The sequence below is a fragment of the Paraburkholderia sp. EG287B genome, from assembly GCF_040965595.1.
In the GTDB taxonomy this organism is placed as follows: Bacteria; Pseudomonadota; Gammaproteobacteria; order Burkholderiales; family Burkholderiaceae; genus Paraburkholderia.
In genome coordinates, this window is sequence record NZ_JBFRCG010000005.1 from 281,936 (window position 1) to 339,606 (window position 57,671).

47 protein-coding genes (1 of these 47 cut by a window edge) are annotated in these 57,671 nt (G+C 64.4%); 25 read left to right on the plus strand and 22 right to left on the minus strand.

Features of this window, described 5'->3' with window-relative positions; genetic code table 11:
* The 4 genes from fusA to AB4Y40_RS10880 form a co-directional block, all read right to left on the minus strand.
* On the minus strand, nucleotides 1-1,930 hold the 5' portion of the coding sequence (gene fusA / locus AB4Y40_RS10865; RefSeq protein ID WP_342921112.1) for an elongation factor G. The gene continues 179 nt to the left of window position 1, outside the view; the window shows 1,930 of its 2,109 coding nt (coding positions 1-1,930); its start codon is at nucleotides 1,928-1,930; the stop codon falls past the left edge of the window.
* 304 nt (nucleotides 1,931-2,234) lie between these two features.
* Nucleotides 2,235-2,753 carry a DUF192 domain-containing protein gene (locus AB4Y40_RS10870; RefSeq protein WP_321930909.1) on the minus strand — a complete coding sequence of 173 codons (519 nt, stop codon included), beginning with the start codon at nucleotides 2,751-2,753 and terminating at the stop codon, nucleotides 2,235-2,237.
* A gap of 232 nt (nucleotides 2,754-2,985) precedes the next feature.
* Nucleotides 2,986-3,186 carry a hypothetical protein gene (locus tag AB4Y40_RS10875; RefSeq protein ID WP_028213393.1) on the minus strand — a complete coding sequence of 67 codons (201 nt, stop codon included), beginning with the start codon at nucleotides 3,184-3,186 and terminating at the stop codon, nucleotides 2,986-2,988.
* 344 nt (nucleotides 3,187-3,530) lie between these two features.
* Complete coding sequence (locus AB4Y40_RS10880) at nucleotides 3,531-4,112, minus strand: pseudouridine synthase (protein WP_368687663.1); 582 nt, start codon at nucleotides 4,110-4,112, stop codon at nucleotides 3,531-3,533.
* 406 nt (nucleotides 4,113-4,518) lie between these two features.
* Between AB4Y40_RS10880 and icd the strand changes: the two genes are divergently transcribed.
* Nucleotides 4,519-5,775: an NADP-dependent isocitrate dehydrogenase gene (gene icd, locus AB4Y40_RS10885; RefSeq protein WP_368687664.1), complete on the plus strand. Its 1,257-nt coding sequence runs from the start codon at nucleotides 4,519-4,521 to the stop codon at nucleotides 5,773-5,775.
* A 157-nt stretch (nucleotides 5,776-5,932) separates the two neighbouring features.
* Here icd and AB4Y40_RS10890 read toward each other — a convergent pair whose 3' ends face one another.
* Nucleotides 5,933-6,103: a hypothetical protein gene (locus AB4Y40_RS10890; protein ID WP_368687665.1), complete on the minus strand. Its 171-nt coding sequence runs from the start codon at nucleotides 6,101-6,103 to the stop codon at nucleotides 5,933-5,935.
* 296 nt (nucleotides 6,104-6,399) lie between these two features.
* On the opposite strand from AB4Y40_RS10890, the gene AB4Y40_RS10895 reads away from it, so the two are divergent.
* Nucleotides 6,400-8,004: a multicopper oxidase family protein gene (locus AB4Y40_RS10895; RefSeq protein ID WP_368687666.1), complete on the plus strand. Its 1,605-nt coding sequence runs from the start codon at nucleotides 6,400-6,402 to the stop codon at nucleotides 8,002-8,004.
* Nucleotides 8,005-8,083: 79 nt separating this feature from the next.
* Here AB4Y40_RS10895 and cspD read toward each other — a convergent pair whose 3' ends face one another.
* Nucleotides 8,084-8,290: a cold shock domain-containing protein CspD gene (cspD, locus tag AB4Y40_RS10900; RefSeq protein WP_017776809.1), complete on the minus strand. Its 207-nt coding sequence runs from the start codon at nucleotides 8,288-8,290 to the stop codon at nucleotides 8,084-8,086.
* Between the two features lie 585 nt (nucleotides 8,291-8,875).
* On the opposite strand from cspD, the gene clpS reads away from it, so the two are divergent.
* From clpS to AB4Y40_RS10915, 3 genes are all read left to right on the plus strand, one after another.
* On the plus strand, nucleotides 8,876-9,190 hold the full coding sequence (gene clpS, locus AB4Y40_RS10905) for an ATP-dependent Clp protease adapter ClpS (RefSeq protein WP_028213389.1): 315 nt from the start codon (nucleotides 8,876-8,878) through the stop codon (nucleotides 9,188-9,190).
* Nucleotides 9,187-11,478: an ATP-dependent Clp protease ATP-binding subunit ClpA gene (clpA, locus tag AB4Y40_RS10910; RefSeq protein ID WP_069262762.1), complete on the plus strand. Its 2,292-nt coding sequence runs from the start codon at nucleotides 9,187-9,189 to the stop codon at nucleotides 11,476-11,478. The genes clpS and clpA overlap by 4 nt, the downstream gene beginning before the upstream one ends.
* Nucleotides 11,479-11,693: 215 nt before the next feature.
* Nucleotides 11,694-13,109, plus strand: a complete 1,416-nt coding sequence (locus AB4Y40_RS10915) for an amino acid permease (RefSeq protein ID WP_368687667.1) — start codon at nucleotides 11,694-11,696, stop codon at nucleotides 13,107-13,109.
* Nucleotides 13,110-13,164: 55 nt separating this feature from the next.
* Here AB4Y40_RS10915 and dut read toward each other — a convergent pair whose 3' ends face one another.
* From dut to AB4Y40_RS10945, 6 genes are all read right to left on the minus strand, one after another.
* Complete coding sequence (gene dut, locus AB4Y40_RS10920; RefSeq protein WP_368687668.1) at nucleotides 13,165-13,611, minus strand: dUTP diphosphatase; 447 nt, start codon at nucleotides 13,609-13,611, stop codon at nucleotides 13,165-13,167.
* Between the two features lie 32 nt (nucleotides 13,612-13,643).
* Nucleotides 13,644-14,648, minus strand: a complete 1,005-nt coding sequence (locus AB4Y40_RS10925; RefSeq protein WP_368687669.1) for an LLM class flavin-dependent oxidoreductase — start codon at nucleotides 14,646-14,648, stop codon at nucleotides 13,644-13,646.
* 67 nt (nucleotides 14,649-14,715) lie between these two features.
* Nucleotides 14,716-15,945 (minus strand): bifunctional phosphopantothenoylcysteine decarboxylase/phosphopantothenate--cysteine ligase CoaBC, encoded by a 1,230-nt coding sequence (coaBC, locus tag AB4Y40_RS10930; protein ID WP_368687670.1) that lies wholly within the window; start codon nucleotides 15,943-15,945, stop codon nucleotides 14,716-14,718.
* 86 nt (nucleotides 15,946-16,031) lie between these two features.
* Complete coding sequence (lspA, locus tag AB4Y40_RS10935) at nucleotides 16,032-16,547, minus strand: signal peptidase II (RefSeq protein ID WP_368687671.1); 516 nt, start codon at nucleotides 16,545-16,547, stop codon at nucleotides 16,032-16,034.
* Nucleotides 16,547-19,396 (minus strand): isoleucine--tRNA ligase, encoded by a 2,850-nt coding sequence (gene ileS / locus AB4Y40_RS10940; protein WP_368687672.1) that lies wholly within the window; start codon nucleotides 19,394-19,396, stop codon nucleotides 16,547-16,549. The genes lspA and ileS overlap by 1 nt, the downstream gene beginning before the upstream one ends.
* Nucleotides 19,397-19,537: 141 nt before the next feature.
* Complete coding sequence (locus tag AB4Y40_RS10945; protein ID WP_368687673.1) at nucleotides 19,538-20,533, minus strand: bifunctional riboflavin kinase/FAD synthetase; 996 nt, start codon at nucleotides 20,531-20,533, stop codon at nucleotides 19,538-19,540.
* Nucleotides 20,534-20,723: 190 nt separating this feature from the next.
* On the opposite strand from AB4Y40_RS10945, the gene purN reads away from it, so the two are divergent.
* From purN to nadC, 5 genes are all read left to right on the plus strand, one after another.
* A complete protein-coding gene (gene purN / locus AB4Y40_RS10950; protein ID WP_368687674.1) occupies nucleotides 20,724-21,383 on the plus strand; it encodes a phosphoribosylglycinamide formyltransferase in 660 nt (219 codons plus the stop codon).
* Nucleotides 21,380-22,771: an RsmB/NOP family class I SAM-dependent RNA methyltransferase gene (locus tag AB4Y40_RS10955; RefSeq protein ID WP_368687675.1), complete on the plus strand. Its 1,392-nt coding sequence runs from the start codon at nucleotides 21,380-21,382 to the stop codon at nucleotides 22,769-22,771. The genes purN and AB4Y40_RS10955 overlap by 4 nt, the downstream gene beginning before the upstream one ends.
* 484 nt (nucleotides 22,772-23,255) lie before the next feature.
* A complete protein-coding gene (locus tag AB4Y40_RS10960) occupies nucleotides 23,256-24,452 on the plus strand; it encodes a fatty acid desaturase (protein WP_368687676.1) in 1,197 nt (398 codons plus the stop codon).
* A gap of 177 nt (nucleotides 24,453-24,629) precedes the next feature.
* Nucleotides 24,630-25,760 carry a quinolinate synthase NadA gene (gene nadA, locus AB4Y40_RS10965; protein ID WP_368687758.1) on the plus strand — a complete coding sequence of 377 codons (1,131 nt, stop codon included), beginning with the start codon at nucleotides 24,630-24,632 and terminating at the stop codon, nucleotides 25,758-25,760.
* On the plus strand, nucleotides 25,761-26,660 hold the full coding sequence (gene nadC, locus AB4Y40_RS10970) for a carboxylating nicotinate-nucleotide diphosphorylase (RefSeq protein WP_368687677.1): 900 nt from the start codon (nucleotides 25,761-25,763) through the stop codon (nucleotides 26,658-26,660). It abuts the gene before it with no gap.
* A gap of 89 nt (nucleotides 26,661-26,749) precedes the next feature.
* On the opposite strand, the gene nadB is transcribed toward nadC, so the two are convergent.
* From nadB to radC, 4 genes are all read right to left on the minus strand, one after another.
* Entirely contained in the window at nucleotides 26,750-28,360 is a 1,611-nt protein-coding gene (nadB, locus tag AB4Y40_RS10975) for an L-aspartate oxidase (RefSeq protein ID WP_368687678.1), read from the minus strand.
* Nucleotides 28,361-28,630: 270 nt separating this feature from the next.
* Nucleotides 28,631-28,798 (minus strand): 50S ribosomal protein L33, encoded by a 168-nt coding sequence (rpmG, locus tag AB4Y40_RS10980; RefSeq protein ID WP_027794136.1) that lies wholly within the window; start codon nucleotides 28,796-28,798, stop codon nucleotides 28,631-28,633.
* Nucleotides 28,799-28,808: 10 nt separating this feature from the next.
* On the minus strand, nucleotides 28,809-29,042 hold the full coding sequence (gene rpmB, locus AB4Y40_RS10985; protein ID WP_027794135.1) for a 50S ribosomal protein L28: 234 nt from the start codon (nucleotides 29,040-29,042) through the stop codon (nucleotides 28,809-28,811).
* A gap of 235 nt (nucleotides 29,043-29,277) precedes the next feature.
* The gene (gene radC / locus AB4Y40_RS10990) at nucleotides 29,278-30,102 is read right to left on the minus strand and encodes a DNA repair protein RadC (RefSeq protein WP_368687679.1); all 825 of its coding nucleotides are present in this window, start codon (nucleotides 30,100-30,102) and stop codon (nucleotides 29,278-29,280) included.
* 189 nt (nucleotides 30,103-30,291) lie between these two features.
* Here radC and AB4Y40_RS10995 point away from each other — a divergent pair, with 189 nt between their 5' ends.
* The 7 genes from AB4Y40_RS10995 (at nucleotide 30,292) to AB4Y40_RS11025 (ending at nucleotide 36,437) form a co-directional block, all read left to right on the plus strand.
* Nucleotides 30,292-30,747, plus strand: coding sequence for a peptidylprolyl isomerase (locus AB4Y40_RS10995; RefSeq protein WP_028205261.1), 456 nt, complete (start codon nucleotides 30,292-30,294; stop codon nucleotides 30,745-30,747).
* A 5-nt stretch (nucleotides 30,748-30,752) separates the two neighbouring features.
* Nucleotides 30,753-31,724: a 4-hydroxy-3-methylbut-2-enyl diphosphate reductase gene (ispH, locus tag AB4Y40_RS11000; RefSeq protein WP_368687680.1), complete on the plus strand. Its 972-nt coding sequence runs from the start codon at nucleotides 30,753-30,755 to the stop codon at nucleotides 31,722-31,724.
* Between the two features lie 552 nt (nucleotides 31,725-32,276).
* A complete protein-coding gene (locus AB4Y40_RS11005) occupies nucleotides 32,277-32,579 on the plus strand; it encodes a hypothetical protein (RefSeq protein ID WP_368687681.1) in 303 nt (100 codons plus the stop codon).
* A gap of 213 nt (nucleotides 32,580-32,792) precedes the next feature.
* Complete coding sequence (locus tag AB4Y40_RS11010; RefSeq protein ID WP_133185789.1) at nucleotides 32,793-33,743, plus strand: branched-chain amino acid ABC transporter permease; 951 nt, start codon at nucleotides 32,793-32,795, stop codon at nucleotides 33,741-33,743.
* Between the two features lie 16 nt (nucleotides 33,744-33,759).
* Nucleotides 33,760-34,929, plus strand: a complete 1,170-nt coding sequence (locus AB4Y40_RS11015; protein WP_368687682.1) for an ABC transporter ATP-binding protein — start codon at nucleotides 33,760-33,762, stop codon at nucleotides 34,927-34,929.
* Nucleotides 34,930-34,944: 15 nt separating this feature from the next.
* Nucleotides 34,945-35,721 (plus strand): ABC transporter ATP-binding protein, encoded by a 777-nt coding sequence (locus AB4Y40_RS11020; RefSeq protein ID WP_069262747.1) that lies wholly within the window; start codon nucleotides 34,945-34,947, stop codon nucleotides 35,719-35,721.
* Nucleotides 35,721-36,437 carry an ABC transporter ATP-binding protein gene (locus AB4Y40_RS11025; RefSeq protein WP_112173207.1) on the plus strand — a complete coding sequence of 239 codons (717 nt, stop codon included), beginning with the start codon at nucleotides 35,721-35,723 and terminating at the stop codon, nucleotides 36,435-36,437. The genes AB4Y40_RS11020 and AB4Y40_RS11025 overlap by 1 nt, the downstream gene beginning before the upstream one ends.
* A gap of 96 nt (nucleotides 36,438-36,533) precedes the next feature.
* Here AB4Y40_RS11025 and AB4Y40_RS11030 read toward each other — a convergent pair whose 3' ends face one another.
* From AB4Y40_RS11030 to AB4Y40_RS11040, 3 genes are all read right to left on the minus strand, one after another.
* Nucleotides 36,534-37,004 (minus strand): GNAT family acetyltransferase, encoded by a 471-nt coding sequence (locus AB4Y40_RS11030; protein ID WP_368687683.1) that lies wholly within the window; start codon nucleotides 37,002-37,004, stop codon nucleotides 36,534-36,536.
* An 18-nt stretch (nucleotides 37,005-37,022) separates the two neighbouring features.
* Nucleotides 37,023-38,207 carry an acetylornithine transaminase gene (locus AB4Y40_RS11035; protein ID WP_254316012.1) on the minus strand — a complete coding sequence of 395 codons (1,185 nt, stop codon included), beginning with the start codon at nucleotides 38,205-38,207 and terminating at the stop codon, nucleotides 37,023-37,025.
* A gap of 332 nt (nucleotides 38,208-38,539) precedes the next feature.
* Entirely contained in the window at nucleotides 38,540-39,571 is a 1,032-nt protein-coding gene (locus AB4Y40_RS11040) for a CDP-6-deoxy-delta-3,4-glucoseen reductase (protein ID WP_368687684.1), read from the minus strand.
* A gap of 121 nt (nucleotides 39,572-39,692) precedes the next feature.
* On the opposite strand from AB4Y40_RS11040, the gene AB4Y40_RS11045 reads away from it, so the two are divergent.
* Nucleotides 39,693-40,775 carry an NAD-dependent epimerase/dehydratase family protein gene (locus AB4Y40_RS11045; protein ID WP_368687685.1) on the plus strand — a complete coding sequence of 361 codons (1,083 nt, stop codon included), beginning with the start codon at nucleotides 39,693-39,695 and terminating at the stop codon, nucleotides 40,773-40,775.
* A 34-nt stretch (nucleotides 40,776-40,809) separates the two neighbouring features.
* Here AB4Y40_RS11045 and AB4Y40_RS11050 read toward each other — a convergent pair whose 3' ends face one another.
* Nucleotides 40,810-40,998, minus strand: a complete 189-nt coding sequence (locus AB4Y40_RS11050; protein WP_042260822.1) for a hypothetical protein — start codon at nucleotides 40,996-40,998, stop codon at nucleotides 40,810-40,812.
* A gap of 155 nt (nucleotides 40,999-41,153) precedes the next feature.
* Nucleotides 41,154-41,861, minus strand: coding sequence for a pseudouridine synthase (locus tag AB4Y40_RS11055; protein WP_368687686.1), 708 nt, complete (start codon nucleotides 41,859-41,861; stop codon nucleotides 41,154-41,156).
* A gap of 254 nt (nucleotides 41,862-42,115) precedes the next feature.
* Here AB4Y40_RS11055 and poxB point away from each other — a divergent pair, with 254 nt between their 5' ends.
* A complete protein-coding gene (poxB, locus tag AB4Y40_RS11060; protein WP_368687687.1) occupies nucleotides 42,116-43,834 on the plus strand; it encodes a ubiquinone-dependent pyruvate dehydrogenase in 1,719 nt (572 codons plus the stop codon).
* Between the two features lie 21 nt (nucleotides 43,835-43,855).
* Here the strand turns inward: poxB and AB4Y40_RS11065 are convergent, their stop codons facing one another.
* Nucleotides 43,856-44,077, minus strand: a complete 222-nt coding sequence (locus AB4Y40_RS11065) for a hypothetical protein (protein WP_368687688.1) — start codon at nucleotides 44,075-44,077, stop codon at nucleotides 43,856-43,858.
* A gap of 259 nt (nucleotides 44,078-44,336) precedes the next feature.
* Between AB4Y40_RS11065 and AB4Y40_RS11070 the strand changes: the two genes are divergently transcribed.
* From AB4Y40_RS11070 to AB4Y40_RS11095, 6 genes are all read left to right on the plus strand, one after another.
* Complete coding sequence (locus AB4Y40_RS11070) at nucleotides 44,337-45,167, plus strand: hypothetical protein (RefSeq protein WP_368687689.1); 831 nt, start codon at nucleotides 44,337-44,339, stop codon at nucleotides 45,165-45,167.
* Nucleotides 45,168-45,296: 129 nt separating this feature from the next.
* On the plus strand, nucleotides 45,297-45,620 hold the full coding sequence (locus tag AB4Y40_RS11075) for a hypothetical protein (protein WP_368687690.1): 324 nt from the start codon (nucleotides 45,297-45,299) through the stop codon (nucleotides 45,618-45,620).
* A gap of 405 nt (nucleotides 45,621-46,025) precedes the next feature.
* Entirely contained in the window at nucleotides 46,026-46,766 is a 741-nt protein-coding gene (locus AB4Y40_RS11080; protein WP_368687691.1) for a hypothetical protein, read from the plus strand.
* A 656-nt stretch (nucleotides 46,767-47,422) separates the two neighbouring features.
* A complete protein-coding gene (locus AB4Y40_RS11085; RefSeq protein WP_368687692.1) occupies nucleotides 47,423-48,073 on the plus strand; it encodes a hypothetical protein in 651 nt (216 codons plus the stop codon).
* Nucleotides 48,074-48,832: 759 nt separating this feature from the next.
* Nucleotides 48,833-56,977, plus strand: a complete 8,145-nt coding sequence (locus tag AB4Y40_RS11090; RefSeq protein ID WP_368687693.1) for a hemagglutinin repeat-containing protein — start codon at nucleotides 48,833-48,835, stop codon at nucleotides 56,975-56,977.
* Nucleotides 56,974-57,345, plus strand: a complete 372-nt coding sequence (locus AB4Y40_RS11095) for a hypothetical protein (protein ID WP_368687694.1) — start codon at nucleotides 56,974-56,976, stop codon at nucleotides 57,343-57,345. The genes AB4Y40_RS11090 and AB4Y40_RS11095 overlap by 4 nt, the downstream gene beginning before the upstream one ends.
* The last annotated feature ends 326 nt before the right edge of the window (nucleotides 57,346-57,671 follow it).

Sequence of the window (57,671 nt, forward strand, 5' to 3'; positions counted from 1 at the left end):
TGTCCTCCATGCCCTGCACGATGCCGCGACGGCTCGACAGATCGCCCATCACGTTGCCCATGAAGTCCTCGGGCGTCTCCACTTCCACGGCCATCATCGGTTCGAGCAGGATCGGTTTGGCCTTGCGCATCGCTTCCTTGAAGGCCATCGAACCGGCCATGCGGAAGGCGTTTTCGTTCGAGTCGACGTCGTGGTAGGAGCCGAACGTGAGCGTGACCTTCGTGTCGACCACCGGGTAGCCCGCGAGCACGCCTGCCTTGAGCGTTTCCTGGATGCCCTTGTCGACCGCGGGGATGAACTCGCGCGGAATCACGCCGCCCTTGATGGCGTCGACGAACTCGTAGCCCTTGCCCGGCGTCTGCGGTTCGAGCGTGATGACCGCGTGGCCGTACTGGCCGCGCCCGCCCGACTGCTTGACGAACTTGCCTTCCACATCCTCGACCTTGTTCTTCACGGTCTCGCGATACGCGACCTGCGGCTTGCCGACAGTCGCCTCCACGCCGAACTCACGTTTCATGCGGTCGACGAGAATTTCGAGGTGCAGCTCGCCCATGCCCGAGATGATGGTCTGGCCGGACTCTTCATCGGTTTGCACGCGGAACGACGGGTCTTCCTGCGCGAGGCGATTGAGCGCGATGCCCATCTTCTCCTGGTCGGCCTTGGTCTTCGGCTCGACGGCCTGCGAGATCACGGGCTCGGGGAAGATCATCCTTTCGAGCACGATGGCATGCGCCGGATCGCAGAGCGTGTCGCCCGTCGTCGCTTCCTTCAGGCCCACCGCGGCCGCGATGTCGCCCGCGCGCACTTCCTTGATTTCCTTGCGCTCGTTCGCGTGCATCTGCAGGATGCGGCCGAGGCGCTCCTTCTTGTCCTTGGTCGCGTTGAGCACCGTGTCGCCCGAATTCACCACGCCCGAATAGACGCGGAAGAAGATCAACTGGCCGACGAACGGGTCGGTCATGATCTTGAAGGCGAGTGCGGAGAACGGCTCGTCGTCGCTCGGGTGGCGCTCGATTTCCTTGTCGTGGAGGTCGTGGCCGAGAATCGCGGGCACGTCCACCGGCGAGGGCAGGTAGTCGATCACGGCGTCGAGCATGGCCTGCACGCCCTTGTTCTTGAACGCGCTGCCACACAGCATCGGCACGATCTCGTTGGCGATCGTGCGCTTGCGCAGGCCGCCCTTGATTTCCTCTTCGGTCAGGCTTTCGTGATCGTGAAGATACTTTTCGAGCAGCGTTTCGTCGGCTTCGGCGGCGGCTTCGACCATCTTCTCGCGCCACTCGTGCGCAAGTTCGACGAGATTCGCGGGGATGTCCTCGTACTCGAACTTCACGCCCTGGCTCTCGTCGTCCCAGACGATCGCCTTCATCTTCACGAGATCGACCACGCCCTGGAAGTGATCTTCCGCGCCCACCGGAATCTGGATAGGCACGGCCACGCCCTTCAGGCGCTCGCCGATCTGCCGCTGCACGCGGAAGAAGTCCGCACCCACGCGGTCCATCTTGTTGACGAACGCGATGCGCGGCACCTTGTACTTGTTCGCCTGACGCCACACGGTTTCCGACTGCGGCTGCACGCCGCCCACGGAGTCGTACACCATGCACGCGCCGTCGAGCACGCGCATGGAGCGCTCGACTTCGATCGTGAAGTCCACGTGCCCCGGGGTGTCGATGATGTTGATGCGGTGTTCGGGGTAATTGCCGGCCATGCCCTTCCAGAACGCAGTGGTCGCCGCCGAGGTGATCGTGATGCCGCGTTCCTGTTCCTGCTCCATCCAGTCCATGGTCGCCGCGCCGTCGTGAACCTCGCCGAGCTTGTGATTCACGCCGGTGTAGAAAAGGATGCGCTCGGTCGTCGTGGTTTTGCCGGCGTCGATGTGAGCGCTGATCCCGATGTTGCGATAGCGCTCGATGGGGGTCTTGCGAGGCACGGTGATCTCCTTGGAATGACGCGCCATGGAAGCTGCCGGGCGGCACGCGGCGCGGCCAGCGCGCGGCCCGATGCGCCGCATGGCGCACGCGTTGGTGGCACGCGCCATGCGGGGGATTTATAGGATAGCGCTTGCGCGGCGGTTTTGCAGGGCGTTTGCCGCGGCGCGGGAAGTGGCGACCGCGCTGCGCAGGGGCGCCAGGCGGCGCGCCGGCGGGCGCAAAAAAAGCCGGCGCCGCGTGCGTGCGGGGCCGGCTTGCGTTTTTGCGCGGCGCGCGAATGGCGCGCGCTGGGTCGCCGCGCGCTTACTGCAGCGGCGGCAGTCCCTCAATCTTCATGCCGGGCTTGATGCCCTTCGCCGTGAACCAGCCCTTCGGCATTTCGAGCGCGAAGACGCCGTTGTTACGCGGGCAGTGGTTGTTGGTCGTTTCGGCTTGCATCTCGTCGATGTCGGTGATCGTGCCGTCGGCGCGAATAAAAGCGATCGACAGCGGGATCAGCGTGTTCTTCATCCAGAAGCAGTGCACGGCGTTTTCGCCGAACACGAACAGCATGCCTTCATTGGGCCCGAGCTGCGAGCGGTACATGAGGCCTTGCTCACGGTCCGCGTCGTTGGCGGCGACCGCTGCGTCGATCACGAACATGCCTGCCGTGAGCTTCACGCGCGGAAATTCGCTCGGCTGCTTCGCGCCCGGCGGCATCTGCTGCGCCTGCGCGATGCTCGACGTGGCCGTCGCGGTGAACATGAGCGCCGCGAAAGCGGCCAATGGCAATGCGACGACAAGCGCGCAGCGCACGAAGAACGAGCGCAGGGAAAATCGCACGAGAGACTCCTTCCTGTAGGTTAATCCGCGCATGTTACGCGACCAGGTCAGAGCGGGTCAAAATGCGCGGCGCGGTTCACGTCATCGACGTGATGCGGCGAGCGCGCGTGACAAAAAAATGGCTGAAAATCGGGCAGCCAAACAAAAAGGCAGAACGCCTTGCGGCGCTCTGCCTTTCGTCGCGCTGAAGAGCAGCACCGAGTGCCGCGGCTTCATGCGTCTTACAACAAGCTTACTCCGAAGCTGCCGAAGCGGCTTCAGCCTTCGCTGCCTTCTTGTGCGACGACTTCTTGTGTGCCTTCTTGTGCGACGACTTGTGAGCAGCCGAAGCAGCAGCAGCCGGAGCAGCCGAAGCAGCTTCCGGAGCCGAAGCTTGTGCGAATGCAGCCGATGCGAAGAGACCAGCGACCAGAGCAGCGATCAGTTTGTTCATGTTGTGAATCCTCAAGCTTGAGTTGATTAACCAAGTGACCCGGTTTTTGGAGTCAGGTCGGTAAACGTGCCATCCACCTTTCGGTTGACAGCCGCTTTCGACAAATTCACGTGAATTTGATTTCTGCGTCTGCCAGCGGTCGGGACCGTACATTGCTGCGAGGACCCTGAAGGCTGAATGCCGGATAGCTTCTGGAGGCATCTGCGTCGAATAACGCATGGTCTCGCGAGACGGTTGACGCAAACTTTTGATTTGCTTCGTAACGAGACGCAACAGAAAGATGAGGGACGTGCCGCGTAATTCGAAAAAAAATGATCAGCACGCGAAAAGTGCTTGCACAACAATCACTTGTGTCTGTGAGACGTGTTTTGCCAGGGCGCATTGGTGGGCACGTCGATGCTTTCGCCGGGTGCCAGGCCAAGTGAAAAAATATCGAGCGCGCCGATCGCGACGCGTACGAGTCGCAACGTTGGATAGCCCACTGCCGCGGTCATGCGTCGCACTTGCCGGTTCTTGCCTTCGCTGATCGCAATCTCGACCCACGTGGTGGGGATCGACGCGCGATAACGAATCGGCGGATGACGCGGCCACAAATTTTCGGGCTCAACAATGATTCTTGTTCGACACGGCTGCGTCACGAAGTCACCGAGATCGAGGCCGCGTTCGAGCGCGGCAAGCGCTGCCGCATCAGGTTCGCCTTCCACTTGCGCCCAATAGCGCTTCACGAGCTTGCGTTTCGGTTCGGCGATGCGTGCTTGCAAGGCGCCGTCGTCGGTGAGGAGCAGGAGCCCTTCGCTATCGGAGTCGAGCCGGCCCGCGGGATAGACGCCCGGCACCTTCACCCAGTCCGCGAGAGACTGACGGGTTTCGTGCGGCGAAAACTGACAGATCGTGCCGAACGGTTTATTGAGGGCGATCAAGCGCATGACTGGGCGACGGGTACGAATGGATGACTGGCTGGCGCCGAGATCTTAATGCATATTACGTTTCGCTGATTTCTACGTCTTATATAAGACATAAGATACGAGCGGACCGGATCATCCCATAGTGGCGACGACAACCACGCGAGGACGCCGCGCGCGCCGTACGGACATGTTCGCCATGCCGCGCCGCAGCACCGCAAATGGCTTGCCTTGCGCCGGCGTTCGTGTGAAGGGCGCGGCACGCATGCGCGAGGCGTGGGCTAGAATAGCCGCCAGACCCTCACGCCGACGGGCTGTTCGCGCCGCCAGGCAAGCCGCCCGCTCTCGCCGGGCGAACAGGCTTCGCCGCCGCCGCGAGGCGCCGCGCGCCACACCCGCTACCACAGCCTTGCCCTTACTGGAGTCGATCATGCCGTATCAGCACATCGTGGTTCCGACCGGCGGTGAAAAGATCACCGTCAATCCGGACTTCTCGCTCAACGTCTCGGACCAGCCGATCATCCCGTACATCGAAGGCGACGGCACGGGCGTGGACATTACGCCGGTCATGCTGAAAGTGGTCGATGCGGCAGTCGAAAAGGCCTACGGCGGCAAGCGCAAGATTCACTGGATGGAAATCTACGCGGGCGAGAAGGCGACGCGGGTCTACGGTCCCGACGTGTGGCTGCCCGAAGAAACGCTCGACGTCGTGAAGGAATACGTGGTGTCGATCAAGGGGCCGCTCACGACGCCGGTGGGCGGCGGTATCCGCTCGCTCAACGTCGCGCTGCGCCAGCAGCTCGATCTGTACGTGTGCCTGCGCCCCGTGCAGTACTTCAAGGGCGTGCCCTCGCCGGTGCGCGCGCCGGAGAAGGTCAACATGGTCATCTTCCGCGAGAACTCGGAGGACATCTATGCGGGCATCGAATGGCCCGCGGAGTCCGAAGGCGCGAAGAAGCTCATCAGGTTCCTGCGCGAAGAGATGGGCGTGGCGAAGATCCGCTTCCCGGACAGTTCCGGCGTCGGCGTCAAGCCGGTGTCGCGCGAAGGCACGGAGCGTCTCGTGCGCAAGGCGATCCAGTATGCGATCGACAACGAGCGCCGCTCGGTCACGCTCGTGCACAAGGGCAACATCATGAAGTACACCGAAGGCGCGTTCCGCGACTACGGTTATGCGCTCGCGCAGAAGGAGTTCGCAGCGGAACTGATAGACGGCGGCCCGTGGATGAAGATCAAGAATCCGAAGACGGGCGGCGACATCGTGATCAAGGACGTGATCGCCGATGCCTTCCTGCAGCAGATCCTGCTGCGCCCTGCCGAATACGACGTGATCGCCACGCTGAACCTGAACGGCGATTACATTTCCGATGCGCTGGCGGCACAGGTGGGCGGCATCGGGATCGCACCGGGCGCGAATCTTTCGGACTCCGTGGCGATGTTCGAGGCGACTCACGGCACGGCCCCCAAGTATGCGGGCAAGGACTATGTGAATCCGGGCTCCGAAATTCTTTCGGCGGAAATGATGCTGCGTCATCTCGGCTGGTTCGAAGCGGCGAACCTCATCATCGCCTCGATGGAGAAGTCAATTCTGCAGAAGCGCGTGACCTATGACTTCGCGCGTTTGATGGAAGGGGCGACGCAGGTATCGTGCTCGGGCTTCGGGCAGGTGATGATCGAGAATATGTAGGCACAAGACGGCTCATCGCCGTCCTGGTGGAAAAAAACGGCAGATCGCAAGATCTGCCGGCTTTTTTTTTATCCGGCTCGCCGTCAATCCGTCACGATTGGGCGGTCGATCCGACTTCGCTCACCCCGTGCGCTATCATGGCAGCGGTCAATCGAATTCATCCGCAGCTTCGTTCAACGTGCCAGTCGTCTATCGCTTCTTTCTCGTCTGCCTGCTCGCGCTGCTTTCCATGCGCGGCGCGATGGCGTGCGAGCACGCGCAGCACGCTGCACTCACGCCGCACGTTGTCGTCGCCGCCGGCGGTCGTTGCGCCGGGACGAGCACTCATGGTCAGGGTTCGCATTCCCCTTGCGGCACGAGTTGCTGCGTCGCGGGCTGCTGCGCGCATTGCAGCGTGCCTTCCGTGGTGACCGCATTCGATGTGCAAACCGGCGCTCGTTCCGCGCTTACCGTGCTTTCCGCAGCCTTGCGCGCCGGCATTACGCACGCGCCTCCTTTGCCTCCTCCAATCGCCTGAACAGTTGCGCTCGCGCTTTGCGCGAGCGCAACGAATTCCGCGCGCACGGCGTGCGTGTTGTCGCGCGCCGCGTGCCCAGGCATGAACGAGGTATGAGGATTTCATCGATGAAACGAAGAGCATTTCTATCCGGCGCGTTGGGCGCCGCCACCGCGACCCTGTTCGCGCGCCATGCATTCGCACAGAACGCGGGCGATGCGATGCACGGCATGCACGGCATGACGGACATGCCGGCGATGTCGGGCGGCACGATGCACGCGCAAGGGCCGCTTGCGCCCGCCGATGCGTTACCCGCCGGCGCGCCGCTTGCCGCGCTACGCACGCTCGCCAATCAGAGCCGCGAGCCAGGCCAGTTTCGCGCGACTCTCGTCGCGCAACCCGCTGCGCGGGCGCTGCTGCCCGGAAAGCAGCAAACCGTCTTCTGGCAATACGATGCTCTCTCAGCGGCCGAAAACGATGGCCCGGTCATCGGCCCGATGATCGACGTACGCGAGGGCGACACCGTCGAAATCACCTTCGTGAACCGGCTGCCCCAGCCGTCGACGATTCACTGGCACGGCCTGCCCGTGCCGCCCGATCAGGACGGCAATCCATCGAAACCCGTCGCGCCTGGCGCGCAGCATGTTTATCGCTTCACGCTGCCGCCGGGGAGCGCGGGCACCTACTGGTATCACCCGCATCCGCACATGCTGAGTTCGGAGCAGGTGTTCCGAGGGCTGGCGGGGCCCTTCGTCGTGCGTGCCGCCGATGATCCGCTCGCGGCGTGGCCCGAGCGGCATCTGTTCGTGTCCGACCTGAAGCTCGCGGCGGACGGCACGATTCCCGCGAACGGCATGATGGACTGGATGAACGGCCGCGAAGGTCAGTACGTGCTCGTCAACGGCGCGCGTCAGCCTCACATCGAGGTCGTGCGCGATGAGCGCTGGCGCGTCTGGAATGGCTGTAACGCGCGCTATCTGCAACTCGCCTTCGACGACGGCCGCGCGTTCACGCAGGTGGGCACCGACGGCGGGCTGCTGGGCGCGCCGCGCGAGGGCGTGACCTCGCTGTTGCTCGCGCCGGGCGAACGCGTGGAGCTGATCGTGCGCGTGGGGCAGGGCGCCTCGCGTGCGTCGCTGATTGCCGCGCAATACGACCGTCGCAAGATGGCGATGACGCACGGCAGCTTGCCTGCTGGGCCATCGCTGATCCTCGCGAGGGTTGGCTTCGCACCGGCAGGCGCGACACAAACGGCGCTGCCGGCGCGCCTGCGCGAGATTGCGCCGCTCATTTCTTCAGGTTCCCTAACGGTCCCGAAACAGAGCGTGCTGTTCAGCGAGGCGATGGACATGAAAGCGATGCACGCACCGGGCGCGTCCGCGCAGCCCATGCCGCGCGGCATGCAGTTCATGGTGAACGGAGCGGTATTCGATCCGGCGCGCGTGACGCTGACGAGCCGGCGCGGCGAAGTCGAGCACTGGACGATTGCAAACGGCACGGACATGGATCATCCGTTTCATCTGCACGGTACGCAATTTCAGGTGCTGGCGCGCGGACGCGGCGGTGTGCGCAAGGAGGAGGATCTGCTGGCTTGGCGCGACACAGTGAACGTGCGGCCCGGTGAAACGGTGCACATCGCCACCGTCCAGCACGAGGCGGGCGATCGCATGTTTCATTGCCATATCCTCGAGCACGAGGATCTCGGCATGATGGGTACGTTGCACGTGAGCTAGCACGCGAACGTTAAAAAACCATTACACCAAAAAGAAACCCGGCCGAAGCCGGGTTTCCAAGGTACGGGTACCGAACAGATCAGGCTGCTGCCTGAATGTTCGATGCCTGTTTACCCTTCGGGCCTTGCACGACCTCGAAGCTCACCTTCTGCCCTTCTTTGAGGGTCTTGAAGCCATTCATTTGAATAGCCGAAAAGTGAGCGAACAGGTCCTCACCGCCTTCATCCGGCGTAATGAACCCGAAACCCTTCGCGTCGTTGAACCACTTGACCGTACCGGTTGCCATACCAACTTCCCCTGTAACTCATGTCACTACCACGAGCAGTTCGAAAAGCTAAACGATCGCGGTGCGATCGCCCCCTCCTCACAAGCTCACCAACGGCATTTTTTCGAATTAAAGGCGGTTGAAAAAAGTGCCAGCTTGATTGTTGAGGGTCTTTAATCTGCTGTCAAGAATATTTTGAGACGCTCCTTGACACGTTGTAAAGAGCGCATTTCCAGGGTTTTTCCTGCTTTTCGCCGACGCTGGGCACCGGTGCATAAAGCAGGTGCAGGAGAGCGTCTTGAAAAATCGCGCAGGTGACTCATATGCGATGCACCGCACCATGGAATCTGACACTGAGCGTGCGGGCGCCTACAGTCGCTTCCCACGGCAACGTCAAGGTTGTGCGATACTCGATTCAACGGTGGCGTGAAAGCTGCTGAGAGCAGGATTGTGTACCGGCCCCGCAGCCGGTCCAAGGGATCGGGGCCGGGCCAGGGCGCATGAATTGCTTGCAGCGGGTCGCAGGTCGGGAGCGCCGGGTTCACCGGCCGGCCGGTCAGGTTACGGCAGGATTGCGGGCCTGTCCGAGTTGTTTAGAATGGGTGTATGGCGATTATCCCGGACAAGCAGGATTCAACCGTACTGGAGCGGCAGGAGCAAAAGGTCAAACCGCCCTCCATGTACAAGGTCGTGCTAATGAATGATGACTACACGCCGATGGAATTCGTCGTGATGGTCGTGCAGGAATATTTCAATAAGGACCGCGAGACCGCAACGCAGATCATGTTGAAGGTCCATCGCGAGGGCAGGGGTGTTTGTGGGGTCTATACGCGGGACATCGCGTCGACCAAGGTTGAGCAAGTCGTTACCCACGCACGGCAGGCCGGGCATCCGCTGCAGTGTGTGATGGAGGAAGCATGATTGCCCAGGAACTGGAAGTCAGCCTGCACATGGCGTTCATGGAAGCACGTCAGGCGCGGCACGAGTTCATAACGGTCGAGCATCTGCTGCTGGCGCTGTTGGACAATCCAACAGCGGCGGAAGTGCTGCGCGCGTGTGCCGCCAATATCGAAGACCTGCGACAGAACCTGCGCAACTTCATTCACGACAATACCCCTACGGTTCCCGGCACGGATGACGTCGATACGCAGCCGACGCTCGGGTTCCAGCGCGTGATCCAGCGCGCGATCATGCACGTTCAGTCCACTTCCAACGGCAAGAAGGAAGTGACGGGCGCGAACGTACTGGTCGCCATCTTCGGCGAGAAGGACTCGCACGCGGTGTACTACCTGCAGCAGCAGGGCGTCACGCGTCTGGATGTCGTGAATTTCATTTCGCACGGTATCGCGAAGACGGGCAGCGGCGAAGCCGCCAAGGCCAGCGACGCGAATGCCGAAGCCGAAGACGCCGCCGGCCAGAAGGAAACCCCGCTCGCCCAGTTCACGCAGAACCTGAACCAGATGGCGAAGGACGGCCGGATCGATCCGCTCATCGGTCGCGAACTGGAAGTGGAGCGCGTGGTGCAGGTGCTGTGCCGCCGCCGCAAGAACAATCCGCTGCTCGTCGGTGAGGCCGGTGTCGGCAAAACCGCGATCGCGGAAGGGCTCGCCTGGCGCATCACGCGCGGCGAAGTCCCGGACATTCTCGCGGATGCCCAGGTCTACTCGCTCGACATGGGCGCGCTGCTGGCGGGCACGAAATATCGCGGCGACTTCGAGCAACGCCTCAAAACGGTGCTGAAAGAACTGAAAGAGCGTCCGCACGCCATTCTGTTCATCGACGAAATTCATACGCTGATCGGCGCGGGCGCCGCGTCGGGCGGCACGCTCGATGCGTCGAACCTGCTCAAGCCGGCGCTCTCGTCGGGCACGCTCAAGTGCATCGGCGCGACGACGTTCACGGAATACCGCGGCATCTTCGAGAAGGACGCGGCGCTGTCGCGGCGCTTCCAGAAGGTCGACGTGGTCGAGCCGACCGTCGAGCAAACCGTGGCGATCCTGCGCGGTCTGAAGTCGCGCTTCGAAGAGCACCACGGCGTGAAGTATTCGTCGGGCGCGCTGAACGCGGCCGCTGAACTGTCGGCGCGCTTCATCACCGACCGTCACTTGCCCGACAAGGCAATCGACGTGATCGACGAAGCGGGCGCGGCCCAGCGCATCCTGCCGAAGTCGAAGCAGAAGAAGACCATCGGCAAGAGCGAGATCGAGGAAATCATCTCGAAGATCGCGCGCGTGCCGGCGCAAAGCGTGTCGCAGGACGATCGCAGCAAGCTGCAGACGCTCGACCGCGATCTCAAGGCCGTGGTGTTCGGCCAGGATCCGGCCATCGACGCGCTCTCGGCTTCGATCAAGATGGCGCGCGCGGGGCTCGGCAAGACGGACAAGCCGATCGGTTCGTTCCTGTTCTCGGGCCCGACCGGCGTCGGCAAGACCGAAGTGGCGCGCCAGCTCGCGTTCACGCTCGGCATCGAGCTGATCCGCTTCGACATGTCCGAGTACATGGAGCGCCATGCGGTGAGCCGTCTGATCGGCGCGCCGCCGGGCTATGTCGGGTTCGACCAGGGCGGTCTGCTCACCGAAGCCGTCACGAAGAAGCCGCACTGCGTGCTGCTGCTCGACGAAATCGAGAAGGCGCACCCGGACATCTTCAACGTGCTGCTGCAGGTGATGGACCACGGCACGCTGACCGACAACAACGGCCGCAAGGCGGATTTCCGCAACGTCATCATCATCATGACGACGAACGCAGGCGCCGAGGCGATGAACAAGTCGACGATCGGCTTCACGACCCGGCGCGAGCAGGGCGACGAGCTGGCCGATATCAAGCGCCTGTTCACGCCCGAGTTCCGCAACCGGCTCGATCAGACGATCAGCTTCCGTGCGCTCGATGAGGAAATCATCATGCGCGTGGTCGACAAGTTCCTCATGCAACTGGAAGACCAGCTGCACGAGAAGAAGGTCGACGCGGTCTTCACCGACGCGCTGCGCAAGCATCTGGCCAAGCACGGCTTCGACCCGCTCATGGGCGCGCGGCCGATGCAGCGCCTGATCCAGGACACGATCCGCCGTGCGCTCGCCGACGAACTGCTGTTCGGCAAGCTCATGAACGGCGGCCGCGTGACCGTGGACGTGGACGCGGAAGACAAGGTCCAGCTGACGTTCGACGAGCAGCCGGCGCCGCGCAATCCGGAAGCGGTGGAAGTGGAGTAAGCGACACCGCACACGGCTTCAAGGCAAGACGGCGCAGTCCGAAAGGACTGCGCCGTTTTCTTTTGTGCTGTGGCAGGTCTAGGCGTTGCGGCGTGACGCGCGGGCGCGCCAGCCGGCTGCCGGCAATCAGCCGGTAAAATGCGCGTTTGTCCCGCCAGGGCGTTTATTTGATGCGCAGCGCTCAGTAGCGTCTCGCGCGAAGCAGGGGTGTAACAGTGGTACCACGTAAATCGGGCGCGTTCGAAGCCATCGTCGAGCGCGAACAAGGGCTGCGCCAGGGTTTGTCCGCTGGGCAGATGACGATGATCGCCATAGGCGGCGCAGTTGGCACGGGGCTCTTTCTCGGCAGCGGCTTCGCGATCTCGTTCGCCGGACCTGGCGTGCTCATTTCCTACGCGATCGGCGCGCTGATCGCCTTGCTGCTGATGGGCGCGCTTGCCGAGATGACCGTCGCGCATCCCGTATCGGGCTCGTTCGGCGCGTATGCCGAGCACTACATCGGGCCGCTCGCCGGGTTCGTCGTGCGCTATGCGTACTGGTCGGCGTATGTGCTGGCGGTGGGCACCGAGGTCGCGGCAATCGCCGTCTACATGAAATTCTGGTTCCCCCACGTGCCGGGGCTCTACTGGATCGTCGGATTTTCAGCAGCGTTGATCGTTGTGAACGCAATGAGTGTGCGCGCGTACGGCACCATCGAATATCTGTTTTCGAGCCTCAAGATCGCGGCCATCGTCGCGTTCATCGTGCTGGGTGCATGGTTCGTGTGGCGCGCGCCGGCCGGGTCCGGCGTGGGCTTCGCGAACTACACGTCGCACGGCGGCTTGCTGCCGCGAGGCTGGTGGGGCGTGTGGGTGGGGACGATCGTCTCGCTCTTCAGCTACCTGGGCGTGGAGACGATCGCCGTGGCGGCTGCCGAGGCGCAGGACCCGCAACGCGCCGTCACGCGCGCGTTTCGCGCAACCGTGCTGCGCCTCGTGCTGTTCTATCTGCTCACGCTTGCGCTCATGCTCGCCATCGTGCCGTGGACCCAGGCGGGTGGCAACGAGAGCCCGTTCGTGAAGGTCATGGCCGCAACCGGCGTGCCATACGCTGCGGGTGCGATCAACTTCATCGTGCTCGTGGCGGCGCTCTCGGCCATGAACAGCCAGCTCTACATCACCACGCGCATGATGTTCAGCCTTTCCCGCGCGGGTTACGCGCCGGCGACGTTCGGGCGCCTCACGCGTCACGGCGTGCCGACGGCCGCGCTTTCGCTGTCCACCATCGGCATTGCGGTGGCGGCCGTGCTCAACGCGCTCTGGCCGCAGGCAGCGTTCACGCTGATGATGTCGATCGCCATGTTCGGCGCGATGTTCACGTGGTTCATGATCTTCGTCACGCAGATCTTTTTCCGCGTGCGCCAGGCGCGCGAAGGCGGCGCGCCGCTCGCGTTCCGCATGTGGGGCTTTCCGTTTACGAGCGTGCTGGGCGCGCTGCTAATGCTCGGCATTCTGGCTGGCACGGCCTTCACGCGCGAATTCCGCATGACGCTGGCCTACGGCCTCGCGTTTCTCGCGGTGCTCGTGGTGGTGTACGCGCTCTGGTACCGCCGGCGTCCCGGCGCGGCGCAGCGAACCGAAGCCTCCGTCTAAACGCAAAAAAAGCACGCCAAGGCGTGCTTTTTTGTTGTCGGCGCAACCGCCTGCGTCAGTGCTTGCCCGTGCTGCCGAAGCCGCCCGCGCCGCGCTCGCTCGCCTCGAAGTCGTCGACGATGTTGAACTGCGCCTGCACGACCGGCACGATCACGAGCTGCGCGAGGCGCTCCAGCGGGTTGAGCGTGAAGGTGGTGTGGCCGCGGTTCCAGGTCGAAATCATCAGTTCGCCCTGGTAGTCCGAGTCGATCAGGCCGACCAGATTGCCGAGCACGATGCCGTGCTTGTGGCCGAGGCCCGAGCGCGGCAGGATCAGCGCCGCGTAGCCCGGGTCGGCCACGTGGATGGCGAGGCCCGTCGGCACGAGCTTCGTTTCGCCCGGTTCGAGCGTGACCGGCGCGTCGAGGCACGCGCGCAGGTCGAGGCCGGCGCTGCCCGGCGTGGCGTAGTGGGGCAGCTGGTCGCGCATGCGCTCGTTCAGGATCTTGATGTCGATTTTCATGAAGTCAGGGTGAGTGGGCGGTGGTGGATCGCTCAGGCGCGAGGCAGCTGGAACGCCTCGGCGAGCAGTTCATAAGAGCGCAGACGAGCCTTGTAGCTGCCCGCAACGGTCAGCACGATCAGTTCGTCGGCGCGAAAGTTGTCCTTGATGGCGAGAAGGCGCTCGGTGACGCTCTCGGGCGTGCCGATGACGCTGCGCGGCTTCTCGCGGTCGATCACGATCTGCTCGCGCTCGCCATACTCCTGCGCGCGTCCTTGTTCGAGGCTCGGGATCGGCGCGTTCAGGCCGTAGGCCATCTGCACGCGGCGCAGGTCGACGGCCTTTTCGAGGTCGGCGGCCTCGGCTTCGGTGTCGGCGCAGATCGCGAACACGGCGCAGGCGAGATACGGCTTCGCTTCGTGGCCCGGCTTGAAGCGGTCGAGATAGGCCTCGGCCACCAGATGCCCGAAGTGCGCGTTGATGAAGTGCGCGAACGAGAAGCGCAGCCCGAGCTGCGCGGCGAGGTTGCCGCCGAAGTCGCTCGAACCGAGCACCCAGAGCTGCGGGCGCGTCTGGATCTGCGGCTGCAGCACGACGCCGCTCGCGAGATGATCGGCGGGGAGCGTGCCGTCCATCAGGCCGACGAGATCCTGCACCTGCTGCGCGAACAGGTCGCCGCGGTTGTACGTGCCCGCGGCCACGGCCTGCGCCGTGCGCATGTCGCCGCCCGGCGCGCGCCCGACACCGAGATCGATGCGCCCCGGAAAGAGCGCTTCCAGCATCATGAACTGCTCGGCGACCTTGAAGGGGCTGTAATAGGGCAGCATGATGCCGCCCGAGCCGATGCGGATGCGCTTCGTGACGCTGCCGAGGCGCGCGAGCAAGACTTCTGGGCACGGGTTGCACACGCCCAGCAGGCCGTGATGCTCGGCGCACCAGTAGCGCGTATAGCCGAGGTCGTCGGCGAGCTGTGCAAGCTCGATGGTGGCGGCGATGGCGTCCGCCGCGCTGTGCCCGGCGATGACGGGCGACTGGTCGAGTACCGAAAGCAGTGTCATGGCAGTACTGCTCCTTGCCTGGGTTCGCGGCGCCCAACGCCGGCACACGGATGCGCCGGCGCGCGCGTCACGAGATGATGCTCGGGTCCGGCAGACGCCGCGCGATTTCGGCGACGAGCGTCTGCGCGAGCGCCTGCTTGGCCGCGCGCGGCAGCGGCTTGCGGCCGCCCGCCTCGAACAGCACGACTTCATTGTCGTCCTGACCGAAGGTGAGCGGGCCGAGATTGCCGATCAGCAGCGGCACCTTCTTGCGCGCACGCTTTTCTTCGCCGTGCACGTCGAGGTCGCCGCTTTCGGCGGCGAAGCCCACACAGTACGGCGGATTCGGCAAGGCCGCGACCGAGGCGAGAATATCCGGGTTCTCGACGAACGTGAACGTCGGCATGCGGTGCTCGGCCGTCTTCTTGATCTTGTGCTCGGCGACATGATCGACGCGCCAGTCGGCCACTGCCGCCACGCCGATGAAGACATCGGCGTCGATCGCGGCGCGCATGACCGCGTCGTACATCTGCTGGGCGGTCTGCACGTCTTCGCGATACACGCCCCACGGCGTTGCCAGCGCGACCGGGCCCGCGACCAGATGCACCTCGGCGCCCGCCTGCTGCGCGGCGCGTGCGAGCGCGAAACCCATCTTGCCGCTCGAGCGGTTGGTGATGCCGCGCACGGGATCGAGCGGCTCGAAGGTCGGGCCGGCGGTGATCAGGAGCTTGCGGCCCGCGAGCACCTTCGGCGCGAAGAACGACACGATCGCCTCATACACGGCCTCGGGTTCGAGCATGCGCCCGTCGCCGATCTCGCCGCACGCCTGCGGGCCGGAATCGGGGCCGAGCGTTTCGATGCCGTCCGCGCGCAGTTGCGCGACGTTGCGCTGCGTGGCCGGGTTTTGCCACATCTGCCGGTTCATCGCGGGCACGACCAGCAGCGGACAGTCGCGCGCCACGCACAGCGTGGAGAGCAGGTCGTCGGCGAAACCGTGGGCGAGTTTGGCGAGGAAGTCGGTCGAGGCGGGCGCGATGACGATGGCGTCGGCCTCGCGAGAGAGATCGATGTGCGCCATGTTGTTGGGCACGCGGCCGTCCCACTGGCTCGTGTAGACGGGGCGGCCCGAGAGCGCCTGCATGGTGACCGGCGTGATGAACTGCGTGGCCGCCTCGGTCATCACGACCTGCACGGTCGCGCCGGCCTTGGTCAGCAGGCGCGTGAGCTCGGCGATCTTGTAGCAGGCAATGCCGCCCGTCATGCCGAGCACGAGGTGGCGGCCGGCCAGTTCGCCTGGGTTTGCAGCGGACGTGTTCAAGTCACAGCTCCTATGTCGACCAGAGCTGGCGCGTTAGCGCCTGACTCGGGTCCCATGTCACGAAGTTGCGTGGGCAGCCCGCACGCTCAGCGCGCGCCGCGCACGCGCCGCAGTTCGTCGAACACCAGCAGCGCCGCGCCGATGCAGATCGCGCTATCGGCGAGGTTGAACGCCGGCCAGTGCCAGCCGCCCACGTGGAAATCGAGAAAGTCGATCACGTGGCCGTACAGCAGGCGGTCGATCACGTTGCCGAGCGCGCCGCCCATGATGAGCGCGAGCGCCGTGCAGAAGAGCTTCTGCGTGGCGTGGCGCTTGAGCAGATAGCAGATCACGAGCGCCGCCACCACGCCGAGCGCCGTGAACGCCCAGCGCTGCCAGCCGCCAGCGGCCGACAGGAAGCTGAATGCCGCGCCCTTGTTGTAAACCAGCACGAGGTTGAAGAACGGCGTGATCGCGCGGCCTTCGCCGTAGCTGAACACCTTGTTGATGGCGATTTTCGTGAGCTGGTCGGCGAGGATCACGATCACCGCGACCCCCAGCCACGGCGCGAGCGTGCCGCCCGCGCCATTCGACCTGGACTGCTTCGGCAGGGTTTTCGCCATTATGCCGCGCTCCGTTTTTCACCGTCGCCGAACAGATTCGCCACGCAGCGGCCGCACAGGCCCGGATGCTCCGCGTTCGCGCCCACGTCCTCGCGGTAGTGCCAGCAGCGCTCGCACTTGAGGTACTTCGAGGTGACCACTTCCACGCCTTCTTCGGCTTCGCCGTCGACCTTCACGATTTCCGCCGCCGAGGTGATCAGCACGAATTTCAGGTCGTCGCCGAGCGAGGCGAGCGCGTCGTAGCGCGCGCCGCTCGCGAGAATGCGCACTTCGGCCTGCAGCGACGAGCCGATCTGGTTCGCCACCCGCGCCTCTTCGAGTGCCTTCGTCACGTTGCCGCGCACTTCGCGCAGCAGCGTCCACTTGGCGATCAGCTCCGGCGCGCCTTCGACGTCCGGGAAGGCGTGGAAGGTTTCGGTGAAGATGGTTTCGCTTTGCGGCTGGAACACCTTCCAGGCTTCTTCGGCCGTGAACGACAGGAACGGCGCGAGGATGCGCAGCAGGCTGTGCGTGATGTGATGCAGCGCCGTTTGCGCGCCGCGGCGGGCCTTCGAGTCCGCTGCGCTCGTGTAGAGGCGGTCCTTCAGCACGTCGAGGTAGAAGCCGCCCAGGTCTTCCGAGCAGAACGTCTGGAGCTTGGCCACGACCGGGTGGAACTCGTAGCGGTCGTAGTGGGCGAGCACGTCGTTTTGCAGTGTGTGCGTGAGCGCGACGGCATAGCGGTCGATCTCGAGCCAGTCGCTCGCGGGCAGCGCGTGCTTCTCGAAGTCGAAGTCCGAGAGGTTCGAGAGCAGGAAGCGCAGCGTGTTGCGGATACGGCGATAGCCTTCCGTCACGCGCTTGAGAATTTCTTCCGAGATGGCCAGCTCGCCCGAGTAGTCGGTCGAGGCGATCCACAGACGGATGATTTCCGCGCCCAGGCGGTTCGCCACTTCATGCGGATCGACACCGTTGCCGAGCGACTTCGACATCTTGCGGCCTTCGCCGTCGACGGTGAAGCCGTGCGTGAGCAGCGCGTTGTAGGGCGGGCGGCCGTCGAGCATCGACGCCGTGAGCAGCGACGAGTGGAACCAGCCGCGGTGCTGGTCCGAGCCTTCCAGGTAGAGGTCGGCCGGGAACTGCAGTTCGTCCTTGTGCGAGCCGCGCAGCACGTGCCAGTGCGTCGTGCCCGAGTCGAACCACACGTCGAGCGTGTCGCGGTTCTTCTCGTACAGGTTGGCGTCGTCGCCGATCAGCTCGCGCGGGTCGAGCGTCTGCCACGCTTCGATGCCTTCCTTCTCCACGCGCTGCGCCACCTGCTCGAGCAGCTCCAGCGTGCGCGGATGCAGCTCGCCGGTTTCCTTGTGCACGAAGAACGCCATCGGCACGCCCCATTGGCGCTGGCGCGAGAGCGTCCAGTCCGGGCGGTTGGCGATCATCGAATAGAGGCGCTGCTTGCCCCACGAGGGGTAGAACGCCGTCGCCTCGATGCCTTCGAGCGCCGTTTCGCGCAGCGTCTTGCCGCCGTCCGCAGGCAGAACGTCCATGCCCGCGAACCACTGCGAGGTCGCGCGGTAGATGATCGGCGTCTTGTGGCGCCAGCAGTGCATGTAGCTGTGCAGGTACTTCTCGCTGCGCAGGAGCGTGCCGGCGGCGTCGAGTGCGTCGACGATCTTCGGGTTCGCCGCCCAGATCGAGAGGCCGCCGAACAGCGGCAGCGATTCGATGTAGCGGCCATCGCCCATCACCGGGCTGATGATGTCCGAGTCGGCCATGCCGTGCGCCTTGCACGACACGAAGTCTTCCACGCCGTAGGCGGGCGCGGAGTGCACGATGCCCGTGCCGGTGTCGGTCGTGACGTAGTCGCCGAGATAGATCGGCGAGGTGCGCTTGTAGCCCGGGTGCGCCGAGGCGAGCGGGTGATTGAAGCGCAGCAGCGAGAGCTTCTCGCCCTTCGTCGTGGCGACGATCTTGCCTTCGAGGCCGAACTCCTTCATGCACGCTTCCACGCGCTCGACGGCGAGGATCAGCAGGCCGCGTTGCGTGTCCACGAGCGCGTAGTCGATCTCCGGATGCACGTTCAGCGCCTGGTTCGACGGAATCGTCCAGGGCGTGGTGGTCCAGATCACGATGCCGCCTTCCTCGCGCGGCAGCGCGGGCAGGCCGAACGCGGCCGCCGTTTCGGCCGGTTGCGCGAACGTGAACAGCACGTCGATGGTCGGGTCGGTCTTGTCCTTGTACTCGACTTCGGCTTCGGCGAGCGCCGAGCCGCAGTCGAAGCACCAGTTCACGGGCTTGAGGCCCCGGAACACATAGCCCTTCTCGATGATCTTCGCGAGGGCGCGGATCTCGCCGGCCTCGTTCGCGAAGTTCATCGTCTTGTACGGGTTGTTCCAGTCGCCGAGCACGCCCAGGCGCTTGAAGCCCTTCTTTTGCGTCTCGATCTGGCCGGCCGCGTACTCGCGCGCCTTCTGCATCACTTCCTGGGCGGGCAGCGACTTGCCGAACTGCTTCTCGATCTGGATTTCGATCGGCATGCCGTGGCAGTCCCAGCCCGGCACGTAGACCGCGTCGAAGCCCGCGAGATTGCGCGCCTTGACGATCATGTCCTTGAGGATCTTGTTCACCGCGTGGCCGAGGTGGATGTCGCCGTTCGCATACGGCGGGCCGTCGTGCAGGATGAACTTCTTGCGGCCCTTCGAAGCCGCGCGGATCTTCTCGTAGACCTGGTTCTCTTCCCATTCCTTGACCCATTGCGGCTCGCGCTTCGGCAGGTCGCCGCGCATCGGGAACGGAGTGTCGAGCAGGTTGACGGGGTATTTGGATTCGGTCTTCTGTGGCTTGCCGGAGGATGCTTTCTTGTCGCTCATGGTGAGATCACGTGGAATTCGGGGGATGCATGGCGTCAGCGTTGCGGCCGATGCCGCGCAACCGTCGCCTCGGGCGCTGCATGCCGTGCTGTGTGCACGCGGCGCCTGGGGGCGGGGCAGCCCGCGCACGCGGGCCGCGGGTCACCTAATTCGGTCGGTGGCCGAGGTGGCGAAGCCGGTGGAGGCGCCGCCGGCCACGTCTGCGCCCGCGGCGGCGAACCACGCGCGCGTGTTCGCCACGTCGCGAGCGATCGCGGCGGTAAGCGTTTCGAGGTCGGGAAACTTCTCCTCGTCACGCAGCTTCTTGAGAAACTCGACGCGCACGAGCTTGCCGTAGGCGTCGCCGTGCCAGTCGAGCAGATGCACCTCGAGCAGCACGCGGCCCGAGTCGTCCACGGTCGGGCGCAGGCCGAGGCTCGCGACGCCCGGCAGCGGATGGTCGGCAATGCCATGCACCATCACGACGAAAATACCCTTGAGCGCCGGCCGCTTGTGGCCGATCAGCAGGTTCATCGTGGGGAAGCCCAGGTCGCGCCCGAGTTTCAGGCCGTGCGTGACGTGCGCGCTGATGTGATAGCCGCGGCCCAGCGAGGCGCGCGCGGCGTCGAGGTCGCCCGCGTGCAGTTGCGCACGCACGGCGGAGCTGGAAATGCGCACGCCCGAAGGGTCGGCCACGGTCGCCATCTGCTCGACTTCGAAGCCGTGCTGCGCGCCCGCGGCCTGCAGCGAAGTGAAGTCGCCCGCGCGCTTTGCGCCATAGCGGAAGTCGTCGCCGATCATCATCCAGCGCGCGTGCAGCCCGCCCACGATGATGCGCTCGACGAACGCCTCGGGCGACTGGCTCGCGAACGTGTGATTGAAATGCTCGACCACCACGCGGTCCACGCCGTTTTCGCGCAGCGCCTCGAGCTTGTCGCGCAGCATGGCGATGCGCGGCGGGGCGCTGGCCGGGTTGAAGAACTCGCGCGGATGCGGCTCGAAGGTCATCACGCAGACGGGCAGGCCGCGCGCGTCGGCTGCCGCGCGCACGCGCGCGAGCAATGCCTGATGCCCGCGGTGGACACCGTCGAAATTGCCGATGGTCAGCGCGCAGGGCGCGCGGCTTTCGGCATTGGGAAGACCGCGGAAGACTCTCACGATAGCGGAACCTGGTGGAACCTCGAAAAGCGCGCTGGCGCAGCACGCGTGCCAATGATCGACTGTTGGCCGACTGACCCGGCCACTCGCGGCCCCAAGGACCGCGACGAAACAGAAGATTATAAACGCACGAGGCGACGATCGCCGCCGCACGAGCGTTGAGCCGGCCCCCCGATGATAAAATCCGCGGATGAAAAATCTCGTCATCCTGATTTCGGGGCGGGGCAGCAACATGGAAGCCATCGTGCGCGCCTGCGCGCGGGAAGCTTGGGGCGCGCGCATCGCCGCCGTGATTGCCAACCGTCCTGACGCCGCGGGCCTCGCGTTCGCGGCTTCGAACGGCATTGCCACGGCGGTCGTCGACCACCGCCAGTTTCCCGATCGCGCCAGCTTCGACGCGGCGCTCGCTCAAGTCATCGACGGCTACGCGCCGGACCTCGTCGTGCTGGCGGGCTTCATGCGCGTGCTGACCGAATCGTTCGTCGGCCACTATGCGGGTCGGATGCTCAATATCCATCCTTCGCTGCTGCCGATGTTTCCGGGCCTCAAGACGCACCAGCAGGCGCTCGACGCCGGCTGCCGCGTGCACGGCGCGACGGTGCATTTCGTCACGCCCACGCTCGATCATGGTCCGATCGTCGCGCAGTCGGTGGTTCCGGTGCGCACGGGCGACGACGCCGCGGCACTCGCCGCGCGCGTGCTCAAGACCGAACATCTGATGTATCCGCGCGCGGTGCGCTGGTTCGTCGAAGGGCGCCTCGCGCTCGACGGCGAACGCGTGACGCTCACGCCGGCCGAGCCACAGTGGCTCTTCTTTGACGACTCGCAAGCCGCCGGGGAGGGCGCATGAGACTGCATGGTTTTCTGATTGGACAGACTGAAACGTTGCTTGCCGACGTCCTGAAATTCACGGGTCCGGCCGACGCCGTGACGAGCCGCTTCTTCCGCGAGCATCCGAAGCTCGGCCACGCCGAGCGCGGGGTGATCGCCGAAGCCGTGTTCGCGGTGCTGCGCCGGCGCATGGAGTTCGCGCACCTGGCCGAAAGCGGCGCGGGCAGCCCGACGCGCCGCCTCACGCTGCTCGGCCTGATGGCGACGGCGGGCCGCTCGGCGATCCGTCCGTTCGTCTCGGACGCCGAGGCGACCTGGCTCGAGCACGTCGCGAAGATCGACCCGGCAAGCCTGCCGCTGCGCGTGCAGCTGAATCTGCCGGAGTGGATCATGAAGGCGCTGGAAACGCGCTTTGAGCCCACCGAACTCGCGCAACTGGCCGCCGCGCTCAATTACCCGGCGCCGCTCGATCTGCGCGCCAATCCCATCAAGGCGAGTCGCGAGGAGCTGATCCGCGCGCTGTCCGAGTCGGGCATCGAAGGCGGCGAAACGCCATTCGCGCCGTTCGGCGTGCGCGTGACGGGCAAGCCCGCGCTCGCGAAACTCGACTCGTTCAAGAACGGCTGGTTCGAGGTGCAGGACGAGGGCAGCCAGCTGCTGTGCACGCTGCTGGCGCCGCGCCGCGGCGAGATGGTCGTGGACTTCTGCGCGGGCGCGGGCGGCAAGACGCTGGCGCTCGGCGCGATGATGCGCTCGACGGGCCGGCTCTACGCCTTCGACGTGTCCGACCGGCGCCTCGCCAAGCTCAAGCCGCGCCTCGCGCGCAGCGGCCTTTCGAACGTCAATCCCGTGCTGATCGACAGCGAGCACGACGCCAAGATCAAGCGGCTGATCGGCAAGATCGACCGCGTGCTCGTGGATGCGCCGTGCTCGGGCCTCGGCACGCTGCGCCGCAACCCCGACCTCAAGTGGCGCCAGTCGCCGGAGTCGATCGCCGAACTCGCGCCCAAGCAGCTTTCGATTCTCACGAGCGCGGCGCGCCTGCTCAAGCGCGGCGGCCGTCTCGTCTACGCGACCTGCAGCATTCTCGAAGCCGAGAACGAAGCGGTCGTGAAGCAGTTCCTCGAGGCGCACCCCGAGTTCGTGCTGGTGAGCGCGCGCGACGTGCTGGCCGAGCAGCGCGTGGGCCTCGACACGGGTGACTACCTGTCGCTGTGGCCGCACCGCCACGCCACCGACGGCTTCTTTGCCGCCGTGCTGGAGCGTCGCGGCGAAGCGAAGCCGAAGAGCAAGGCCGCCGGCGCGCAGACCACGCCCGAAGAAGCCGCAGCGGAGCAAGAGGCGTCCGACGCAATCGCGAAGGCGCAGGAAGGCGAAGCGGCCGAGCCGGACGCCGCACTGGAGTAAGCCGCGCGGCAGGTGCGATGTTTGCGGGACCGTCCGGTGGGGAGAAGCCGGGCGGTCCGCGATAGCCGTGTTGGCCGATTGCTCGTTGCGTATTGGCGACATCTTCGACGCGGACCCTGTTCAGGGCGGTGACATACGCATCATCGCGCCCTGATTCCGAGCGAGCGCCGTATCGCATCGAATAATCAGGCGATGCGGGGCAACTCGAACCAGGATTCCTGTAGAGCGTGCGGAAGATGGGATCGCGGTGAAAGACTAGATGGGGCCAGATATCATGGAAAGTGCCAATTGAGCTGCGGCAAAGCGCCTCGAAACGCCCTTCAGATGTTGACGCCGTAACCATTAAAGAAAAAAATCTCCCTTTGTTACAAACACTTGGAACGGTTCTAGTAGAATGCCGTCCAATCGCATCTAGTCGCTTTCACTTTCTTGACACCGGCGCCTGGCTGAAAGGCCGACGCGCTTCGCTTCACAGGTAAATGCCTTGTTGAACTCCCTGCTTGATTTCCTCGCCCACGGGGTGCTCCATTTCTCGTGGTGGCAGATCGTGCTGTTCGCAGTGGTGGTCACCCACATCACGATCATCGGCGTGACGGTGTACCTGCACCGCTGCCAGGCGCACCGCGCGCTGGATCTGCATCCCATCGCGAGCCACTTCTTCCGCTTCTGGCTGTGGATGACCACGGGCATGCTCACGGGCCAGTGGGCCGCGATCCACCGCAAGCACCACGCCAAGTGCGAAACGGAAGAAGATCCGCACAGCCCGCAAACGCGTGGCATCTGGAAGGTGCTGCTCGAAGGCGCCGAACTCTATCGCGCCGAAGCAAAGAACGAAGAAACGCTGCGCCGTTTCAGCCACGGCACGCCCAACGACTGGATGGAGCGCAACGTCTACACGCGCTACCCCATTCTCGGCGTGAGCATCATGATGGTGATCGACGTCGCGCTGTTCGGCGCCGTCGGCCTCACCGTGTGGGCCGTGCAGATGGCGTGGATTCCGTTCTGGGCCGCAGGCGTCGTGAACGGCCTCGGCCACTTCTGGGGCTACCGCAACTTCAATTCGTCCGACGCGAGCACGAACCTTCTGCCGTTCGGCATCATCATTGGCGGCGAAGAGTTGCACAACAACCACCACACGTTCGCGACTTCGGCGAAGCTCTCGAACAAGTGGTACGAGTTCGACATCGGCTGGATGTATATCCGCATGATGCAGGCGGTTGGCCTTGCCAAGGTGAAGAAGGTCGCGCCGACCCCGCGTCTCGCCAAGGGCAAGCTCGTGGCCGACCACGAGACGCTGCAGGCCGTGCTCTCGAACCGCTATGAAGTCATGGCGAGCTACGCGAAGGCCGTGAAGCAGGCGTACCGCCAGGAACTGGCGCACCTGAAGGAAGTGGGCGAGCGCGAGAAGTACAAGGTCATGCGCGGCGCGCGCAAGTGGTTCGACAAGGAAGAAGCCAGCCTGAACGAACCCCAAAAGCGCCAGCTGCCGCAAATCTTCGCGAACAGCCAGAAGCTGTGCACGTTCATCGAACTGCGCAACGAACTCGCCGCGATCTGGGAACGTTCGAGCGCCTCGCGCGAACAGCTGCTCACGCAGCTCCAGGATTGGTGCCATCGCGCCGAACAAAGCGGTATCAAGGCGCTGCAGGAATTCGCTTCGCGCCTGCGCCGCTACGCCTGATCACCGGCTTGATCGTCCCGAGCGGATTTTGGCCCCTCAGTGGGGCGCAGGAAAATCCTTTAGAATGACGAGACGTCACAAAACCCCGCGCTGGCGGGGTTTTTCTTTTTGGGCCGCAAAAAAGCCGGAGTCCCCACAATGGCTTCATGGCGCGGCGATCGGTAGGGGCAGGAGATGATGAGTCAGGCGATCAGGAAGGTCGAATACGACCGGCCGCAGGGTGCCGTCTGCAGCGTTGGACAGGCTTGGGCACGCGTGCCCGATGCGCCGTCCACGGCAGAGCGCGTGGCATTGAAGGAGCGGATTCGCGCGTTGCTCAAGCGCGAGAAGGCGGTGCTTGTCGCGCACTATTATGTGGATGCCGAATTGCAGGAGCTCGCCGACGAAACCGGCGGCTGCGTGGCCGATTCGCTCGAGATGGCGCGCTTCGGCCGCGACCACGAGGCACAGACGCTCGTCGTGGCGGGCGTGCGCTTCATGGGCGAGACCGCGAAGATTCTGAGTCCGAACAAGCGAATTCTCATGCCCGACCTCGACGCGACCTGCTCGCTCGATCTCGGCTGCCCCATCGACGAATTCTCGGCGTTCTGCGACGAGCATCCGGACCGCACCGTGGTCGTCTATGCGAACACGAGCGCGGCCGTGAAGGCGCGCGCGGACTGGATGGTCACGTCGTCCATCGGTCTCGAGATCGTCGCCGACTTGCACGCGAAGGGCGAAAAGATTCTGTGGGCGCCGGACCGGCACCTGGGCAGCTACATCCAGAAGAAGACCGGCGCCGACATGCTGCTGTGGCAAGGCTCGTGCCTCGTGCATGACGAGTTCAAGGGCGTCGAGCTCGATCTGCTGCGCGCCGAATATCCGGACGCCAGGATTCTCGTCCACCCCGAATCGCCTGAAAGCGTCGTCGCGCTCGCGGACGTGGTCGGCTCGACCACGCAGCTGATCGACGCCGCCGTGAAGCTCGACGCGCAACGCTTCATCGTCGCAACCGATCTCGGCATTCTGCACAAGATGCGCCTCGCGGCGCCGGGCAAGACCTTCATCGAAGCGCCGACGGCCGGCAACAGCGCCACCTGCAAGAGCTGCGCGCATTGCCCGTGGATGGCCATGAACGGTCTGGCGAATCTCGCCGATGTGCTGGAGCGCGGTCACAACGAGATTCACGTCGACAGCGCGATCGGCGAGCGCGCGCGTCTGCCGATCGATCGCATGCTGGCGTTCGCGGCGGAGCACAAGCGCCGCGTGCAGGCGAGCGGCGACCTCGCGCGCGACACCGCGCTGTTCTCGCAAGTGGGAGCGGCGTAAATGGGCGCACTCGAATTGCTCGCAGTCGATGCCGTTGCGCCCGTGCTGGCTGAAGTGCGCGCGCAGTACGGCGCGGCGTTCGACGCCGCGATCGCACGCAACGTGGCGGACGCGCTCGCGGAAGACGTGGGCCCCGGCGACCAGACCGGCCGTCTCGTGCCCGCCGATGAAATGCGCGACGCGCGCATCATCGTGCGCGAAGACGCGGTGCTGTGCGGCGTGCTCTGGTTCGACGGCGTGGTGAAGCAGGTCGATCCGCGCATCGAAGTGCGCTGGCACTATCGCGAAGGCGAGCGCATGGCCGCCGACACGACCGTCTGCTCGCTGCGCGGTCCGGCGCGCTCGCTGCTCACGGCCGAGCGCAACGCGATGAACTTCCTGCAGCTGCTTTCGGGCGTGGCGAGCGTGACGCGCCGCTACGTCGACATGATCGCGCACACAAGCACGCGCATTCTGGACACGCGCAAGACGATGCCCGGCCTGCGCCTCGCGCAGAAGTACGCGGTGCGCGTGGGCGGCGGCGAAAACCAGCGTCTCGCGCTTTACGACGGCATCCTGATCAAGGAAAACCACATTGCTGCGGCAGGCGGCGTGGGCGCGGCGATGGACGCAGCACTCGCGCTCGATGCGGGCGTGCCGATCCAGATCGAAGTCGAGACGCTCGAGCAGCTCGACGCGGCGCTCGCGCACGGCGCGGAGTCGGTGCTGCTCGACAACTTCTCGTTCGACATGATGCGCGACGCGGTGAAGCTCACGGCGGGGCGTGCGGTGCTCGAAGTCTCGGGCGGCGTGAGTTTCGACACGGTGCGCACGATCGCGGAAACGGGCGTGGACCGCGTATCGATTGGCGCGTTGACGAAGGACGTGCGCGCGACGGACTTTTCGATGCGCATTGTCTGAAGCTGGCAACGCCCAGTTGAACCAGAACGAAAAAGGCCGCCTCGCGATGAGGCGGCCTTTGTTTTTGCGGCGCTTTTAATTCGTCCGGCTCATGAAACCGTGCGATTGCGTACGCGCTCCGGCGCGAGCACGGTCGGCAGCGCCTTGGGCAGCGAGTTCGGCCAGTCGCGGCTGTAGTGCAGGCCACGGCTCTCGCGGCGCGAGCGTGCGCTTTCCACGATCAGCGAAGCGACTTCGACGAGGTTGCGCAATTCCAGCACGTCGCGCGTGACGCGGAAATTTGCGTAGTACTCGAGAATTTCATCGCGCAGCAGGGCGATGCGATGTTGGGCGCGCTCGAGCCGCTTGTCGGTGCGCACGATGCCGACGTAATTCCACATCAGCCGACGCAGCTCGTCCCAGTTGTGGGCCACGACGACTTCCTCGTCGGAATCGGAGACGCGGCTTTCGTCCCAGTCGGGCAGCGGCGCATGCGCGCCCGCACTGAACCCTTCCGCCTCGATCGCCTCGATCGCCTCGGCCGCCGAGCGGCCGATCACGAGGCACTCGAGCAGCGAGTTGCTCGCAAGGCGGTTCGCGCCGTGCAGGCCCGTGTACGACGTCTCGCCCACGGCGTAGAGGCCCGCGAGATCGGTGCGCCCGGCCAGGTCGGTGACGACGCCGCCACAGGTGTAATGCGCGGCGGGCACCACGGGAATCGGCTCCTTCGTGATGTCGATGCCGAATTCGCGGCAGCGCGCGAGGATGGTCGGGAAATGCTCTTCGAGAAACGCCGGCGGCTGATGGCTGATGTCGAGATGCACGCAGTCGATGCCGTGCTTCTTGATCTCGAAGTCGATCGCGCGGGCGACGATGTCGCGTGGCGCCAGTTCGGCGCGCGCGTCGTGCGCGGGCATGAAGCGGGTGCCGTCGGGCAGGCGCAGCACGCCGCCTTCCCCGCGCACGGCTTCCGAAATCAGGAACGACTTGGCGTGCGGGTGGAACAGGCAGGTGGGGTGGAACTGGATGAACTCCATGTTCGCCACCCGGCAGCCTGCGCGCCACGCCATGGCGATGCCGTCGCCGGTGGCCGTGTCGGGATTCGTCGTGTACAGGTAGACCTTACCCGCGCCGCCCGTGGCGAGCACCGTGTGCGGCGCCTGGATCGTCACCGTGCGGTCGTTTTTCAGATCGAGCGCATAGAGGCCGTGGCAGCGACGGCCCGGCAGACCCAGCCGGTCGGACGTGATGACGTCGATCGCCTGATGGTCTTCGAGGATCGTGATGTTCGGGTGCGAGCGCGCACGTTCGAGCAGCGTTTGCACGACCGCGTGGCCGGTGGCGTCGGCGGCGTGGATGATGCGGCGATGGCTGTGGCCGCCTTCGCGCGTGAGATGAAAGCCGAGCTCGGCGGCGGCGTCCTTCGTGAACGGCACGTCCTGGGCAATCAGCCATTCGATGGCCGCGCGGCCATGCTCGACGATGTAGCGCGTGGCTGCCTCGTCGCACAGGCCGCCGCCGGCGACGAGCGTATCGTCCACGTGGTTCTCCACGCTGTCGGTCGAATCGAGCACGGCGGCAATGCCGCCCTGCGCGCGGTCACTTGCACCTTCGGTCATCGCGCGCTTGGCGATGATCACGACGCGACGCGAACCGGCGAGATTCAGCGCGACGCTCAGTCCTGCGAGGCCGCTGCCGACGATCGCTACATCGAAATTCATGATCCTGCTTCTCCGTCTCTCTTGTTCTACGCTTTCTGGCCACCGCGTTTGCCGCGGTCCTGCGCCGTCATGGCATATGACACGCGTGTGGCAGCCGGTATAAAGCGGGAAGCATACTCCGAGAGAGGAGCGAACGGATAGCGCCAGTTTGGGCGCCGCCGTTAAAACACCGTTGCAGCGCGCGAACCGAGGCGGGGCGGGCGCGCAAAAAGAAAAACCCCGCTAAAAAGCGGGGTTTTTCCGTCTTCGTCAGGCTAGAAACCCGATCAATTACTTGATCTTGGTTTCCTTGTACTCGACGTGCTTGCGAACAACCGGGTCGAACTTCTTGATCGACATTTTTTCCGGCATGTTGCGCTTGTTCTTCGTGGTCGTGTAGAAGTGACCCGTACCTGCGGTCGATTCCAGCTTGATCTTGTCGCGGACGCCCTTGGCCATGATTTACTCCTTACAGTTCGCCGCGTGCGCGCAGGTCTGCGAGCACGGAATCGATGCCGTTCTTGTCGATCAGGCGCAGGCCTGCGTTCGAGATGCGCAGACGCACCCAACGGTTCTCGCTTTCAACCCAGAAACGGCGGTTTTGCAGATTCGGGAGGAAACGGCGCTTGGTTTTGTTGTTAGCGTGGGAAACGTTGTTGCCGCTCATCGGCGCTTTCCCAGTGACTTGGCATACACGTGCCATGAGACACTCCTACGGAAATTCTGAGTTCGAGAGCCGCTTAAGTTTCCCAGGCGAGAAATGGCCGGACCAAGAGCGCGCTCACGTATGGATGAGAGACAACCTCGAACCCAGGCCATATTTCCCCTGGAACGCCTCGATGGGCTTCGGAACAGGGTTGGAAATAGGCAAACCGTAATTCTAGCAGAAAAAGTCCTGGAAAATCAAACCCAATTTGCACATGGTGTTGTGTGCCGCCTCAGCTCCAGCCTTGGCGCGCGAAGGAAAACGTCTCCCGGGTGCCGATGACCAGGTGGTCGATGAGTTGAACCTCCACGAGCGCCAGCGTTTCGCGCAACACCCGCGTGAGGCGCCGGTCGCTCGCGCTCGGCTGCACCGCGCCCGAAGGGTGATTATGGGCGACGATCAGGCTCGCGGCATTGAGCGTCAGCGCGCGCCGCACGATTTCGCGCGGATACACCGCCATGCGCGTGAGCGAGCCGCGCGAGCTTTCCTCTGTGCGGATCAGCCGATGGCGCGCGTCCAGAAAGAGGCAAACGAACACCTCGTGCGGCCGCCCGCCGATCAGGAGGCGCAAATAGTCCTCGACCGCACCGGGAGAGTCGACGAGCGGCTTGTCGTCGAGCGCCTGCGCGAGCGCCCGCCGCGCGAGTTCCGTCACCGCTTGCAGCATCGCGGCTTTTGCGGGCCCGATGCCGCGCAGGGCCTCGAATTCTTCGGGCGGCGCGTCGAGCATGGCGCGCAGCGAGCCGAATTGGGCCAGCAGCGTGCGCGCCACCTCGAAGACATCGTGGCCCGGCAAGCCGAAGCCGAGCAGGATCGCGAGCAACTCCACGTCCGAGAGCGCGGCGGCGCCGACCGAGCGCAGCCGCTCGCGGGGCATGTCGCGGCGTGGTGCCGCTGGCGCCGCGTTCTCGTGGGTCGAGACCGCAGGCGCTGCCGGAGCGGGGCGGGCGCCGCTGCGGGGGCCGCGCTCCGCGCAGCCCGGCCCGGGCAGGCGGACGGCGAGGGCGCCGCCGACGGTATCGGGCGCCGTATCCGGCATGCAGGCAGGTTCCCTCATGGCAATCTCCACAGACAAATAAGGCGTGCGCGGCGCGCGCGAGTGTGAGCGTTGGCAGTGCACAATCGTGCCGCGACCGCCTCGGCCAACTGGCTTACAATAGATGCTTTCCGGCCGCCCGAGGCAGGCCGGACCGGCGCCTTGCGGCGCGCACGCGCGAAGCGCGCGTTACGACGAAATGAGTTACGCATGAGCATCATCGACATCTCCGAAGTGAAATCCGGTTCCCACGTGACGCTGAATTACCGGCTTTCACTCGCCGATGGCACCGAAATCGTCAATACCTTTGTCGACCGTCCCGCCACCCTGCTGATGGGCGCCGGCCAGCTTGCGCCGCCGCTGGAAGAGATTCTGCAGGGCCTGAAGGTGGGTCACCACTCGACCTTTCAGCTAGAACCCGGCGTCGCTTTCGGCCAGCGCAACCCCGACCTGATCCAGCGCGTCTCGCTCAAGACCCTGCGCGAGAACGGCATGATCGGCGAGGAGTTCAGCCCGGGCGACCTGATCGAATTCAATGCCCCCAACGGCGGGCGCTACGCGGGTGTGCTCAAGGAAGTGAACGAGACCTCCGCCCTGTTCGACTTCAACCACCCGCTCGCTGGCCAGGCGGTTGCGTTCGAAGTGCAAATCATCGGAATCCTTTAAAGCCCATGACCAACACGGACACGTCCCTCATCGCAGAACTGGCCGACGCGGAAATCCTGCTCGCCCAGCCGCGCGGCTTTTGCGCCGGCGTCGATCGGGCCATCGAGATCGTCGAGCGCGCCATCCAGCTTCATGGCGCACCGATCTACGTGCGTCACGAGATCGTCCACAACGCCTATGTCGTCGAAGACCTGCGCAAGAAGGGGGCGATCTTCATCGAGCAGCTCGATGAAGTCCCGTCCGGCAACACGGTGATCTTCAGCGCGCACGGCGTTTCCAAGTCGGTGCGCGCCGACGCCGAGGCGCGCGGCCTGCGCGTCTACGACGCGACCTGCCCGCTCGTCACGAAGGTGCACGTGGAAGTCGCGAAGATGCGCGACGAAGGGCTCGACATCGTCATGATCGGGCACAAGGGCCATCCGGAAGTGGAAGGCACCATGGGGCAGGTGGCCGAGGGCATGTACCTCGTCGAAGACATTGCCGATGTCGAGGCGCTCAAGCTGCGCGACCCGCAGCGCGTGGCGTTCGTCACGCAGACCACGCTCTCGGTGGACGACGCCGCGGAAATCATCGCGGCGCTCAAGGCGCGCTTTCCGTCCATTCGCGAGCCGAAGAAGCAGGACATCTGCTACGCCACGCAGAATCGCCAGGACGCCGTCAAGTTCATGGCGCCGCAGTGCGACGTCGTGATCGTGGTGGGCAGCCCGAACAGTTCTAATTCGAACCGGTTGCGTGAAGTGGCCGAGAAGCGCGGCATTCCTGCCTATATGGTGGATGCGCCCGAGCAGATCGACCCCCAGTGGCTCGCCGGCAAGCGCCGGATCGGCCTGACGGCTGGCGCCTCGGCTCCCGAAGCGCTCGCTCAGGAGATCATTCGCCGCCTGCACGAACTTGGTGCGCGCAACGTGCGTGCGCTCGAAGGCATCGAGGAGAACATTGCATTCCCGTTGCCGCGCGGACTCGGTCAGCCAGGCTGACGCCTCCCGCACTCCGCGAGAACGCGCCCATGTGGCGCGTTTTTTTATGCCCGTGACAGATGCTGAATGCCAATAATAAGGGTCGCATGATGAGAAGAGGCAGGTTAACCTCACATTTGGCCGGGTGCTCTTATTAGTGTTTTCTCTAGCGTGCAGGGCCGAATTGCGTGGTGTGACCCCGAATATATGGGGCAATTGACACGCTTTCGACACGAATGCACCACGCCGGAGCGGCATTATTATGCCCTCCCTTAAATATCCTTCATTTGAACGAATGCCCGCCCGACAAGGCATTGCGGCCATTATCTGCAACACATGATGCGAAGCTTGTCGATTTTTGGTGCAACTGGTGCACGAAAATGCGGCGCAACCTGCGGTGCAACCCCTCTCGGGTGGTTATCTAAAAATATGGTTGCAATGCAGGAAAACCCTGCCGGCTCAACAATATTGCCCGTCGCATAATTGGCGTTACAATGCGCGCGTTCTGAAGGCTGGACATCCCATGAGAAGGCCATCAGGCAAGCATTTCGGAAGGCGCAGGAGACCTGATTAATGCAATTCAATTCGGCTTTTGCCGCGTCATCGATCAATGCGGTTGCGCCCTGCCACACGTGGCACAGCCGCAATGTCGAGACGGGCACGAGCGCAACATCGATCATTTCTGGCATGCAGATTGCTTTTGCATGCACCGGCGTTGTCACGCCGGTTCGCCGCCTGGGCGCGACGGATCTCGCAGCTGAGATCCCGCAGTGCGCGGGTGGCCGGGGAGAGGGAGTCATGGCGTTTGACGCATTCGCGTTTGCCGGCCGCAAGGCTCGCCGCGAATACGCCAACGTGAATATGACGCGTAGTTGATTGAACCCGACGGCACCGAACCATCCGACGGTGCCGTTTTTGCATCCGCTTTTGGCGAGCCTGCCGCTGCAACACAGCGGCAACGCAAACCAGGGCGGCCAACCGTTACCGGTTTTTACTTCAATACCCGAAAGTGTCGTTGCGGTTCCGTAAAACATCGCCCACCGGCCGATGACGAGCGCGAATCCGGTTGCACGGGCTAAGGAGCATTAAATGGATATTTTCATCCAGCAGATCCTGAATGGGCTGGTGCTTGGCAGCATCTACGCCATCATCGCACTGGGCTACACCATGGTGTACGGGATTCTGGGCATCATCAACTTCGCGCATGGCGACGTGCTCATGGTGGGCGCCATGGTCGCGCTCTCCGCGATCAACGTGCTCCACAATCATTTCCCGGGCCTGGGGAACATCCCCACGCTGTGCATTGCGCTCGCGGTTGCCGCGGTCGTGTGTGCGGTCGTCGGGTACACGATCGAAAAGGTCGCGTACCGGCCGCTGCGCCGCGCGCCGCGCCTCGCACCGCTGATCACCGCGATCGGGGTGTCGATCCTGCTGCAGACGCTCGCCATGATCATCTGGGGCCGCAATCCGCTCGCGTTCCCCCAGCTCATCTCGACCGATCCGATCAACGTCATCAAGCCCACTGAGACCGGCGTTGGCGCCGTGATCTCGATGACGGAAATCGTCATCATCGTCGTCGCGTTCGTCGTGATGGCGGGTCTCCTGCTCCTCGTGCACAAGACCAAGCTCGGCCGCGCCATGCGCGCCATCGCCGAGAACCCGAACAATGCCTCGCTGATGGGCGTGAACCCGAACTTCGTGATCTCGGCCACGTTCATGATCGGCTCGGCGCTCGCCGCGCTGGCCGGCGTGATGATCGCCTCGGAATACGGCAACGCGCACTTCTACATGGGTTTCATCCCCGGCATGAAGGCCTTCACGGCCGCGGTGCTGGGCGGTATCGGCAACCTCGGCGGCGCGATGGTCGGCGGCGTGGTGCTCGGCCTGATCGAGCAGCTCGGCGCAGGCTACATCGGCAACCTGACCGGCGGGGTGTTCGGCAGTAACTATCAGGACGTCTTCGCATTCATCGTGCTGATCGTCGTGCTCGTGTTCCGTCCGTCGGGGCTGCTGGGCGAACGTGTCGCGGACCGCGCATAAGAGGGAGTAACACAACATGACTTCAATTCAACCGATCGAGCCGTCGACGACGCTCATCCCCGAAAAGAACATGACGAAGACCCTCACGGTCGGCATCGTGACGGCCATCGTCGTGGCAGCGCTCCCCTTCGTGGTGGGCGCCGCGGGCGGCAACTACTGGGTGCGCGTGCTCGACTTCGCGATGCTGTACGTGATGCTCGCGCTGGGCCTGAACGTGGTGGTGGGCTTCGCCGGCCTGCTGGACCTGGGCTATATCGCGTTCTACGCGGTGGGCGCCTACGTCGCTGCGCTGCTCACGTCGCCGCACCTGACCATGCAGTTCACGTGGATCGCCAACATGTTCCCGGGCGGCCTGCACACGCCGTACTGGATCGTGATTCCGTGCGCCATGGCGCTCGCCGCGCTGTTCGGCGTGCTGCTCGGCGCGCCGACGCTGCGTCTGCGTGGCGACTACCTCGCCATCGTGACCCTGGGCTTCGGGGAAATCGTTCGTATCTTCATGAACAACCTCGACCGTCCGGTGAACATCACCAACGGGCCGCAGGGCATTACCGGCGTCGCGCCGCTGCAGGTGTTCGGCTTCAATCTCGCGCAGCCGCACGAGATCCTCGGCTTCACGTTCACGTCGGTCTACATGTACTACTACGTGTTCGTGATCTGCGCGCTGCTCGTGATCTGGGTGTGTACGCGTCTGCAGCACTCGCGTATCGGCCGCGCATGGGCCGCGATCCGCGAGGACGAAATCGCCGCCAAGGCCATGGGTATCAACACCCGTAACGTCAAGCTGCTCGCCTTTGCGATGGGCGCGTCGTTCGGCGGTCTGTCGGGTGCGATGTTCGGTGCGTTCCAGGGCTTCGTGTCGCCGGAATCGTTCACGTTCTGGGAATCGGTCGTCGTGCTCGCCTGCGTGGTGCTGGGCGGCATGGGCCACATCCCCGGCGTGATTCTCGGCGCCGTGCTGCTCGCCATTTTCCCCGAGTTCCTGCGCTCGACGATGGGCCCGCTCCAGCACATGCTGTTCGGCCACGAAGTCGTCGATACGGAAGTCATTCGCCAGCTGCTCTACGGCCTCGCCATGGTCGTCATCATGCTGTATCGCTCGGAAGGCCTGTGGCCGGCGGCGAAGCACGAAGACAAGATCGCGAAGATCGCCAAGCGCGCCAGCAAGAAGCCGGTTCGCGCATAACGGGGAGAACAGAATATGAGCAACAAAGCTATCCGCCTGTCCGTGAAGGGCGTGAACAAGCGCTTCGGCGGCCTGCAGGCGCTGTCCGACGTCGGCCTGCAGATCGAGGAAGGCACGATCTACGGCCTGATCGGCCCGAACGGCGCCGGCAAGACGACGTTCTTCAACGTGATTACCGGCCTCTACACGCCTGATTCGGGCGAATTCAAGCTCGACGGTACGGCCTACACGCCGACCGCCGTGTATCAGGTGGCGCAGGCCGGCATTGCACGTACCTTCCAGAACATTCGCCTGTTCGGCGGCATGACCGCGCTCGAGAACGTGATGGTCGGCCGCCACGTGCGCACGAAGCACGGCCTGCTCGGCGCCGTGTTCCAGACCCCCTCGGAGCGTCAGGAAGAGCGCGAGATCAAGGAACGCGCGATCGAGCTGCTCGAATACGTGGGCATCGCGCAATACGCGGACTACACCTCGCGCAACCTCTCGTACGGTCACCAGCGCCGTCTGGAAATCGCGCGCGCGCTCGCGACCGATCCGAAGCTGCTCGCGCTCGACGAGCCGGCAGCCGGCATGAACGCGACCGAGAAGGTCGAACTCACGCGCCTGCTCGACAAGATCCGCGCCGATGGCAAGACCATCCTGCTGATCGAGCACGACGTGAAACTGGTGATGGGCCTGTGCAACCGGATGACAGTGCTCGACTACGGCAAGGTGATCTCCGAAGGGCTGCCGCAAGACGTGCAGAAGGACCCGAAGGTGATCGAGGCATATCTGGGTGCGGGGGTTCACTGATGTCGACATCGGTTCTGAAAATCAAGGGTCTGCAGGTCAACTACGGCGGGATCCAGGCAGTCAAGGGCGTGGACATGGAAGTTCGCCAGGGCGAACTCGTCACGCTGATCGGCGCGAACGGCGCGGGCAAGACCACGACGATGAAGGCCATCACGGGTCTGAAGCCGTACTCGGCTGGCGACATCGAGTACATGGGCCAGTCGATCAAGGGCGTGCCTGCGTATGAACTGCTCAAGCGCGGCCTCGCGATGGTGCCGGAAGGCCGCGGCATCTTCGCGCGCATGTCGATCCTCGAAAACATGCAGATGGGCGCGTACCTGCGCAGCGACAACGACGGCATCCAGAAGGACGTCGAGCGCATGTTCGGCTTCTTCCCGCGCCTGAAGGAACGCGCGACGCAGCTCGCAGGCACGCTCTCGGGCGGCGAGCAGCAGATGCTGGCCATGGCGCGCGCGATCATCAGCAAGCCGAAGCTTTTGCTGCTCGACGAGCCTTCGATGGGTCTCTCGCCGATCATGGTCGAGAAGATCTTCGAAGTGGTGCGTACGATCTCGTCGGAAGGCATCACGGTGCTGCTCGTGGAGCAGAACGCACGCCTTGCGCTGCAGGCGGCCAATCGCGGCTACGTGATGGACTCGGGTCTCGTGACGATGGAAGGCGAGGCCAAGCAGATGCTCGACGATCCGAAGGTGCGTGCCGCGTACCTGGGCGAGTAAGCTGCATCGCGTTGCGGTCCTTGCGGCCGCATAAAAGACAAAAGCCGCATGGGTGCGAACCCATGCGGCTTTTTTCATGGCATCGATCGGTCAGGCTCAGGCGAGCGCTTCGGACTCCTGCACGGCGAGCCGCTTGCCGAGGCTCACCACGGCATCGGCGCGATAGCCGAGCCGCTCGTAGAACGCGAGCACCTCGGCCTTGTCGGTGAGCACCTGAAGGTTGAGCTTGAGGCATCCCAGCGCGGCGAGCGCGTTTTCCGCATGGCGCACGAGCCGCGTGCCGAGGCCGTGGCGCCGCGCTTCGGGCGCGACGGCGACCGAGTAGAGCCAGCCGCGATGCCCGTCGTAACCGGCCATGGCCGTGCCGACGAGCGCGCCGTCGACGTCGCCGCCGTCGCGAACAGCAACGAAGAACAGCTCCGGCTGCGTGCCGAGCTTGTTCGCGATCGACAGACGCGGATTGCGATGCGGCCGGCTCGCGTCGTTGTACTCGGGAAACGCCTGCAGCCAAAGCGCGATCACCGCGTCGGTATCGGCTTCGCTGAACACGCGGATCGTGACGGACATCGCTCGTGCTCCGTCTGGTTACAGCGAGTCGAGGATCGTGCGCAGCATCGCCATCATCTGGTCGATTTCCTGCGTCGTCACGTTCAGCGCCGGCATGAAGCGCAGCAGGTTCGGGCGCGCGGCGTTGAGCAGCAGGCCGTCCGGCTGCATGAGGCGCGCCTTCTCGACGATCTCCGGGCCGATGTCCTTGCCGAGCAGCAGCGCGCGCAGCAAGCCTTCGCCACGCTCGCCCTGGAAGCCGCGTTCGGCCGAAAGCTCGAGCAGCTTTTCGCGCAGGTACTCGCCGCGGGCACGCACGCCTTCGAGGAAGCCGGGCGCAACCAGTTGCGAGATCACCGAATAGCCCACGGCGGTCATCAGCGGGTTGCCGTTGTACGTGCCGCCCTGATCGCCCGCTTCGAACACGGCGATTTCCTTCTTCGCGAGCAGCGCCGCGAGCGGCACGCCGCCGCCGATGCCCTTGCCGAGCGTCATGATGTCCGGCTCGATGCCCGAGAGTTCGTAGGCGAAGAGGGTGCCCGCACGGCCGCAGCCGCTCTGCACTTCGTCGACGATCAGCAGGATGCCGTGCTTCTTCGTGAGCGCGCGCAGTTGCTGCATGAATTCGCGCGTGGCGGGAATCACGCCGCCTTCGCCCTGGATCGGTTCGAGCATCACGGCGACGGTCTTCGCGTTGATGAGCTTCTCGACCGAGGCGATGTCGTTCAGGTCGGCCTTCGGGAAGCCCGGCACTTGCGGTGCGTAGATCGTGTCCCAGCCCGGCTTGCCGCTCGCCGACATGGTCGCGATCGTGCGGCCGTGGAAGCTGTGGTCGAACGTGATGATCTCGTAGGCGCCGTCACGATGCTTCTTGCCCCACTTGCGCGCGAGCTTGATCGCGCCTTCGTTGGCTTCGGCGCCGCTGTTGGCGAAGAACACCTTGTCGAAGCAGCTGTGCTCGGTGAGCAGGCCTGCGAGCTTCGCCATCGGCTCGTTGTAGAAGGCCGGCGACGGGTTGATGAGCAGGCGCGACTGCTTTTCCAGCGCCTCGATCATGCCGTCGTTGCAGTGCCCGAGGCTGTTGACGGCCCAACCCTGGATGAAGTCCAGGTATCGCTTGCCTTCGTTGTCGTAGAGCCACGACCCCTTGCCATGCGTGAAAACGATTTCGGGCCGGTTGGTGATGTACATCAGCGACTCGATCGGGTACTCGGAATAATTCATGGCAACGGGCTCCGCGTTGGGGCTGCACAAGGGTTGAAGACGATACGGCGGAAAAACAAAAAGCCACGGACTGGCCGTGGCTTTCGTGATTCGAACTTGCTGTGCGTTGAGAAGTGCAACGCGCGTCCGCGAGTAGCCAGGCCCTAAAGATGGGGCGAGCGGCGACGTCGAAGGGCGGACAGGATGCAGTTCATGGGCGCAAGAATACGACAAGCCGAATGGCGATGTAAACCATCAATGTGCCGAATTTATCCAGGCGGCCGAAGAATTTTTCGTGACGGCTGCCCGGCGGGGCGATGCATTGCATACGCAACGACCCGCTCGGGCCGGCTTCAGACGGCGTTCGCGAGATCCGCGGCGCTCGTGAACGAGTCCGCGTAGAACTCGTCGTCGGGCAGGCCGTGGTGCTGCGTGAAGTCGCGCTGCGCGGACTCCACCATCACCGGCGCGCCGCACGCATAGACCTGGTGGCCCGACAGATCGGGCAGATCCTCGATCACGGCGCGGTGCACGAAGCCCGTGCGGCCGGTCCAGCTGTCGCCGGCGGCGGGCTCGGAGAGCACCGGCACGAAGCGGAAGTTCGGGATCTCCTTCGCCCATTGCTCGGCGAGATCCATCAGGTACAGGTCCTTCTTCTGGCGCGCGCCCCAGTAGAGCGTCATCGGGCGGTTCAGGTTCTTGTGGACCGCGTGCTCGACGATCGCCTTGAGCGGCGCGAAGCCGGTGCCGGAGGCGAGCAGCACGATCGGCTTATCGGAATCCTCCCGCAGGAAGAAGGTGCCGAGCGGCGCTTCGAAGCGCAGGATGTCGCGCTCCTTCATCTGCGAGAAGACGTGGTCGGTGAACTTGCCGCCCGGCATGTGGCGGATGTGCAGCTCGATGGGGCCTTCCTCGTGCGGCGCGCTCGCCATCGAGTAGCTGCGGCGCGTGCCGTCCTTGAGGATGAATTCGAGGTACTGGCCGGCCAGATACTGCAGGCGCTCGTTGGCGGGCAGCTGCAGCTTGAGGACGACGACGTCGTCGGCGCGGCGCTCGATGGCGGCGATGCGGGTAGGCAGCTTGCGCACCTGCACGTCGCCCACGCCCGCCACTTCGCGGATATCGATTTCGAGGTCGGTTTGCGCCGTCGCACAGCAGAAGAGGGCCATGCCGCGCGTTCTTTCGTCATTGGAAAGCGCCGAAGCCGCGTGGGCGCGCTGCTCCACTTCGCCGTTGCAGACCGTGCCCTTGCACGAGCCGCATGCGCCGTTCTTGCAGCCATAAGGCAGGCCGATGCCCTGACGCAGGGCCGCGTTGAGAATGGGTTCGTCGGGCTCGACCTGGAATTGCCGGCCGCTTTGCTTGAGCGTTACGTTGAAAGCCATATTCAGGGAAGCGTAAGTCTGTATCCGAGGGTTGATTCCGGGCGCGGGTCGCTTTGGTCAGGTCGCCGCGTTTGCTTGCCGGCCTTCGCCGCGAGGCCCGGGCCGCTAAAATGGTTCCACCATGATTGCCACACGAACCTTGCGCCGTGCGCGCATCCTGATTGTCGGTTGCGGCGACGTCGGCCTGCGCGGCGTCGCCCAGTTGCGCGAGCGGCCGGACCGCGCGCGCGTATTCGCGCTCGCGCGCCGTGCCGAGCGCGCAGACGCGGTGCGGGCCGCGGGTGCAACGCCGGTGCGCGGCGACCTCGATTCCCGCACGAGTCTCGCGCGCATCGCGGGCCTGGCAGGCACCGTCCTGCACCTCGCGCCACCGCAAAAATCCGGCGACGACGACCTGCGCACGCGCCGCCTGATCGCAGCGCTCGCGTCGCGGCGTCGCGCGGTGTCGCGGCCTGCGCTGGCGGGCGTGGCGCCGCGCGCCTTGCGGCCCCCATTGCATTGCCTCGTGGACCGCATGCGCCGCAGCGCTGTCGGCGATGCCGCAGCCTTTGGAGCATCCGTCATTGTACCCGAGCGCATCCGGCGGTTTTCCCGCGGCCGGCGCAGGCGCCTCGCACGCCCGAGGCTCGTCTACGCAAGCACGACGGGGGTGTACGGGGATTGCGGCGGCGCGCGCATCGACGAAACACGCTCGGTGCAGCCCGCCAACGCCCGCGCCATCCGCCGGGTGTCGGCCGAACGGCAACTGCGCCGCGCCACGGCGCGCGGCGCGCTCAGCGCCACGATCGCGCGCATTCCCGGCATTTACGCCGCGAACCGCCTGCCGCTGGCGCGGCTGGAGAAGCGCACGCCGGCGCTCATCGCGAGCGACGACGTCTACACGAGCCACATCCACGCAGACGACCTCGCGGCGATTCTCCTGCGCCTCGCGACGCACGGCCGCCCGGGGCGCACGATCCACGCGACAGACGACAGCGAACTGAAGATGGGCGAGTATTTCGACCGCGTAGCCGATGCCTTCGGCCTCGCGCGCGCCCCACGCGTGAGCCGCGCCGAGGCCGAGCGCGAACTCGAGCCGGTCTTGCTGTCGTTCATGCGGGAGTCGAGACGGCTCGCCAATACGCGCCTCAAGCGCGAACTGCGCGTGCGTTTGCGTTATCCCGACGTAGATGCGTTCTTGCGCACGCTGCCGCCGCACCCGTGACTGCGGGCGGGCGGCGCGGCGCAAAGCGTGCCGTTCACGTGATGGCCGGCAGCGCTTCGAGCAGGAGGAAGCACAATAGCGCTCCGATGAGCGCCCCGATGAGGTTCGGATGATACTGATGTCGCATGTGCATCGACGCGAGCAGGCCCCCAATCAGAACCGCCCCTAGCGCCATGAAGGCCATCAACACGAATGAAATTTCGAATGAGCCGTTGATGATCATGATGCCCCTCCTTGCAACTTGTAATCGTTCTTGAGACGAGTATAGGGCGGAAGCTCGGCAAGGACATGCTGCGGCGCGGCAAAAACGATGCCTGTTTGCAAGCATCGGTGTGTCAACGCACTGAGCGGCGGGTGCCCGCGCCGCCGGGTGGTGGTTTACCCGTTGTTGCGCAACGCGTCGAGCGCCGCGGCGTCGAGCCATTGCCAGGCGCCCGGCGCCAGACCGGCGGGCAGGGAAAAGCCGCCGATGCGCTCGCGGTGGAGCGCTTCGACGCGGTTGCCGGCCGCGGCCACCATCCGTTTGACCTGATGATATTTGCCTTCGAGCACGGTCAACGCCAGCTCGTGGTCCGCACGTGCGTGGGCGGCGACGGCGGCAATCGGCTCGCGCTCGCCGTGCAGCAGCACGCCTGCACGCAGGGCATCGAGCTGGGTGTCGTCGAGCGGATGGCGCGTGCTCACCACGTAGACCTTCGGCACCTTGCGTTTGGGCGACGTGAAGGCGTGGACGAACTGGCCATCGTCGGAAAGCAGCAGGAGGCCGGTCGTATCCTGATCGAGGCGGCCCACGCACTGCACGTTGCGCTGCGCGAACTGCGGCGGCAGCAGATGAAACACGCTCAGGTGATGCTGCGGATCGCGCGAGCACTCATAGCCCGCGGGCTTGTTGAGCGCAATGTAGGCGCGCTCGTGAAACGGCCACGGCGTGCCGTCCACGCTGAAGACGAGGCCGGCCGTGTCGAACGTGGCGAGCGGGTCGCTGCAAGGTTCGCCCGCAACGGCGACCCGCGCGTCGGCGATGAGCGCGCGGCATTGGCGGCGTGAGCCGAAACCCTGTGTGAAGAGGATGCTTTCGAGATTCATGACGGACGGCTGACAGCGTAGAGCCGGCTATTTTATCCGTGGCGACGTGGTCAGCGCCGCCGTGCCCGCCGCCTGTCCGCTTCGCACGGCTTGACCGCGCATTTCGGGCGGAAGGCGTAACGTAGCGCAGGGCATTCGCAGGTCCGGCGCAGTGGCAGGCCCCGGACGCCTGAATCCTTGCCCCCAAATTGCTTCTCGCGCAGCGCCCGGCCTTGGAGCGCGCGCTGCGCCATTCGGCTCACGTGGAGAACACCATGGCGAAGACAATCGCGGATCATCTGGCGAAAACGCTCGAGGCAGTCGGCATCGAGCGTATCTGGGGCGTGACCGGCGACAGCCTGAACGGGCTGTCGGCGAGTCTGCGAAAGCTCGGCACGATCCGCTGGATGCACACGCGGCACGAGGAAGTCGCCGCCTTCGCGGCGGGCGCCGAGGCAGCGGCGACCGGCCGACTCGCGGTGTGCGCGGGCAGTTGCGGGCCCGGCAACCTGCATCTCATCAACGGTCTTTACGACTGCCATCGCAACCGCTCGCCGGTGCTCGCGATCGCGGCGCACATTCCCTCGACGGAAATCGGCCTCGGCTATTTCCAGGAGACGCACCCGACCGAACTCTTCCGCGAGTGCAGCCACTACGTGGAACTGGTGACGAATGCCTCGCAGTTCCCGCGCGTGCTCGACACCGCGCTGCGCACCGCGATCGACCAGAAGGGCGTCGCCGTGATCGTGCTGCCCGGCGACGTGGCGCTTCTGGACGCATCCGACGAGGAGCCGGCATGGGCCCAGGCGGCGCGTCCGGCGACCTTGCCTTCGTCGGCGGATATCGACCGGCTCGCCGAGCTGCTCAATCGCTCCGAGGCGGTGACGCTCCTGTGCGGCAGCGGCTGCAAGGGCTCGCATGACGAAGTGGTGGCCTTCGCGGACGCGCTCGGCGCGCCGACGGTGCATGCGCTGCGCGGCAAGCAGTACGTCGAATGGGACAACCCCTACGACGTGGGCATGACCGGACTGATCGGCTTCAGCTCGGGCTACCACGCGATGATGTCGTGCGACACGCTCGTCATGCTCGGCACCGACTTCCCGTATCGCAACTTCTATCCGCAGCACGCGAATATCGTGCAGATCGACCGCGACGCGGCCGCGCTCGGCAAACGCGCGCCGCTCGCGCTCGGGCTCATCGGCGATGTACGCGAGACGTTGCGCGCGCTCACGCCGAAGCTCACGCGCAAGACCGACCGGCGCTTCCTCGAGCATGCGCGCGAGCACTACGCGAACGCGCGCAAGGGGCTCGACGAACTCGCGCGCCCGGCGGCCGCCGGCAAGCCGCTGCATCCGCAGTATGTGGTGGCGCGTCTCGACGCGCTCGCCGAGGACGACGCCATCTTCGCGGTCGACGTTGGCACGCCCACGCTGTGGGCCGCGCGCTACCTGACGATGAACGGCCGGCGCCGCCTGCACGGCTCGTTCAACCACGGCTCGATGGCGAACGCCATGCCGCAGGCGCTCGGCGCGCAGGCAGCGCATGCTGGGCGCCAGGTGGTCTCGCTCTCCGGTGACGGCGGTCTTTCGATGCTGCTGGGCGACATTCTCACCGCGCGCCAGCTTGACCTGCCGATCAAGATCGTTGTCCTGAATAACAGCTCGCTCGGTTTCGTCGCCATGGAGATGAAGGCAGGCGGCTACGTGGAGACGGGCACCGATCTGGCGGCCACCAACTTCGCGGATATCGCGCAAGGCGCGGGTCTCTTCAGCGTGCGCGTCGAGACGTCCGAAGCGCTCGATGAGGCGTTGCGCGCGGCGTTCTCGCACGCAGGGCCGGCGCTCGTCGACGTGGTGACGACGAAGCACGAACTGGCCATGCCGCCGAAGCTGCAGTGGGCGCAGGCGAAAGGGTTCAGCCTCTATATGCTGCGTGCGGTGCTGAGCGGGCGCGGCGACGAGGTGGTGGAGCTGGCGCAGACGAATTTGCGCTGAGGCGCGTGCGGCAGACCTGCGTCAGTCGGTGATCGAGACGCAGGTGCTGTCCTCTGGCCAGGTGCGAAATTCATCGACCCGGCCCGCGCGCACGTCGAGCAGCAGCCGCTCCAGCGCTTCGAGCCTGGCGGATCGGTCTGCGCTCGAGCGGATCAACGTTGCGGCGGCGCGTCCGGAGACGGACTCGTGGGCCTCGATGAGGATGCGTATGGCTTCCTCTCGCGTCATGAAAATGCGGTCCATCGTGCGCTCCCGGTTTGCTATCTCAATAACTTCGACAACGATAGCAGCGGGGCGCGGCACGCCGTGCGGCATCCGCAGGACGCTTGATCTTCGTCCAAACAAGGGCGTGCCGGCTTCGGGCCGGCAACAAAAAACCCGCGAAGCGTTGAGCTTGCGCGGGTTTCAGGATTCCGGCGGATATTGCCGGAAAGCATTCTGGTGCCTCGGGCATTGGGCCGCGAAGAACGAAAGCCAGAAGCATCTCCAGACGTGGGCGAAGATGTGGCGCGCGTCGCAGACGGGCGATGTCGAGGCGATGGGCCAGCACGCGATGGACCTCTACAACGAATTCGCGGACGGCACGACGGCGACCTCGCGCGAAGTCGTGAAGGACAAGGTCGGCAACGTGACGGGCTTCAACGTGAAGCTCAAGAACGACGTCACGCGCGAGGAGCGCTCGACGTTCATCGGCAAGGACCAGATGATGAGCATGGGCATGGCCGCGCTCTCGCCCCCGCAGATGTTCGAGGCCGCGTACAAGGCGCAGCAGACGAAGGACGCCGCCGCCGCGAAGGCCGCCGGGAAGGTTGGCGAGGCGCGGCTCAAGCTCGCGGGCGACCTCGCGGTGGAGAACGCACGGCAGGGCGGGCGCGTGGCGCTGCAAACGCAGAAGGCCAGCAACGACATCGCGCGCGACACGAACAAGAGCAAGCTGGACGCGCAGAACCGCAGCAACACGGTTGCGGACGAGCTTGGCGCGAAGGTAGACGCTCTACGCGCGGCCGGCTACTCCGACCAGCAAATCCGCGACGCGCTGTCGCGGATGCTCGGCGCAAACGAGTTCAAGCGCGGCTTCTCGCCGGAAGAGACCCGCCGACAACTCACCATCGAAATGTCCAAGGATGCCTCGTTCAGCCTCCAGCCCGCCGAGAAGAAGCGCAAGGCTATCGACGATGCGATGAACACCATCTATGGGAACGGTGAGTCGAGTGCTCGCGGTGGTGCCGGGGGGCGACCGGCACGACTGACAACCCGTTCAAGGGGGGGCAACCCGGCGAAGAAAGGCCTGCCGTACCTCGACACGAAGACGGGGCACGTGATCTACCGTTAGTTTGCGATAGTTTCGGGCGCGTCGTTTCCGCGAACGACGCTCCTCCCACGAGACAAATCAGGAGGATGGCGCCACAATTGAGCAACCACCCATCACATCCGCAACCGTCGGTGATTGGCAACGCGAGCTATGAAATTCATTGAGCGCCACCCCAAGTTATCCACAGTCGCATTGCTAATCGGCTCCTTCATCGTGCTCTATCCGGCGTTCGCGCATCTAGCCGATAGAGGCAAACTTATCGACCGCAACACGGAGGCCCGCATCGCCGCGCACTGCGCTGAAACCGTTGAGGGTATTCGCGGCATCGATGCGCAGGCAAACGTATACCGAGCGTGTTTCAACAGCACGTGGCAGACCGTCGAACGCCTGCTGACATCGCGCGAGTACGGCGAGCAGTGGGCGCGCGAGAGCGATGGCGATGGGTTCAGTCCGGGCGTGAGCCGCTACTGGTAGTACTCCATGAATGACGCTCATCTGGATCTCGCGCATCGCCTATGGATGGCGCGATTGACGATAGTGGTTTCGCAATCAAACCATTGCGGGAAGATGCAACCAGAGATTGATTGCGGGCAGTTGGCGCGTTGGGCTTCCCTCGCTATCGTTAGTGCGTCGCTGAAACAACAGCGGCCGGGCGTGGAAACCCGATGTCACAAAGGCGGACGAGCCGCCGCGACTGCGGCTATTTTTTCGTCTGCGCTACGCTCTGCGCGTCAATTTTCAATGGCGGGTCGGGCGAGGGCCAGCTTCGGCTGGGCCGGTTTCCTTTGTGGCCGGTTTTCCACCCCTCGTCGTCAGGCCCGCCACCCCTCATGTGGAAATGAGCGGCGGGCCTCCTCAAAACACAAAGGAGTCCGCCGTATGCATAACGCCGACGCTGTCGATACAACCCGCCCCCGAAAGGGTTGCCATCCGTTCAGATACAAGGACAACGCCCTTGGCCTAGAACGCCTGCCCTTCGTTGCCGGACCACGCTCCGCGGTTGCTGCGCCCTATTGGGGTGTTCCGACAACGTGTCATGGCGACGATGCTTTCGAGGTTGGTGCCGCGATGGCTGATGCGTACCTGAAGCATCTCCGTGAGGACACGGATGATTGCCCCGTCAGCGACCTGGCAAACATCGTTGAGTCGTTCCTGATGCGTTTCGAGCAGGAAGGCGGACGGGCAATGCCGGGCCTCGGGTGTAGCGCGCAGAGCGAGAGTTTCGGAAGCCTCCGCCAGCAATGCGCCGGGTTCTTCGGCACGCTCGACGCGTGGCTCACTCTAGCGGCGAAGGACAGCGCGAGCTACCTCGATGCTCTCACCGAGGACATGATTGTTCAGAGGGCTAACCGTGCAATGCACGGCTCGTTGCGGCAAATCGAAGTGGTGATAGAGCGACGACCAAACGGGGTAGATCTGTACGTGTCGTCCGCTGTGAGGTTCGCGGCGCCCTTCGTGCCCGTCGACGCTACGCCCCTTGACCTTGACGACGCGCGGGTGCGCGAATTCCTGTTCGCTGGCGCCGAGCGCTCGGGGTTCGATATCCCGGTGGACAGCGATATGGACGGCTACGTGGGGGATGACGGCGACGAAACCCACATCCGCATGTGGTTGAAGTAAGACATTGGCGGGGACACGCGCGAGAGGCTGCGCGTAGCTATGCGCGTGCACCCATCGCGCACGCTGAGACTGATGCCTACGTGCCCGCACGCGCGATTCGCCCGGTAGGTATCTGCCCCCCACTGGGGGCGAGCGTGGCTCCCTCGAAAAACCACGCCACATTGGTGGTGACGCCCGCATCCTATCAATGAACCCGGCGCAACGACGAGTTGCGCCTTGAACCGCGCCCCTCTTCTTCGTGCCCTTCCCGGTAACAATGAGAGCGATGCGGGAGGTAAAGCAATCGTAAGCGATTCGAAGTCGTTACGCGCGGTATTACTTGGGAATGGCGAATTTCGGCTCTATCGTGCGCGCCCGAAACGCTGCCTGCAGCCTGATCCGTATCCTGTCTGGCAATGCGGCCGAACCTTTCTGGCTTGTGGCTGTGCCCGGCGTCATTTCGGAGCAGAGGCAACGATGAACAATTGGGACCTTTCGCAAAGCGCGTCAAAGATCGATTTGACACACTGTACGGCAGCAAGGGGGCGAAGCATGCCGCCGGCACGTACTCTTATCCATCGTGGAAGGCCTTTTTCCCAAGGGCGCCAGGAATTGAGGAAATACGTGCGTACGATGCCCGGGCAATTCGGTGCACCGCGGCGACCTATGAGCGCGCGATGCTTATCCTCGACGCGACATGCAAGGCGGCTCGCTCTCGCGGTTTCGATATTTCGATGGGATGGCGGTGCACGCGGATCGACCTTTCCCGGGACGGTGCGGCCTCAGGCTTGCGCATTGTTGAGCCGAGTTTCCGCGCGAACACAAGCCTCCTCTCGGAGGCCGAACGAAGGTCGATCAGTGGCGCCGGAACGATTGGTACCGGATGGCTTGAACTGCTGCTCAATGAGCACTCCGACGCGCGGTTGCAATTCAAAGAGAAGTCCAGTATTGCTGGTCTGATCGAGCGCCTTCCCGAGGTGATGTCGAAACTTGAGACGTCTCACGCTGTAATGGTCGCCTTCTGGGAAAAGAGGCGCCGTACCGATCTGGCTTTCGAGGCGGCTCATGTGGAGCGTCAGCAAGCGGATCGCGAACTTGCGGCGGAGCGCGCGCGGCGCGACAAGTTAATCGAAAACGCTCAGAAGTGGCACGCTGCCCGCGTGGTTCGGGAGTACGTTGCGGCGATGGAGGCAAACGTGTCACCGAAGAATCTAGCGGCACACGCCGAATACAATCGCTGGCGCGATTGGGCACTCGGTATCGCAAACAACCTCGAATTGCGAGCCCAGTTCGTACCACAATCCGGCGACGATGGCGCGCGTGCGTGATGTTTTCGCTGCCGGCGGGTTGCGCGGGGAGCACGGTCGTTGCCTGGTCGAGATTCTTCGAGGCGCTCGATAGCGGCGCCCTGTCGGCAGTCGAGAGCACGCGTGCTGGCTGTGATGCAGCAACCTTGGCCTCAAGCTCGCGCCAACGTTCCACGAGGCGCCCGGTGAACTCGGGCGAAAGCTGCGCGACGATGACGTAGCTATCGCGCTTGCCGATTTGGTACTCGTGCGCGGGCCGATTGAGGTTGTCGCGGTATTCCTCCAACGGAGGAAGATCAATAACGCCGCGCTCGGCAACCTGATAAGCCGTCTCTGGGCTTGTGGATGCAGAGACGCCTCGACTTCATCAATAAGTAGAAGGGAATACTGGGGGATTCCTTGAAGCACTCGGAAAAGATCGAGTGTGGCGTCTTTGCCGGCTCCTTTGTGAAACTGAGAGACTTCCCCGCATTCCCTTTCGAGCAACCCTACCTGTCGGCGGGCAGCATGGTCCACAGGTGGTTGCTACCACTATCCCTGCTATTCGTGCTATTGATCGCGGTCCAACCGGGCAACGTGTAGCAGGGGCGGTAAGTGTGGCAGTCCAAACCCAATTCCGGGCGCTGAAGTGCTTTCACCTGAATCGGGTGTCAATCCGGTAAAACCAAAACCGATGGCGGGCATTTGCGTCTGATCAATTTTTGGCGCTAGTTAACATTTCCCTTTCATATCTTGCGCGAGTATATGGGTCTCCATGGTCCTTTCTCGTGACAAAGAATAATGAACAGGAATGCTTACCGGCTGGTGTTCAGCAGGCTGCGGGGCATGCTCGTCGCGGTTTCGGAAACTGCAACCGCACACGCACACGGTAATGCCAGTCGCGGTGAAGCCCTTCGATCCGTCGCACTGCAATCGTTCACGCTTTTCGCCATGCGTCATGTGGCCTTTGCCGCACTGGCTGTATTCGGACTCGCACCTGCCCTTGCGGATGCGCAGATTGTGCCCTCGGGCGCCAATGCGCCGAATGTCATCAATACCGCGAATGGCATTCCACAGGTCGACGTGAACAGGCCCTCCGGGGCTGGCGTGTCAATGAATACGTATTCGCAGTTTGATGTATCGCAAAAAGGCGCAATTCTCAACAATTCACCCGTCATCACCGGCACGCAGCTCGCGGGGCAGATCAACGGCAATCCTAACTTCGGGGCGAACGACGCCGCGAAGCTCATCGTCAACCAAGTCAACAGCAACAATCCGTCGCAGTTACGCGGTTTCGTCGAGGTGGCGGGCCAGAAGGCGACCGTGGTGATCGCCAACCCCTCTGGCATCCTGGTGGACGGCGGCGGTTTCATCAACACCATGCGCGGCATTCTTACCACCGGCAATCCCGTTTTCGACGGCAGCGGCAACCTCGCCGGATTTGACGTCACCCAGGGCAACATCACCGTCCAGGGCGCGGGCCTGAACGCCTCGAACATTGACCAGGTTGACCTGCTGGCGCACGCGGTGCAGGCCAATGCGGCGATCTACGCGAATACGCTGAATGTCGTGACCGGTTCGAACCGCGTCGACTACGCGAGCCTGAATCCGACGGCTATCGCGGGCACAGGTGCCGTGCCGGGCGTATCCATCGACGTGTCGCAGCTGGGCGGCATGTACGCGAACCGCATCACCCTGATCGGCACCGAGAACGGCGTCGGGGTGGCGAATGCGGGCACCCTTGCCGCGCAGGCGGGCGACCTCACGCTCACGGCTTCGGGCCAGCTTGTGCAGTCGGGCACAATGAACGCGAGCGGCAACGTTGGCATCAACGCCGCGAGCGTTGCGAACAGCGGCACCTTCTACGCGCAGCAGAATACCGCCATCAATACGGGCGGCGCAGTCACGAACAGCGGCACGCTCGCGGCACAGCAGAACACGTCCGTCAACGCGGGCAGCGTGAGTTCGACCGGCACGCTCGGCGCGGGCGTGAACGGCGACGGCTCGGTTGGCAACAGCGGTGACCTGTCGGTCGCGGCGTCGGGCCAGCTCGACGCAACCGGCCTGAACGTGGCAGGCAGTCACGCCACGCTCGCGGGTAGCGGCGTGAACCTCGCGGGCAGCGAGACGGCCGCCAACGGCAACCTGTCGCTGGCGGCGAGCGCGGGCGACCTGAACCTCACTGGCGCGACGACGAGCGCGGGCGGCGCCGTGAACGCGCAGGCAGCAGGCGCGCTGGTCAACGACCGTGGCACGCTCACGGGCGGCAGCGGCGTGACGCTCAACGCGGGCAGCCTGTCGAACCAGGGCGGCGGGATTTCATCGCACGGGGCGCTCGCCGCACAGGCGTCGGGCCAGATCGCAAACCAGGGGGGCTCGCTTGTCTCGCAGGGCGCCATGCTGGTGAACGGCAGCGCCATCGCGAACAACCAGGGGACCATGCAGAGCGCCGCAGGGCTGAGCGTGATAGGCGCATCCCTCGATAACACGGCAGGCCGCATCACCTCCCTGAGCGGCGATGGCCTCCTGGTGACGACCACGGGCGCGCTCACGAACGCCGCAGGCACGACCGCCACCGGCGCACAGGGCGGCGTGATCGGCGGCAATGGCGCGGTGACACTTCAGGGCGGCACGGTTGCCAATCACGGTACGGTGAGTGCGCAGACGGACCTTCAGGTCGACACGCAGTCCCTGAACAACGACGCAGGCGCGCTTCAGGCGGCGGGCAATGCCACGGTCAACGCGGGGGCGCAACTGACCAGCAGCGGCGGCACGATCGTGGCGGGCCAGGCGGCGAGCGTCACCGCGGCGACGCTCGACAACAGTTCGGGGACCACGCAGGCCGCGCAACTGTCGCTGAACGCGACGAACGTCGTCAATCATGCGGGCACGATCACGCAGACGGGTACCGGCGCGATGAACGTCGCCGTCTCCGGGCTGCTGGACAATTCGGCGGGCGGCACGCTCCAGACCAACAGCACTGACCTTACGCTTGGCGCCGCCACGCTCAACAACGACGGGGGCACGATTCTCGCCGCCGGGACCGGCACGCTGACGATTGCACCGGGCAACGGCGCGGGAACGTTCTCGAACGCGGGCGGCCAGATCATCGCGGCGGGACAGCTCGTAGCGCAGGCGGGCAGCCTCGACAACTCGGGCGGCGTGCTCGCTGCTCAGGGCAACCTCGCGGCTTCCATTGCAGGCGATGTGAACAACGCGCAGGGCGTGGTGCGGTCGCTGTCGTCCATTTCCCTCGCGAGCGGCGGTGCGCTGACGGATACGAACGGCCAGATCCAGTCCGGCACGGGCGCCGCGGGCGACGCCAGCACGCTCGCGGTGCTGGCCGCGTCCATCGACAACACGGGTGGTATCGTCGGCAACCTCGGCACGGGCGACACGACCGTGCAGGGCGGCAGCCAGATCGTCAACAGCAACGGCCTCATCACGGGCAACGGCAACGTCGCCGTGAATGCGTCCTCGATTTCGAACACCCAGGGTGGCGCAGTCAGTGGCGCGAACGTTTCGGTTCAGGCCGGTACGCTCGATAACACGGGCGGCAATATCGGCAACCTGGCCGGTTCGGGCGGCGATGTCGCCATTGCGACGACTGGCGCGCTCACGAACACCAACGGCCAGATCGGTGCGACCCGTGATCTGGCCGTGAACGCGGCGACGCTCACGGGCGGCGGCACGTACGGCGCGGCCAATGACGTGGCGATTGCCATGCAGGGCGACTTCGCACCCGCGCCCGATGTGCAGTTCAACGCCGGTCACGACCTGACCTTTACGCTGCCCGGCACATTCACCAACGCCGCGCTGCTGGAGGCGGCGAATAACCTCGGCATCGACGCGGGCGATATCGCCAACAGCGGCACGATGATGGCGGGCGGCACGCTCACCACACACTCGAACACGCTGGAAAACACTGGCGCCGTCGTGGGCGGCAGCGTGTCGCTCAACGCGACCCGTGTCATTTCCAACCTGGGCCCGACGGCGCTCATTGGCGCGACGGACAGTAACGGGACGCTCGAACTGCTCGCGCCCGACATCGAGAACCGCGACGACACGACGGCCACCGACGCGCAGGCGGGCACCGCGATCTTTGGACTTGGCGAGGTTGTCCTTGCAGGCGGCAGGGATGCGAACGGCAACTACACGAACGCGAACCTGATCAAGAACCAGTCGGGGCTGATCCAGTCCTCGGGCGACATGGCGCTTTACGCGAACCAGGTCACCAACACGCGGCGTGTGATGACGACCACGGGGGCCAACAGTGAGGCGGTCGATCCAGCCCTGCTGGAGCAGCTCGGCATCAGCCTGTCGGGCTGTACGGCCACTTACATGCAGGCGTGCGAGCCTGGCCATCCGCAGGTCCTGGGCTCGACGGGCGACCCGTCGATGATCGGTGGCGTGCCGACCGATCCGCCGCATGGCGGCCAGTGGAACAGCACGTACCAGTACACGACATATACCGGCGTGGCGCTCGCGAACCTGGTTTCGGCCATCAGTCCGGCCGCGCAGATCATTTCGGGCGGCGACCTCGATGCCTCGTCGGTCGGCCTGTTCTGGAACTACTGGAGCCAGGTCGCGGCAGTGGGCAACATCGCGATGCCCGCCACGCTCGACCAGGACAGCTGGCAGGGCCAGGCCGCGCCCCGGATGCAGGTCACTTATTCCGGCCAGTATCACTACGACAACTACGACAACAGCGAACACAACTGGCAGCTACCGTTCGGCGATGCCGGGTTTGTCACCAGCCATCCGGGCGGTTATACCCAGGCCGCTCCCGCCGATATCCGCTACTACGCCCTGCCGGCCTACGAATCGACGTTCGTGGCGGGCGGTACGCTCGCCGGCACGGGCGTGAGCATCGAGAACACGGCGGGCAACGCGGGCATTCCGTCGCTCGGCCTCGCGCCGGGCCAGTCGGTGACGGGCGTCAATGTCGACTCGCCCGGCGGCAGTGCCACCCAGGTGGATCCGGTCATTGCGCGTGCCACGGCGGTCAATGTCCTCGCCAACCTGACGATTCCGCAGGGAGGCCTGTTCAGGCCGGCGACCACACCGGGCGCCACCTACCTCATCGAGTCGAACCCGGCCTTTACGAACGCGAAATCGTTCCTGTCGAGCGACTACTACCTCCAGCAGCTGGGCCTGAATCCGCAGAGTGTAGAAAAGCGCCTGGGCGACGGCCTGTACGAGCAGCAGCTCGTGCAGAACCAGATGACGCCGCTTACCGGCAAGGCCGTGCCCGGCCCCTACACCGATACACAGGCGATGTATGAGGCGTTGCTGGCCTCGGGCGCGGCGCTGGCGCAGCAACTCGACCTGCCGCTCGGCATGAGCCTGTCGGCGGAGCAGGTGGCCGCACTCACCAGCAACGTGGTCATCCTGCAGACGCAGATCGTGGACGGGCAGTCCGTGCTGGTGCCGGTCGTCTATCTCGCGCAGGCCAGCCAGCAGAACCTGAACGGGCCGCTCATCGCGGCGACCGACATCGATCTGCAGAACGCGCAGACCTTCTCGAACAGCGGCACGGTCCAGGCCAGCAATACGCTCACGGTCAACGGCCAGTCCATCGACAACGCCTTCGGCACGCTGCAAAGCGGCGGCCTCATGGCGCTGGCGACGACGGGCAATGTGGATCTGACCTCGGCGACGGTGAACGCCGGGAGCCTGGCGCTGAACGCGGGCGGCAACCTGCTCCTGAATACGGCCACGAACACGGTGGACCAGGTGAGCGCGACGGGCGCGACGCGAACCTCCACCACGCTCGGTCCCATCGCGAACCTGAACGTGGCGGGCGATGCCCTGATCGTCACAGGCGGCAACTTCGAGCAGAACGCGGGCAACCTCAACGTGGGCGGCAACCTCGGCATGGCCGTGGGCGGCAACTGGGACATCGGCACGGTGCAGACCGGCGAGCACAAGGTGGTCGAGCGCGCGAACGGCGTATCGGATACGAACCTCAACAGTGCAACTGGCAGTTCCGTGAGCGTTGGCGGGGTTTCCGAGATTGGCGTGGGCGGCAACCTGACGGCGACCGGCGCGAACCTCAACCTGGCCGGTGGCGGGACACTCGCGGCGGTAGGTGACGTGACGTTGCAGGCCGCCACCACCACCTCGACCATCGACAGCAACAGCTCCGGCAGCGATCATCATGGCAGCTACGCCGAGTCCTCGCATACGTCCGTCCAGACGCTGACCGGCACGACACTGACCAGCGGCGACACGCTGAACGTGGTGTCGGGCCACAACATCAACGTGACGGGCAGCGCGATTGAACTCAGCCAGGGCAATGCGAACCTGGCGGCGGCGGGCGACGTGAATATCGGCGCGGCCACCGCCACGCAGGTCAGCAACTCGCAGGAGACGCACAGCCACAGCAACGTGGTGAGCGGCACGCAGGTTGCCAGCTCGCGCGACACGACCACGACGCTTTCGCAGGGTAGCCTGATTTCGGCGGACGGCGTGACGATTGCCAGCGGCCACGATATCAACGTGGCGGGCAGTGCGATTGTCGGCACAAACGACGTGTCACTGAGTGCCGCGCACGATGTGACCATCACCACATCGCAGGACACTATGCAGTCTGCCGGCACGTATCAGGAGAAGCATTCGGGCCTGGCCACGAGCGGGCTGTCGGTGACGGTAGGTAGCAGCAAGGTCGCCCAGACCGACCAGGAGTCGGGCGTCACGAACAATGCGAGCATGATCGGTTCGCTCGATGGGAACCTGAACATCACGGCAGGTAACGATCTCCACGTCACGGGCAGCGTGCTTCATGCGGGCCAGGACGTGACCATGGCGGGCAAAACCGTCACGATCGATGCGGCCTACGATACGGCCTCGCAGTCGCAGCAGCAGCAATATCATTCTGCGGGCCTCACCGTCGGTATCACGAATCCGGTCGTCTCCGCGATCCAGACTGCCACGCAGATGACCAGCGCCGCGCAGAATGTCAACGGCGATCCCCGCCTGCTCGCTCTCGCCGGGGAAACGACCGCGCTGGCGGCGAAGAATGCTTACGATGCGGTTGGCGGTGACCCCGTCAAGGCCGCCACGACGGTCGGCATCAACGTTTCGCTGGGAGCCAGCAGCCAGCACAGCAGCAGTACCTCGCAGTCGAGCACCGCCGCGGGAAGCACGGTATCCGCTGGCCGCAACGTGACGGTTGCTGCGTCGGGGGCAGGCGTCGACAGCAACATCAATGTCGTCGGCAGCACGATTTCGGCGGGCAATGACGCGCTGCTGGCTGCACAGGGCAATGTCAACCTGCTGGCCGCGCAGAATACGGCCAGCCAGCAGAGCGATAGCAGTGGTGGAAGCGTCGGCGTCGGCGTGTCATTGTCGGTCGGCTCCAAAACCGGCCTTGCATTCACGGCGGCCGCATCGGGCAATCGTGGCAACGCGGATGGCGATTCGTCAACCTGGACCAATACGCACGTGACGGCCGGCAATGCGCTGGCGATCCAGTCGGGTGGCGACACGAACCTGATCGGTGCCGTTGCTTCGGGTAACCAGGTGATTGCTGACGTGGGCGGCAATCTGAACATCCACAGCCTCCAGGATACGGATACCTACCACTCGAAGAACGAGGGTGCGGGCGTGTCGGTTAGCGTGTGCGTGCCACCGCTGTGCGCTGGCAATTCGAGCGGGTCGGTGAGCGCGAGCCTGGCGAAGATAAAGAGCAACTACGCGAGCGTCAACGAACAGTCGGGCATCCACGCAGGCGAGGGCGGTTTCCAGGTTGGCGTGCAGGGGAACACGGATCTGCAAGGCGGTGTCATCACCAGCACCGACGCGGCAGTGCAGGATGGGAGCAATCATTTCTCGACAGGATCGCTGACGATGAGCGATATCCAGAATCACGCCGATTACGAAGGGACGGGGATGAGTGTCAATATCGGGCCGGTCGTGAGCCTGGACGGAGGCCTCTCGCCGGGGGCTTCTAGCGCGGGCTTTGCGCAGCGCGATGGCAGTGCGGACAGCGTGACGCGCTCGGGGATCAGCGGCATCGCGGGCAACGAGGCGGCGCGGACCGGCGATCAGGAAAGCGGAATCAAGCCGATCTTCGATGCGGCAAAAGTCCAGTCAGAAATCGACGCTCAGGTGAAGATCACGCAGCAGTTCAGCGAGCAGGCAAGCACGGCGCTGAGCAACTACGTCACGGGGCAGCGCGCGGATTTACAGCAGAAGCTGAAGGATGCGACGGCCCCCGACGAGAAGGCGCAGATTCAAAGCCAGCTCGACCAGTTGAACACCGACCAGCGGATGCTGAATGTGCTGATTGGTGTGGTGTCGGGTCAGGTGACGGCGGCAGCCGCGCAGGGCGTCCTGTCGGAGGCAGCGGACCTGATGCGTCAGGCGTCGATCCAGAATTCGTCGCTGTTTCCGGGGGTGGTGGATAGCACTGGCGAGACGCTGACGAACCTGTCAGGGGAAAGTGCAGGAGTGAACGGGGATGGCGTCAAGCTCGGCGGGACGCGGCTGTCGCTGGACAGTGTTTGTGGTCGGGATAACAGCGCGTGTGTGCATGATGCGGACAACAATCTTGTATTGAACGGCCTTGGCCAGCCTCAGCTTTTGCCGGGCTACACGGTGGAAGATTATCTGGCGAGTTCAGAGGCGCAATCGGTCGCGGGACTGACGGGCGGGATTCAGGGTACAACGGGGACGCTGGCGGGTATCCAGTATCCGCCGGGCGGTCTAGTGGACCAGATTATTGAGGCGTATGCGGGAACGCATGATTTTATTGGAGGACAAGTTGCCGGGTTGTACGACGATCAGGGCAATACCAAACGGAGCATGTCGTCCGCTGAAAAAACCGCACATAACATCTGGTCGGATGCGGCGATTCTGCCAGCAACGCCCTTTGCGGCGGCAACGGCGCTGCCGCCGCAGGTCTGGAATGCGATAGCCGCGATCCTTCAGGTGCTGAAATGAAAAGATATCTTCTTTCGGGTTGTCTTGCCGGGGCCGGGTTCATTACCAGCGGTTGCATCATTTTGGACGGCGCACCGACCGGCGAAGCGTATGAACGAGCCATTTCCCCCTCGACCTCTCACTCCGATTCCTGGGAAAAGGCGGGCGTGAGCGAGGAACAGAAACGGGACGACTGGATTGCCTGCGGAGGTAAAAGAAACGGGCTTTTTGACCCGCCTTATAACCGGAAGTCCGATGGAGACGCCGGGGCTTTTTTTGCCAGAGAAAACAGGAAGCTTCAGCGTTGTCTTATCGGGAAGGGGTATCGGTTTACGGGACAGTGTATCCATGACATGGCAAAAACTGAGCCAGCTTGTGGTGCGCCATAAATGTAAACAATCTACGGACTCTTGGGTTGCCTTGTAGGTGTGGGTTTGATTACCGGGTGCTGTCCTATTCTATGTTTCGTCCAGCACGGTGAAGTGTATGAACGGTACGCTTACCCTCCTACCTCTTACTCTGATTTCTGGGAAAAACCGGGTGTGAGCGAGGAACAGAAACAGGAGGACTGGGTTGCTTGCGGAGGGGAAAAATGGACGGTTTCGCCCGCAATTCAATCAACAGTCCGGTGGAGACTCCGCTGTGTTTTTCATTAAAGCAAGCAGGATATTCCAACACTGCCTGATCGGAAAGGGCTATCGGTTTGCGGGCCAGT

Excerpts from the sequence above, each read along its gene's own strand:
- AB4Y40_RS10875 (WP_028213393.1), bottom strand. The coding sequence starts at position 3,186 with ATGAACAAACTGATCGCTGCTCTGGTCGCTGGTCTCTTCGCATCGGCT.
- AB4Y40_RS10880 (WP_368687663.1), bottom strand. The coding sequence starts at position 4,112 with ATGCGCTTGATCGCCCTCAATAAACCGTTCGGCACGATCTGTCAGTTT.
- icd (WP_368687664.1), top strand. The coding sequence starts at position 4,519 with ATGCCGTATCAGCACATCGTGGTTCCGACCGGCGGTGAAAAGATCACC.
- AB4Y40_RS10890 (WP_368687665.1), bottom strand. The coding sequence starts at position 6,103 with ATGAGTGCTCGTCCCGGCGCAACGACCGCCGGCGGCGACGACAACGTG.
- AB4Y40_RS10895 (WP_368687666.1), top strand. The coding sequence starts at position 6,400 with ATGAAACGAAGAGCATTTCTATCCGGCGCGTTGGGCGCCGCCACCGCG.
- cspD (WP_017776809.1), bottom strand. The coding sequence starts at position 8,290 with ATGGCAACCGGTACGGTCAAGTGGTTCAACGACGCGAAGGGTTTCGGG.
- clpS (WP_028213389.1), top strand. The coding sequence starts at position 8,876 with ATGGCGATTATCCCGGACAAGCAGGATTCAACCGTACTGGAGCGGCAG.
- clpA (WP_069262762.1), top strand. The coding sequence starts at position 9,187 with ATGATTGCCCAGGAACTGGAAGTCAGCCTGCACATGGCGTTCATGGAA.
- dut (WP_368687668.1), bottom strand. The coding sequence starts at position 13,611 with ATGAAAATCGACATCAAGATCCTGAACGAGCGCATGCGCGACCAGCTG.
- AB4Y40_RS10925 (WP_368687669.1), bottom strand. The coding sequence starts at position 14,648 with ATGACACTGCTTTCGGTACTCGACCAGTCGCCCGTCATCGCCGGGCAC.
- lspA (WP_368687671.1), bottom strand. The coding sequence starts at position 16,547 with ATGGCGAAAACCCTGCCGAAGCAGTCCAGGTCGAATGGCGCGGGCGGC.
- ileS (WP_368687672.1), bottom strand. The coding sequence starts at position 19,396 with ATGAGCGACAAGAAAGCATCCTCCGGCAAGCCACAGAAGACCGAATCC.
- purN (WP_368687674.1), top strand. The coding sequence starts at position 20,724 with ATGAAAAATCTCGTCATCCTGATTTCGGGGCGGGGCAGCAACATGGAA.
- AB4Y40_RS10955 (WP_368687675.1), top strand. The coding sequence starts at position 21,380 with ATGAGACTGCATGGTTTTCTGATTGGACAGACTGAAACGTTGCTTGCC.
- nadA (WP_368687758.1), top strand. The coding sequence starts at position 24,630 with ATGAGTCAGGCGATCAGGAAGGTCGAATACGACCGGCCGCAGGGTGCC.
- nadC (WP_368687677.1), top strand. The coding sequence starts at position 25,761 with ATGGGCGCACTCGAATTGCTCGCAGTCGATGCCGTTGCGCCCGTGCTG.
- nadB (WP_368687678.1), bottom strand. The coding sequence starts at position 28,360 with ATGAATTTCGATGTAGCGATCGTCGGCAGCGGCCTCGCAGGACTGAGC.
- rpmG (WP_027794136.1), bottom strand. The coding sequence starts at position 28,798 with ATGGCCAAGGGCGTCCGCGACAAGATCAAGCTGGAATCGACCGCAGGT.
- rpmB (WP_027794135.1), bottom strand. The coding sequence starts at position 29,042 with ATGGCACGTGTATGCCAAGTCACTGGGAAAGCGCCGATGAGCGGCAAC.
- radC (WP_368687679.1), bottom strand. The coding sequence starts at position 30,102 with ATGAGGGAACCTGCCTGCATGCCGGATACGGCGCCCGATACCGTCGGC.
- AB4Y40_RS10995 (WP_028205261.1), top strand. The coding sequence starts at position 30,292 with ATGAGCATCATCGACATCTCCGAAGTGAAATCCGGTTCCCACGTGACG.
- ispH (WP_368687680.1), top strand. The coding sequence starts at position 30,753 with ATGACCAACACGGACACGTCCCTCATCGCAGAACTGGCCGACGCGGAA.
- AB4Y40_RS11005 (WP_368687681.1), top strand. The coding sequence starts at position 32,277 with ATGCAATTCAATTCGGCTTTTGCCGCGTCATCGATCAATGCGGTTGCG.
- AB4Y40_RS11010 (WP_133185789.1), top strand. The coding sequence starts at position 32,793 with ATGGATATTTTCATCCAGCAGATCCTGAATGGGCTGGTGCTTGGCAGC.
- AB4Y40_RS11015 (WP_368687682.1), top strand. The coding sequence starts at position 33,760 with ATGACTTCAATTCAACCGATCGAGCCGTCGACGACGCTCATCCCCGAA.
- AB4Y40_RS11020 (WP_069262747.1), top strand. The coding sequence starts at position 34,945 with ATGAGCAACAAAGCTATCCGCCTGTCCGTGAAGGGCGTGAACAAGCGC.
- AB4Y40_RS11025 (WP_112173207.1), top strand. The coding sequence starts at position 35,721 with ATGTCGACATCGGTTCTGAAAATCAAGGGTCTGCAGGTCAACTACGGC.
- AB4Y40_RS11030 (WP_368687683.1), bottom strand. The coding sequence starts at position 37,004 with ATGTCCGTCACGATCCGCGTGTTCAGCGAAGCCGATACCGACGCGGTG.
- AB4Y40_RS11035 (WP_254316012.1), bottom strand. The coding sequence starts at position 38,207 with ATGAATTATTCCGAGTACCCGATCGAGTCGCTGATGTACATCACCAAC.
- AB4Y40_RS11040 (WP_368687684.1), bottom strand. The coding sequence starts at position 39,571 with ATGGCTTTCAACGTAACGCTCAAGCAAAGCGGCCGGCAATTCCAGGTC.
- AB4Y40_RS11045 (WP_368687685.1), top strand. The coding sequence starts at position 39,693 with ATGATTGCCACACGAACCTTGCGCCGTGCGCGCATCCTGATTGTCGGT.
- AB4Y40_RS11050 (WP_042260822.1), bottom strand. The coding sequence starts at position 40,998 with ATGATCATCAACGGCTCATTCGAAATTTCATTCGTGTTGATGGCCTTC.
- AB4Y40_RS11055 (WP_368687686.1), bottom strand. The coding sequence starts at position 41,861 with ATGAATCTCGAAAGCATCCTCTTCACACAGGGTTTCGGCTCACGCCGC.
- poxB (WP_368687687.1), top strand. The coding sequence starts at position 42,116 with ATGGCGAAGACAATCGCGGATCATCTGGCGAAAACGCTCGAGGCAGTC.
- AB4Y40_RS11065 (WP_368687688.1), bottom strand. The coding sequence starts at position 44,077 with ATGGACCGCATTTTCATGACGCGAGAGGAAGCCATACGCATCCTCATC.
- AB4Y40_RS11070 (WP_368687689.1), top strand. The coding sequence starts at position 44,337 with ATGTGGCGCGCGTCGCAGACGGGCGATGTCGAGGCGATGGGCCAGCAC.
- AB4Y40_RS11075 (WP_368687690.1), top strand. The coding sequence starts at position 45,297 with ATGAAATTCATTGAGCGCCACCCCAAGTTATCCACAGTCGCATTGCTA.
- AB4Y40_RS11080 (WP_368687691.1), top strand. The coding sequence starts at position 46,026 with ATGCATAACGCCGACGCTGTCGATACAACCCGCCCCCGAAAGGGTTGC.
- AB4Y40_RS11085 (WP_368687692.1), top strand. The coding sequence starts at position 47,423 with ATGCTTATCCTCGACGCGACATGCAAGGCGGCTCGCTCTCGCGGTTTC.
- AB4Y40_RS11090 (WP_368687693.1), top strand. The coding sequence starts at position 48,833 with ATGAACAGGAATGCTTACCGGCTGGTGTTCAGCAGGCTGCGGGGCATG.
- AB4Y40_RS11095 (WP_368687694.1), top strand. The coding sequence starts at position 56,974 with ATGAAAAGATATCTTCTTTCGGGTTGTCTTGCCGGGGCCGGGTTCATT.